Annotated in this window: 53 protein-coding genes (1 of these 53 only partly in view); 21 read left to right on the top strand and 32 right to left on the bottom strand. The window is 73.9% G+C overall.

The features are described 5' to 3' along the window. The 3 genes from LRP67_RS19850 to LRP67_RS19860 all read left to right on the top strand — a co-directional run. Positions 1–522: HNH endonuclease signature motif containing protein (locus tag LRP67_RS19850; protein ID WP_231271871.1), on the top strand; the 522-nt coding region annotated here is incomplete at its 5' end. Between the two features lie 76 nt (positions 523–598). Continuing rightward, the gene (locus LRP67_RS19855; RefSeq protein WP_231271872.1) at positions 599–1,144 is read left to right on the top strand and encodes a SigE family RNA polymerase sigma factor; all 546 of its coding nucleotides are present in this window, start codon (positions 599–601) and stop codon (positions 1,142–1,144) included. Continuing rightward, entirely contained in the window at positions 1,141–2,034 is an 894-nt protein-coding gene (locus LRP67_RS19860) for a hypothetical protein (RefSeq protein WP_231271873.1), read from the top strand. The genes LRP67_RS19855 and LRP67_RS19860 overlap by 4 nt, the downstream gene beginning before the upstream one ends. Here the strand turns inward: LRP67_RS19860 and LRP67_RS19865 are convergent. Continuing rightward, complete coding sequence (locus LRP67_RS19865; protein WP_231271874.1) at positions 2,015–2,797, bottom strand: hypothetical protein; 783 nt, start codon at positions 2,795–2,797, stop codon at positions 2,015–2,017. The genes LRP67_RS19860 and LRP67_RS19865 overlap by 20 nt on opposite strands. 77 nt (positions 2,798–2,874) lie before the next feature. Between LRP67_RS19865 and LRP67_RS19870 the strand changes: the two genes are divergently transcribed. Then, positions 2,875–3,525, top strand: a complete 651-nt coding sequence (locus LRP67_RS19870) for a cyclopropane-fatty-acyl-phospholipid synthase family protein (protein WP_231271875.1) — start codon at positions 2,875–2,877, stop codon at positions 3,523–3,525. 161 nt (positions 3,526–3,686) lie between these two features. Continuing rightward, positions 3,687–4,565 (top strand): Bax inhibitor-1/YccA family protein, encoded by an 879-nt coding sequence (locus LRP67_RS19875; protein WP_231271876.1) that lies wholly within the window; start codon positions 3,687–3,689, stop codon positions 4,563–4,565. 105 nt (positions 4,566–4,670) lie between these two features. On the opposite strand, the gene LRP67_RS19880 is transcribed toward LRP67_RS19875, so the two are convergent. Then, positions 4,671–5,654 (bottom strand): SGNH/GDSL hydrolase family protein, encoded by a 984-nt coding sequence (locus LRP67_RS19880; protein WP_231271877.1) that lies wholly within the window; start codon positions 5,652–5,654, stop codon positions 4,671–4,673. 97 nt (positions 5,655–5,751) lie between these two features. On the opposite strand from LRP67_RS19880, the gene LRP67_RS19885 reads away from it, so the two are divergent. After that, the gene (locus tag LRP67_RS19885) at positions 5,752–7,155 is read left to right on the top strand and encodes a cystathionine beta-synthase (RefSeq protein ID WP_231271878.1); all 1,404 of its coding nucleotides are present in this window, start codon (positions 5,752–5,754) and stop codon (positions 7,153–7,155) included. 4 nt (positions 7,156–7,159) lie between these two features. Here the strand turns inward: LRP67_RS19885 and LRP67_RS19890 are convergent, their stop codons facing one another. From LRP67_RS19890 to LRP67_RS19900, 3 genes are read right to left on the bottom strand one after another with little or no spacing between them, the layout of a single operon-like run. Then, on the bottom strand, positions 7,160–8,140 hold the full coding sequence (locus LRP67_RS19890) for a zinc-binding dehydrogenase (RefSeq protein WP_231271942.1): 981 nt from the start codon (positions 8,138–8,140) through the stop codon (positions 7,160–7,162). Between the two features lie 2 nt (positions 8,141–8,142). Then, positions 8,143–8,943 (bottom strand): citryl-CoA lyase, encoded by an 801-nt coding sequence (locus LRP67_RS19895; protein WP_231271879.1) that lies wholly within the window; start codon positions 8,941–8,943, stop codon positions 8,143–8,145. 22 nt (positions 8,944–8,965) lie between these two features. Next, a complete protein-coding gene (locus LRP67_RS19900; RefSeq protein ID WP_231271880.1) occupies positions 8,966–10,111 on the bottom strand; it encodes a CaiB/BaiF CoA-transferase family protein in 1,146 nt (381 codons plus the stop codon). A gap of 152 nt (positions 10,112–10,263) precedes the next feature. Between LRP67_RS19900 and LRP67_RS19905 the strand changes: the two genes are divergently transcribed. Then, positions 10,264–11,721, top strand: a complete 1,458-nt coding sequence (locus LRP67_RS19905; protein ID WP_231271881.1) for an amidohydrolase family protein — start codon at positions 10,264–10,266, stop codon at positions 11,719–11,721. 17 nt (positions 11,722–11,738) lie between these two features. Here the strand turns inward: LRP67_RS19905 and LRP67_RS19910 are convergent, their stop codons facing one another. Further along, a complete protein-coding gene (locus LRP67_RS19910) occupies positions 11,739–12,539 on the bottom strand; it encodes an IclR family transcriptional regulator C-terminal domain-containing protein (protein WP_231271882.1) in 801 nt (266 codons plus the stop codon). Positions 12,540–12,643: 104 nt separating this feature from the next. Between LRP67_RS19910 and LRP67_RS19915 the strand changes: the two genes are divergently transcribed. Both LRP67_RS19915 and LRP67_RS19920 read left to right on the top strand, forming a co-directional pair. After that, positions 12,644–13,504 carry a hypothetical protein gene (locus LRP67_RS19915; RefSeq protein ID WP_231271883.1) on the top strand — a complete coding sequence of 287 codons (861 nt, stop codon included), beginning with the start codon at positions 12,644–12,646 and terminating at the stop codon, positions 13,502–13,504. Then, a complete protein-coding gene (locus LRP67_RS19920; RefSeq protein WP_231271884.1) occupies positions 13,501–13,863 on the top strand; it encodes a hypothetical protein in 363 nt (120 codons plus the stop codon). The genes LRP67_RS19915 and LRP67_RS19920 overlap by 4 nt, the downstream gene beginning before the upstream one ends. Before the next feature lie 3 nt (positions 13,864–13,866). On the opposite strand, the gene LRP67_RS19925 is transcribed toward LRP67_RS19920, so the two are convergent. From LRP67_RS19925 to LRP67_RS20020, 20 genes are all read right to left on the bottom strand, one after another. Next, positions 13,867–14,190: a hypothetical protein gene (locus LRP67_RS19925; protein WP_231271885.1), complete on the bottom strand. Its 324-nt coding sequence runs from the start codon at positions 14,188–14,190 to the stop codon at positions 13,867–13,869. Beyond that, entirely contained in the window at positions 14,169–19,109 is a 4,941-nt protein-coding gene (locus LRP67_RS19930) for a hypothetical protein (RefSeq protein WP_231271886.1), read from the bottom strand. The genes LRP67_RS19925 and LRP67_RS19930 overlap by 22 nt, the downstream gene beginning before the upstream one ends. Before the next feature lie 3 nt (positions 19,110–19,112). Further along, on the bottom strand, positions 19,113–20,444 hold the full coding sequence (locus LRP67_RS19935) for an ATP-binding protein (protein ID WP_231271887.1): 1,332 nt from the start codon (positions 20,442–20,444) through the stop codon (positions 19,113–19,115). Next, the gene (locus LRP67_RS19940; RefSeq protein ID WP_231271888.1) at positions 20,441–21,694 is read right to left on the bottom strand and encodes a contractile injection system tape measure protein; all 1,254 of its coding nucleotides are present in this window, start codon (positions 21,692–21,694) and stop codon (positions 20,441–20,443) included. Before LRP67_RS19940 ends, LRP67_RS19935 begins: the two co-directional genes overlap by 4 nt. Then, positions 21,691–23,832 (bottom strand): hypothetical protein, encoded by a 2,142-nt coding sequence (locus LRP67_RS19945; RefSeq protein ID WP_231271889.1) that lies wholly within the window; start codon positions 23,830–23,832, stop codon positions 21,691–21,693. The genes LRP67_RS19940 and LRP67_RS19945 overlap by 4 nt, the downstream gene beginning before the upstream one ends. A gap of 39 nt (positions 23,833–23,871) precedes the next feature. Continuing rightward, entirely contained in the window at positions 23,872–24,690 is an 819-nt protein-coding gene (locus LRP67_RS19950) for a hypothetical protein (RefSeq protein WP_231271890.1), read from the bottom strand. Continuing rightward, positions 24,683–26,836: a hypothetical protein gene (locus LRP67_RS19955; protein ID WP_231271891.1), complete on the bottom strand. Its 2,154-nt coding sequence runs from the start codon at positions 26,834–26,836 to the stop codon at positions 24,683–24,685. Before LRP67_RS19955 ends, LRP67_RS19950 begins: the two co-directional genes overlap by 8 nt. Next, on the bottom strand, positions 26,833–29,541 hold the full coding sequence (locus LRP67_RS19960) for a baseplate J/gp47 family protein (RefSeq protein ID WP_231271892.1): 2,709 nt from the start codon (positions 29,539–29,541) through the stop codon (positions 26,833–26,835). The genes LRP67_RS19955 and LRP67_RS19960 overlap by 4 nt, the downstream gene beginning before the upstream one ends. Next, positions 29,538–29,978 (bottom strand): GPW/gp25 family protein, encoded by a 441-nt coding sequence (locus LRP67_RS19965; RefSeq protein WP_231271893.1) that lies wholly within the window; start codon positions 29,976–29,978, stop codon positions 29,538–29,540. Before LRP67_RS19965 ends, LRP67_RS19960 begins: the two co-directional genes overlap by 4 nt. Next, entirely contained in the window at positions 29,975–30,247 is a 273-nt protein-coding gene (locus LRP67_RS19970; protein ID WP_231271894.1) for a PAAR domain-containing protein, read from the bottom strand. Before LRP67_RS19970 ends, LRP67_RS19965 begins: the two co-directional genes overlap by 4 nt. Positions 30,248–30,259: 12 nt before the next feature. Further along, positions 30,260–31,981, bottom strand: a complete 1,722-nt coding sequence (locus tag LRP67_RS19975; RefSeq protein ID WP_231271895.1) for a phage baseplate assembly protein V — start codon at positions 31,979–31,981, stop codon at positions 30,260–30,262. Further along, complete coding sequence (locus LRP67_RS19980) at positions 31,981–32,652, bottom strand: hypothetical protein (protein ID WP_231271896.1); 672 nt, start codon at positions 32,650–32,652, stop codon at positions 31,981–31,983. The genes LRP67_RS19975 and LRP67_RS19980 overlap by 1 nt, the downstream gene beginning before the upstream one ends. Next, positions 32,649–32,825 carry a hypothetical protein gene (locus LRP67_RS19985; RefSeq protein ID WP_231271897.1) on the bottom strand — a complete coding sequence of 59 codons (177 nt, stop codon included), beginning with the start codon at positions 32,823–32,825 and terminating at the stop codon, positions 32,649–32,651. Before LRP67_RS19985 ends, LRP67_RS19980 begins: the two co-directional genes overlap by 4 nt. Position 32,826: 1 nt before the next feature. Next, positions 32,827–33,291, bottom strand: a complete 465-nt coding sequence (locus LRP67_RS19990; RefSeq protein WP_231271898.1) for a phage tail protein — start codon at positions 33,289–33,291, stop codon at positions 32,827–32,829. Next, positions 33,288–33,725 (bottom strand): phage tail protein, encoded by a 438-nt coding sequence (locus tag LRP67_RS19995; RefSeq protein ID WP_231271899.1) that lies wholly within the window; start codon positions 33,723–33,725, stop codon positions 33,288–33,290. The genes LRP67_RS19990 and LRP67_RS19995 overlap by 4 nt, the downstream gene beginning before the upstream one ends. A 50-nt stretch (positions 33,726–33,775) precedes the next feature. Further along, entirely contained in the window at positions 33,776–36,361 is a 2,586-nt protein-coding gene (locus tag LRP67_RS21990) for a phage tail sheath subtilisin-like domain-containing protein (protein ID WP_231271900.1), read from the bottom strand. Between the two features lie 19 nt (positions 36,362–36,380). After that, positions 36,381–36,977: a hypothetical protein gene (locus tag LRP67_RS20005; RefSeq protein ID WP_231271901.1), complete on the bottom strand. Its 597-nt coding sequence runs from the start codon at positions 36,975–36,977 to the stop codon at positions 36,381–36,383. Beyond that, on the bottom strand, positions 36,974–37,516 hold the full coding sequence (locus LRP67_RS20010) for a Pvc16 family protein (protein ID WP_231271902.1): 543 nt from the start codon (positions 37,514–37,516) through the stop codon (positions 36,974–36,976). Before LRP67_RS20010 ends, LRP67_RS20005 begins: the two co-directional genes overlap by 4 nt. Further along, on the bottom strand, positions 37,513–37,785 hold the full coding sequence (locus LRP67_RS20015) for a hypothetical protein (protein WP_231271903.1): 273 nt from the start codon (positions 37,783–37,785) through the stop codon (positions 37,513–37,515). The genes LRP67_RS20010 and LRP67_RS20015 overlap by 4 nt, the downstream gene beginning before the upstream one ends. Positions 37,786–37,849: 64 nt before the next feature. Beyond that, positions 37,850–38,731 carry a BTAD domain-containing putative transcriptional regulator gene (locus tag LRP67_RS20020; protein ID WP_231271904.1) on the bottom strand — a complete coding sequence of 294 codons (882 nt, stop codon included), beginning with the start codon at positions 38,729–38,731 and terminating at the stop codon, positions 37,850–37,852. Positions 38,732–38,876: 145 nt separating this feature from the next. Here LRP67_RS20020 and LRP67_RS20025 point away from each other — a divergent pair, with 145 nt between their 5' ends. Further along, positions 38,877–39,323 carry a Zn-ribbon domain-containing OB-fold protein gene (locus tag LRP67_RS20025; RefSeq protein ID WP_231271905.1) on the top strand — a complete coding sequence of 149 codons (447 nt, stop codon included), beginning with the start codon at positions 38,877–38,879 and terminating at the stop codon, positions 39,321–39,323. Next, entirely contained in the window at positions 39,320–40,510 is a 1,191-nt protein-coding gene (locus LRP67_RS20030; protein WP_231271906.1) for a lipid-transfer protein, read from the top strand. Before LRP67_RS20025 ends, LRP67_RS20030 begins: the two co-directional genes overlap by 4 nt. Here the strand turns inward: LRP67_RS20030 and LRP67_RS20035 are convergent. Genes LRP67_RS20035 through LRP67_RS20045 form a run of 3 tightly spaced genes read right to left on the bottom strand, consistent with a single transcriptional unit; the run spans position 40,507 to position 43,422 of the window. After that, positions 40,507–41,211, bottom strand: a complete 705-nt coding sequence (locus LRP67_RS20035) for a hypothetical protein (RefSeq protein ID WP_231271907.1) — start codon at positions 41,209–41,211, stop codon at positions 40,507–40,509. The two genes, LRP67_RS20030 and LRP67_RS20035, sit on opposite strands and share 4 nt — an antisense overlap. 13 nt (positions 41,212–41,224) lie before the next feature. Then, positions 41,225–42,001 (bottom strand): tryptophan synthase subunit alpha, encoded by a 777-nt coding sequence (locus tag LRP67_RS20040; protein ID WP_231271908.1) that lies wholly within the window; start codon positions 41,999–42,001, stop codon positions 41,225–41,227. Further along, positions 41,998–43,422, bottom strand: coding sequence for an NAD(P)/FAD-dependent oxidoreductase (locus LRP67_RS20045; protein ID WP_231271909.1), 1,425 nt, complete (start codon positions 43,420–43,422; stop codon positions 41,998–42,000). Before LRP67_RS20045 ends, LRP67_RS20040 begins: the two co-directional genes overlap by 4 nt. 160 nt (positions 43,423–43,582) lie before the next feature. Between LRP67_RS20045 and LRP67_RS20050 the strand changes: the two genes are divergently transcribed. Beyond that, positions 43,583–44,560, top strand: a complete 978-nt coding sequence (locus tag LRP67_RS20050) for an AraC family transcriptional regulator (protein WP_231271910.1) — start codon at positions 43,583–43,585, stop codon at positions 44,558–44,560. A 4-nt stretch (positions 44,561–44,564) separates the two neighbouring features. Here the strand turns inward: LRP67_RS20050 and LRP67_RS20055 are convergent, their stop codons facing one another. Then, a complete protein-coding gene (locus LRP67_RS20055) occupies positions 44,565–44,927 on the bottom strand; it encodes a YchJ family protein (RefSeq protein ID WP_231271911.1) in 363 nt (120 codons plus the stop codon). A gap of 73 nt (positions 44,928–45,000) precedes the next feature. On the opposite strand from LRP67_RS20055, the gene LRP67_RS20060 reads away from it, so the two are divergent. Both LRP67_RS20060 and LRP67_RS20065 read left to right on the top strand, forming a co-directional pair. Then, entirely contained in the window at positions 45,001–46,395 is a 1,395-nt protein-coding gene (locus LRP67_RS20060; protein WP_231271912.1) for a sigma 54-interacting transcriptional regulator, read from the top strand. Then, positions 46,388–48,430, top strand: coding sequence for a VWA domain-containing protein (locus LRP67_RS20065; RefSeq protein WP_231271913.1), 2,043 nt, complete (start codon positions 46,388–46,390; stop codon positions 48,428–48,430). Before LRP67_RS20060 ends, LRP67_RS20065 begins: the two co-directional genes overlap by 8 nt. A gap of 15 nt (positions 48,431–48,445) precedes the next feature. Here LRP67_RS20065 and LRP67_RS20070 read toward each other — a convergent pair whose 3' ends face one another. Beyond that, positions 48,446–49,315, bottom strand: a complete 870-nt coding sequence (locus tag LRP67_RS20070) for an ABC transporter substrate-binding protein (protein ID WP_231271914.1) — start codon at positions 49,313–49,315, stop codon at positions 48,446–48,448. 22 nt (positions 49,316–49,337) lie between these two features. Between LRP67_RS20070 and LRP67_RS20075 the strand changes: the two genes are divergently transcribed. Genes LRP67_RS20075 through LRP67_RS20100 form a run of 6 tightly spaced genes read left to right on the top strand, consistent with a single transcriptional unit; the run spans position 49,338 to position 52,973 of the window. Beyond that, positions 49,338–49,988 carry an AzlC family ABC transporter permease gene (locus LRP67_RS20075; protein ID WP_231271915.1) on the top strand — a complete coding sequence of 217 codons (651 nt, stop codon included), beginning with the start codon at positions 49,338–49,340 and terminating at the stop codon, positions 49,986–49,988. Then, positions 49,985–50,290, top strand: coding sequence for an AzlD domain-containing protein (locus tag LRP67_RS20080; protein WP_231271916.1), 306 nt, complete (start codon positions 49,985–49,987; stop codon positions 50,288–50,290). Before LRP67_RS20075 ends, LRP67_RS20080 begins: the two co-directional genes overlap by 4 nt. 13 nt (positions 50,291–50,303) lie before the next feature. Next, on the top strand, positions 50,304–51,083 hold the full coding sequence (locus tag LRP67_RS20085; protein WP_231271917.1) for a TSUP family transporter: 780 nt from the start codon (positions 50,304–50,306) through the stop codon (positions 51,081–51,083). A 10-nt stretch (positions 51,084–51,093) separates the two neighbouring features. Continuing rightward, complete coding sequence (locus LRP67_RS20090) at positions 51,094–51,726, top strand: YigZ family protein (RefSeq protein WP_231271918.1); 633 nt, start codon at positions 51,094–51,096, stop codon at positions 51,724–51,726. Then, a complete protein-coding gene (locus tag LRP67_RS20095; RefSeq protein WP_231271919.1) occupies positions 51,723–52,442 on the top strand; it encodes a VOC family protein in 720 nt (239 codons plus the stop codon). Before LRP67_RS20090 ends, LRP67_RS20095 begins: the two co-directional genes overlap by 4 nt. A gap of 9 nt (positions 52,443–52,451) precedes the next feature. Further along, positions 52,452–52,973, top strand: a complete 522-nt coding sequence (locus LRP67_RS20100) for a DinB family protein (protein WP_231271920.1) — start codon at positions 52,452–52,454, stop codon at positions 52,971–52,973. Positions 52,974–52,976: 3 nt separating this feature from the next. Here LRP67_RS20100 and LRP67_RS20105 read toward each other — a convergent pair whose 3' ends face one another. Continuing rightward, positions 52,977–54,317 carry an AarF/ABC1/UbiB kinase family protein gene (locus tag LRP67_RS20105; protein ID WP_231271921.1) on the bottom strand — a complete coding sequence of 447 codons (1,341 nt, stop codon included), beginning with the start codon at positions 54,315–54,317 and terminating at the stop codon, positions 52,977–52,979. 359 nt (positions 54,318–54,676) lie between these two features. On the opposite strand from LRP67_RS20105, the gene LRP67_RS20110 reads away from it, so the two are divergent. Further along, positions 54,677–55,518, top strand: the 5' portion of a protein-coding gene (locus LRP67_RS20110) for an HNH endonuclease signature motif containing protein (RefSeq protein ID WP_231271922.1). 436 nt of this gene lie beyond the right edge of the window; only the first 842 of its 1,278 coding nucleotides appear in the window; it begins with the start codon at positions 54,677–54,679; the stop codon falls past the right edge of the window.

A 55,518-nucleotide genomic window follows, 5' to 3' on the forward strand; every position in this document is an offset into this window, starting at 1 on the left:
GGCGGTGAAGGGTCCAGCCCGCACGGCATGGGGCTCGCCCTGATCGAGCACGTGCAGCGCTACCCGACCGACCGGCTCCCGACCTCCGGCGGAATGGACGCCACCGTGGTGGTGACCATGACCCTGGACACCTTGATGGGTGGGTTGAAGGCGGCCCAGCTCGACACTGGGACCCGGATCAGCCCCGCCCTGGCCCGCACGCTGGCCTGCCAGGCCGGCGTGATCCCCGCCGTCCTCGGCACCAGGTCCCAGGTCCTCGACCTGGGCCGCAAGGCCCGCTTCCACACCAAGGCCCAACGCATCGCGCTCGCGGTCCAGCACGGCGGCTGCTACGCCGAAGGCTGCGAGAGACCCTCGGCGTGGTGCGAGGCCCACCACCTCACGCCTTGGTCCCAAGGCGGCGACACCTCCGTCGAACGCGGCGCCCTGCTCTGCAACCGTCACCACACCCTGGCCCACCACCCCCACTACGACATGACCCAGCTGTCCGGCGGGAGAGTCGCCTTCACCAGGCGCGAGTGAGGCTCAGAAGTCCCAGGCGTCACCCCGACCACCGAAGGGTTCGCCACACATCTCCGGCCACGAGCGTTGAAGATGTGTGGAGACGGTCGCGGACCGGCCCGAGGCCGGAGGGGAGCAGCGCATGGCGGTGCCCGCCTTCGACGACTGGGTCGCGGCGCGCGGTCCCGCGCTGCTGCGGCTGGCCTACACGCTGACCGGAAGCGCGGCGGACGCCGAGGACGTCGTCCAGGACGCGCTGGCCCGTGCCCTGCCTCGCTGGGAGCGGATCGGGCGCGTCGAGGACGTGGACGCGTACGTGCGTCGCATGGTCGTCAACGCCCACACCTCGTGGTGGCGCCGATGGCGCCGGCGCGAGTCGCCGGTCGAGGACGCCATCTCGACGAGGACACCGGCAGTCGAGGCGGCGCGCCTCGAGCCGGACGAGCGGAGCCGGCTCTGGCGGGCCTGCCGGGCGCTGCCCGAGGCTCAGCGCACCGCGGTGGTCCTGCGCTACTACGAGCAGCTCGAGTACGCCGAGATCGCGGCGCTCACCGGCGTGCGTGAGGTGTCGGTGCGATCGCGGGTGTCGCGGGGGCTGGCCGCGCTCCGTGCGGAGCTGGGGGACGGGGAGGAGGAGGCATGAGCGACTTCGAGGAGCGGTTGACTCACGGGCTGGTGGCCAACGCAGAGGACGCGCCGGGAGTCGCTGGCCTCGCCGACCGCGCGCGGACACGGGCTGGGCAGCGCCGACGCCGCACCCTCGCGGCCGCGGCGGTCGTCGCGGTCCTCGTGGTCGCGCTCCCGGTCGCCGTCGTCACCTCGCGCGACGAGAGGCCGGCTCGGGTCGATGACCGGGGCGTCACGGCGGTCGACGTCGGCGACCCGGGGCCCGGGTGGCACACGGTGCTGGTCGAGAGCGATCCGGTGGGGCAGGACGAGGACCGCTCCCGGATCCTGGTCGACCTCCCGGATGAGTGGACGCGGCTCGACACCTCGGGGTGCGAGTTCGCGTGGCTCCGGTTCGGCCCGGCCGAGCGTGACCCATGCCAGGACGGGGCCGGCGCCATGGTCGTCGGCTCAAGTACGTTCGACTCCGGCGTCGGCCCCGGCCTACGTCCGGCCTCCCACTACGCCACCAACGATGAGTGGCTGGGCCACGTGTTCACCGGCAAGTACGCCGTCACCGCCGAGGGCCACGACCCCGACGTGCTCCGCCGGGTGCTGGGCTCGGCGCGCCTGGTCGAAGACCCCGCGCCCGACCTCTCGGGGACCTGGCGAACGGCCCACTCGGCCCGCCCGGGAGGCCGCGTCGGCGGGCTGCGGTACGTCGCGCCGCCAGGGGCGGTGGTGAGCGTCCACTACCCGGAGCCCCCGGGACGGGACGACCGGGGCGTGGCCTCCGCGCGCCAACTGCCGGACGGTCGCTGGCTGGCGACGATGACGTACGCGAGCAACCACCGGGCCCGCATCCTGGCGCCCACCCAGGCGCTGGCGGAGCTGGTCGCCGGGTCGGCTACCGAGTTCGTCTCGTGAGCACGCCGGCGGCGGCGAGCAGCACGACGACCGCGGACACGGCGGCCGCGACGACCACGGAGGTGGTGTCGTTGCTGAGCCCCGTGACGCCGATGCCGAGGAGGGCCCACAGGCCGGCGGCGGCGTAGGCGAGGTTGCCGCGGTTGGCGACGAGGACGACCAGGAGGGTCGCGACGGCGACGCCGACCACGACGACCTGCCAGGCGACATCGCCGACCTCGACGACGTCGGCGTCGACCAGGGCCGTGGAGACGTTGAGGAAGAAAGCCGCGGTGACCCAGCCGGCGTACAGGCCGATGGCCGCGCGGGTGAGCAGGGCCAGCCAGGACGGGCCGATCGAGTGGCCGGCGGCGGTCAGCACGCCGTCGACCGCGGCGACGAGCATGAGGGCCAGCGCGGCGGCGGTGGCGAGGCTGCTGTCCAGGCCGGCCAGCACGATCCACAGCGCGCCGCCGAGGTAGAGCACGATCTGGTCGATCTGCAGCCGTCGCGGCACGCCGCCCGGACCGGCCACGAGGACGGCGATCGCCTGGACGATCGCGAGCGTGTAGATGACGCCCCAGATCGAGAACGCCCAGCCCGCGGGCGTGATCAGCAGTTCGGGACCGGAGCCCGCGCCGGGCGAGGAGCCGGGGCCGTTGATCGTCACCAGCGGAGCGACCACCTCCAGCACGGCGGCGGCGAGCACCACCCACGCCAGTTCGCGGCCGCCTCGGCTCGACAAGTCGCCCGTGCGGGTGCGGCCGGTCGTCGAGGTGTCCATCTCTCACCGGTACCCGCCAGCAAGCCCGCCAACCGGTCCTTGCCTTCAGGTCGACCTGAAGCGGCAGAGTGTCTGCCATGAGCCACGAACACGACCATGGCGACCTCGCCGACATGTACACGCAGGAGACCTGGGACGCCCGGTACGCCGAGTCCGACCGCGTCTGGAGCGGCAACCCCAACCCCCGCCTCGTCGAGCAGGTCGAGGGCCTGACGCCCGGGCGCGCGCTCGACGTCGGGTGCGGGGAGGGCGCGGACGTGGTCTGGCTGGCGCGGCAGGGCTGGGCGGCCACCGGTGTCGACGTGTCGGAGGTGGCGCTGCTCAAGGCGGCGGCGCACGCCGAGCAGGCCGGGGTGGAGGACAAGGTGGCGTGGGAGCGCGTGGACCTGATGGCCGACGACGAGCTGCCCGGCGACATGGACCTGGTCTCGGTGCACTTCATGCACCCGCCGGCCGACCGCTTCGCCGAGATCACCCAGCGCATGGGCGCCGCCGTACGTCCGGGCGGCCACCTGCTCGTCGTCGGACACCACCCCGCCGACCACGAGACCGGCGTGCGCAACCCACACGGCCGCCCCGACCTGCTGTTCCGGCCCGACCGGGTGCTGGCCGCGCTGCCGGCGGAGGAGTGGGAGGTGGTCGTCGCCGACGAGCCGACCCGCGAGCAGACGATCGACGGCACCCCGGTCACGGTCACCGACACCGTGGTCCTCGCTCGTCGCCGCTGACGGTGCGGCGCTGAGCCTGTGGACTCACAGGGATCTCTCAGGTTGATCGGGAACGTGCCGGCTCCCGGGGGCGTTGTAGCCGGTACCGACCCCATAGAGTGAGGGTCTAGACAGGGTCCAGCCGTCACGGAGACGGTGACCAGGCCTCCAAGGAGGAGACCATGCAGAGCAACAACCCGGTGTTCACCCGCTCCGAGGAGTTCCAGCGCGGCGGCGCGAACGCCTACGGCAACCAGACCTACGCCGGTAACGGTTCCTCGTACCAGGGGTACGGGACCGACCCCTCGACCTGGGGCACCGGCGAGCCGGGCCAGCCCGGCACTCCGACCCGTGCCCCCGAGTCATCGGGGCCGATGACGATCGACTCGGTCGTCCAGAAGACCGGGATCTCCCTCGGCGTCGTGATCGTGGCCGCCCTGGCGACCTGGATCCTCACCCCGGAGATCACCACCCGCACCACCAACGAGGACCTCGGCGGCCTGATCGCCGCGATGACGATCGGCAGCCTGGGCGCCTTCGCCCTGTCGATGGTCAACTCGTTCAAGCGGGTCATCAGCCCGGCCCTCGTGCTGGCGTTCTGCGTGCTCGAGGGCGTCGCCCTGGGTGCGCTGAGCAAGTTCTTCGACGCGCAGTTCGGTGACGGTGTCGTCTCCGGCGCGGTCATCGGCACGTTCGCCGCGTTCGCCGGGACGCTGACGGCCTACAAGGTGCTCAACATCAAGGTCGGCGACAAGTTCCGCAAGTTCGTCGTCGCCGCGGTGTTCGGCATGATCGGCCTGAGCCTGATGGAGCTCGTCCTGAGCATGTTCGGCGCCGAGATCGGCCTGTTCGGGGTCAGCGGCCTCGGCATGGTGACCGCGGTCGCCGGCCTGGTGCTCGGTGTCTTCATGCTGATCATGGACTTCGACTTCGTCGAGCAGGGCGTGGCCAACCGCCTGCCCGAGCGCGAGTCGTGGCGCGCGGCGTTCGCCATGACGGTGAGCCTGGTCTGGATCTACACCAACCTGCTGCGCATCCTGGCCTTCTTCAACCAGGACTGAGCGGGCGGTCGACACGCTCGACCGACCAAGGAACGACAACGCGAAGGCCCCGGGGATCTCCCCGGGGCCTTCGCCGTGCTCTGACTGCGTGGCCTGCCGAGCGGCTCAGGCCTGGACCGGCTCGTCGACCGGCGCGCCGCCGGTCTCCTCGGGAGAGTCCTGGGGGCCCTCGGCCTCGGCCTGGGGCCGGCGCCGGCGGTGCCGCAGCTCCACCCACAGCCCGCGTACGCCGGTCCGGTTGCCGCCGACCTCGGTGCCGTCGAGCTCGGTGCCGGGGGTCTGGACGGCCTGGACCGCGGCCGCGGCCACGGGCAGCAGACCCTCCCCGCGGTAGGGCTCGGGCTGCGCCTCGTCCTCGGGCGCCAGGCCGAGCGCGGCCAGCACCGACGGCAGCAGGACGGTCGCCAGGGCGTGGTAGCCCTTCGCGGAGGGGTGGAACTGGTCGGGCCCGAACAGCATGGCCGGCGCCGCGGCGAACTCCGCGCCCAGGACGGCGGCGAGGGAGACCGTGCGCCCGCCCTCGTTGATGACCGCGATGGTCTGGGCAGCGGCCAGGCGCCGCGACCAGGCCCGGGCAACCTGCTTGAGCGGTGGCGCGATCGGCTTGACGGTGCCGAGGTCGGGGCAGGTGCCGACGATGACCTCGACGCCCGCGTCGACCAGGCGGCGTACCCCCTCGGAGAGGTGGCGCACCGACTCGCTCGGCAGCATCTTGTGGGTGACGTCGTTGGCGCCGACGAGGATGATCGCGACGTCCGGCTCGATCGGCAGGGCGCGGTCGATCTGCCCGTCCAGCTCCGAGGACTTCGCGCCGACGACGCAGAACGCGCGCAGGTAGACCCGGCGCTCCGCGTGCTCGGCGAGACCGTTGGCCAGCACCGCCCCGGGCGTCTCGGTGACCAGGTCGACGCCGTAGCCCGCCGCGCTGGAGTCGCCGAGGAGCGCGACCTTCAGCGCGGGGCCGGGGCGCCCCCGGCCGTACCACCCGGTGGCGTCGGGCGGGGCGCCGCTCGTGCGGCCGATCGCCTTGCGCGCGAGCTTGGCCTCCGCGGTCAGGAGGGCGTACAGACCGCCGCCCAGTACGGACACGCCGCCACCGCCGTATGCCGCGGCGGCGGCCAGCTTTCTGGCAGCACCGGCTCTCCCCACGTAGGTCAGTCTACGGACGGCGCTCTATGTTGAACGTGTGCAGTACGTGAACTCTCTCCTCGACCTGATCGGCAACACCCCGCTGTTGCGCCTCTCGCGCACGCTCGACCTCCCGGACGGCGGTGGTGCCGAGCGCGGACCGCTGGTCCTGGCGAAGATCGAGTACCTCAACCCCGGGGGGTCGGTGAAGGACCGCATCGCGACCCGGATGATCGAGGCCGCGGAGGCCTCGGGCGAGCTGCAGCCGGGCGGCACGATCGTGGAGCCGACCTCCGGCAACACCGGCGTCGGGCTGGCGATGGTCGCGCAGGCGAAGGGCTACAAGTGCATCTTCGTGTGCCCCGACAAGGTCAGCGAGGACAAGCGCAACGTGCTCAAGGCCTACGGCGCCGAGGTCGTCGTCTGCCCCACAGCGGTCGCGCCCGAGCACCCCGACTCCTACTACAACGTCTCCGACCGGCTCTCGTCGCAGCCCGGCGCGTGGAAGCCCAACCAGTACGCCAACATCCACAACCCGCGCTCCCACTACGAGACCACCGGCCCGGAGATCTGGGCGCAGACCGAGGGCCGGATCACCCACTTCGTCACCGGCATGGGCACCGGCGGCACGATCACCGGCGTCGGGCGCTACCTCAAGGAGCAGAACCCCGAGATCAAGGTGATCGGCGCCGACCCGGCCGGCTCGGTCTACTCCGGCGGCTCCGGGCGCCCCTACCTCGTCGAGGGCGTCGGCGAGGACTTCTGGCCCGAGACCTACGACCGCACCGTCGCGGACCGGGTCATCGAGGTCTCCGACGCCGACTCCTTCGCGTTCACCCGGCGACTGGCCCGCGAGCAGGCCCTGCTGGTCGGCGGATCGTCCGGCATGGCGGCGTACGCCGCGCGGCAGGTGGCGCACGAGCTGGCCGGGACCCCGGAGGGCGAGGACGCCGTCATCGTCGTGCTGCTGCCCGACTCCGGGCGCGGCTACCTCACCAAGGTGTTCAACGACGACTGGCTCGGCCAGTACGGCTTCGACAGCGGCCAGCCGCCCGCGGCGCAGACCGTCGGCGAGGTGCTCCACGGCAAGTCCGGACAGCTGCCGCAGCTGGTCCACACCCACCCGAGCGAGACCATCGCCGAGGCGGTGCACATCCTGCAGGAGTACGGCGTCTCGCAGATGCCGGTCGTGCGCGCCGAGCCGCCGATCGTGGCGGCGGAGGTGGCCGGGTCGGTCTCGGAGCGCACCCTGCTCGATGCGCTCTACGCCGGCACCGCCCGCCTGACCGACCCTGTCGAGGACCACATGTCTCCGCCGCTGCCGACGATCGGCTCGACCGAGGACGCCCGCGACGCCGTCGCGCTGCTCGGCGACGCCGACGCCGTACTGGTCCACGAGGACGGCAAGCCGATCGGCGTGCTCACCCGCCAGGACCTGCTGACCTTCCTGACCCGCGGCTGAGCCGCTAGTCCCGCAGGTCGACGACCGCGCGGCCATGGATCTCGCCGTTGGCCTGGCGGGTCCACGCCTCGCCGACGCGGTCGAGGCCGAAGACCTCATAGGGGACCGCCAGGCGGCCGGCGGCGGCGTGCTCCTCGATGCGCGTCATCGCGTCGCTGCGCTGCTCGGCGGTGAGGTCGTTGTTGGTGTAGCCCAGGATCGTGCGCGAGCCGCTGCGCAGCTGGGCGGAGGAGAAGGTCGCGGTGGCACCGGCGCTGCTGCCGAGGTTGACCAGCCGGCCGTGGGGCGCCAGACAGCCGAGCGCGGCGGTCGCCGGTACGCCGCACAGTGGGTCGAGCACCAGGTCGACCTCGCCGACGGTCTCGCACATGCGCTCGGTCAGGCTCTCGGCCGAGTCGTCGCGGGCAAGCGCCACGAACCCGTCGGCGCCCAGGTCCAGCGCGTCCTGGCGGGCCTCGGGTTCGAGGGCGGCCCCCCAGACCGCCCCCGCCCCGTGCAGTCGGGCGGCCTGAAGCGCCACCCGCCCGACGACTCCGCTGGACCCCAGGACCAGCACCCGGTCGCCCGCCTCCAGCCCGCCGCGCAGCAGCAGGGCCGTCCACGCGGCGATGGCCGACAGCCCGAGCGCGGCGAGGTGCTGCTCGTCGACCGTCCCGGAGAGGACCACCAGCTCGGCGTCCGCCACGACCACCCGCTCGGCGAGGCTGCCGTCGCCCGGGGCCATCCCGGCCGACGTGGGGAACCACACCGGTGTCCCGGCCGGCACCGAGGCCGACGACTCCACCACCCCCACCCCCTGCACCCCCGGGACGTACGGCGTCGCCGGCTCCCCGAAGTACGACGTGCCGCTGGCGCACAGCAGGTCGAGCGGCGTGATCGGCGCCGTGACCGTGCGGACCACGGCCTGCCCGGGCCCGGGCGACGGCGCGGGGCGCTGGCCGACGACGGGCGGCTGCCCGCACCGGTCGACGAGGGCCGCGCGCATGGTCACGACCGCGCCTCGGGGTCGACGTAGACCGCGTTGCGGTCCACGGTCTGGTAGATGGCCGCCGCCACGCCGGGGCTGCGGATCTCCTCGGCGATGTGGCCGAGGAGACCGGCGCACCGGGCCAGCAGCACCGTCCCGCGCAGCAGCTCCTGCGGGATCCCGAGGTCGGCGAGGGCGGCGCCGCTCACCCCGGCGCCGTTGAGCGGCAGCCGCTTGCCCAGCACCTGCTCGTGGGTGCGGCCGATGGCCTCGAACAGCGACAGGTGAGGGCCGTAGAGGCCCTCCTCGTGGGCGATCTGCACCAGTCGCGGCGTGCGCGGGTCGCCGTCCTTGTGCACGGGGTGCCCCAGCCCCGGCACGAAGCGCCCTGCCTCGTGCTGGGCGCGCACGGCCTCGCGCGCGACCGCGTCCCAGCCGGCCTCGTCGGAGGGCGGCGTCTCGAGCCCGGCCAGCACGTCGCCCAGGAAGCGGCCGGTGTCCTCGGTGACGCCCAGGAACCGCGAGCCGCCGCCGAGCAGCCCGGCCGCGAGCGCCCCCTGGATCGAGTCCGGCGCGCTGAGGAGCGTCACCCGGGTCGCGATCGCGGTGGGGGTGAACCCGTGGTCGGCCAGTCCGAGGAGCACGGCCTCGAAGAGCCGGCTCTGCTGCGAGGTGGGGCGCTCCAGGGTGATCAGCCAGTAGGCCAGCTCGCCGAAGGAGACCCGCCCCATCAGCTCCTCGGTCACGTCGTGGCCCAGCAGCGACATCGTCGCGAGGTCGGAGGTGCCCAGCGAGGTCGGGAACTGTGGTGCGTCGGCCATGGCGGCGCCCTTCGGTCGGTGGTCAGGTGGACGGGAGGCCGAGCCAGGCCCGGACCTCGTGGCCGTGCTCGTCCAGTGCGGGCGGCGGCAGGTCGTAGCGGGTCGGGCTGGCGCTCATCCGGATCGGGTTGCGGAGGGTCGGGACGTCCCCGGCGAGCACGACCGGCTCCAGGCCGAGCCGCTCGGCGAGCTCGACGCCGCCCCGCACGTCGTTGATCGGGCCGCACGGCACGCCGGCCTCGGTGAGGACGTCGAACCACTCCTGGGCCGAGCGCTGCGCCAGCGCCTTCAGCAGCAGCGGGCGCAGCTCCTCGCGGTGGTCGTTGCGCCGGCCCACGCGGTCGAAGCGCTCGTCGTCGGCGAGCTCCGGCACGCCCAGGGCGTCGACGAGACGGCGGAACTGGCCGTCGTTGCCGGCCACGACGATCAGCTCGCCGTCGCCGGTCGCGAGGGGCTCGTAGGGGAACAGGCTCAGGTGGGCGTTGCCCATCCGGTGCGGCACGACGCCGCCGGCGACGTAGGCCGAGCTCTGGTTGACCAGCGAGGAGAGGGCGGTCGAGAGCAGGTTGGTCTCGACGTGCTGGCCCTCGCCGGTAGCGTCGCGGTGCCGCAGCGCGGCCAGGATCCCGATCACGGAGTTGAGGCCGGTCATCACGTCGAAGACCGAGATCCCGGCGCGGTACGGCGGACCGTCCGGGCTGCCGGTCAGGCTCATCAGCCCGGACATGCCCTGGACCAGCAGGTCGTAGCCCGGCAGCGCCGCACCGCCGGTGGCGCCGAAGCCGCTGATCGAGCAGTAGACGCTGGCCGGGTTGCGGCCGGCGACGTCGTCGTAGCCCAGGGCGAAGCGGTCGAGCCCGCCCGGCTTGAAGTTGTGGATGAAGACGTCGGCGCGCTCGGAGAGGGCGTGGGCCACCTCGAGGTCCTCCGCGTCCTTGAGGTCGAGGGCGATCGAGCGCTTGTTGCGGTTGATCGCGAGGTAGTAGGTGCCGACCTCGTCGCGCGTCGGGGGCACCCACTGCCGGGTGTCGTCGCCGGCCGGGCTCTCCACCTTGACCACGTCGGCGCCCAGGTCGGCCAGCAGCATGGTGGCGTAGGGACCGGCCAGCACTCGGGAGAAGTCGGCGACCAGCACCCCGTCGAGGGGTCCGCGCGGGACTGGGCTCATCGGGACTCCTCGTCTGCGGACAACTGTCCGCAAACTCTCGTCCGCTTCGCAAGACCTGTCAAGGCAAGGTGGCGGGCCTTGACACGTGACCGACGTTACATGAGGGTACCGATCACGGACATCTGTCCGGTGAGCCGACGCGGAGGCCGGACATGACCCACAGCATCGACACCCAGTCCGTGGCCAGTGCCCACGCCGTGGTTCTGCGCGGCGGGACCGTCCTGACCATGGACGAGCGGCGCACCGTGCTGGAGAACGCCGACGTCCTGGTCGTCGGGGACCGGATCGAGGCCGTCGGATCCGCGTTGGAGGTGCCCGAGGGCACCGCCGAGGTCGACGCCTCCGGTGGGATCGTGATGCCGGGCATGATCGACACCCACCGGCACATGTGGCAGACCGCCCTGCGCGGCTACGGCGCGGACTGGACCCTGACCCAGTACTTCGTGTGGAACTACCTCGAGCACGGCAAGCACTTCCGCCCCCAGGACATCTACGCCGGCAACCTGCTCAGCGGTCTCGAGGCGCTCGAGGCGGGCGTCACCACGAGCGTCGACTGGTCGCACAACCTGCAGACGGTCGACCACGGCGAGGCCGCCGTCGACGCGCTCGAGGAGGTGCCGGGCCGGTTCGTGCTGGCCTACGGCAACATCCAGGCCGGCCCGTGGGAGTGGGCGACCTCGCCCGACTTCCGCTCCTTCGTGGAGCGCCGCATGAAGCGCACCGACATGCTCGGCTTCCAGATGGCCTTCGACGTCACCGGCGACCCGGCGTTCCCCGAGAGGGCGGCCTTCGAGGTCGCGCGCGACCTGGGCGCCCCGGTGACGACGCACGCCGGGGTCTGGGGTGCCACCAACGACGACGGCATCCGGCTCATGCACGACCACGGGTTCATGACCCCCGAGACCGTCTACGTCCACGCCGCCACCCTGAGCGAGGACTCCTACCACCGGATCGCGGCCACGGGCGGCCACGCGTCGGTGTCGGCCGAGAGCGAGTCCAGCTGCGGCCAGGGCTACCCGTCGAGCTGGGCCCTGCGCCGCTACGGCGTGCCGATCTCGCTGTCGGTCGACACCAGCGTGTGGTGGAGCGGTGACGCCTTCTCGGCGATGCGCTCGACGCTGTCCTCGGACCGCACCCGCGAGCACCACGAGGCGCACGCCGTCAACGAGACCGTCACCCACATCGGGCTGCGCGCCAGCGACGTCGTGGGCTGGGCGACCCGCGGTGGTGCGCGGGCGCTGGGCCTCGACGACGTCGTGGGCAGCCTCGAGGCCGGCAAGAAGGCCGACGTGGTGCTGATCAAGAACGACGCCTCGCCGGTGATGTTCCCGGTGCTCAACCCCTACGGCCACGTCGTCTTCCAGGCGCAGCGCGGCGACGTGCACACCGTGCTCGTCAACGGCCGCCTCGTGAAGCACGAGCACCGGCTGGTCGACGCCGACCTGGCGAAGGCGCGCGCGGCGGTCGAGGACACCATCGAGCACCTGCGCAGCACGCTCGGCGAGGACGAGTGGCTGGCCGGCATGAGCCCGGACATCCCGGAGTCCAAGGTGCTGGACAACCCCTACACCTACACCGACTACGCCGACTCCTCGACGCATCGCAGCTGAGCCGAGGGCTGGGAGGATCAGCGATGCGCCTCGGTCATCGGTCGCGACAGCCACAGGGACCAGTCGGCGGAGATCTCGCCGGCGGCCCGGATCAGCATCGGCAGGTAGGTGCCGGTCAGGGTCTCGACGCTGGTCTCGGCGGCGTGGACGGTGACGTTCATGGCGGCGCGCACGGCGCCCTCGCCGTCGCGCACGGGGACCGCGACCGAGCGGACGCCACGCGCGAGCTCCTCGTCGGCGAGCGCCCAGCCCCGGGCACGCACCTCGCGCAGCTCCTGCTCCAGCGCGTCCCGGTCGAGCTCCGGCTGCGCCAGGCCCGAGCGGGTCGGCAGCGCCAACACCTGCTCCCGCTCCTCGGCGGTCAGGGCGGCGAGCAGCACCTTGCCCTGAGAGGTGAGCGTCGCCGGGAACAGCGTGCCGATCTCGACGCGCAGCGCGATGATCTTGGGCACCGCCGCGCGGGCGACGTAGACGATGTCGGAGCCGTCGAGCTGCGACATCGAGGAGGACTCGCCGGTGCGGGCGACCAGGTCCTCCAGGTGTGGGCGCGCCATCTCCCACAGGCCGAGCGAGCTCGCGTACGCCGAGCCCAGCCGCAGCACCTGCGGGGTCAGCGCGAAGCCGCCCTTGCCGGAGCGGACGAAGCCCAGCTCCTCCAGGGTGAGCAGCAGCCGCCGGGCGGTCGGACGGGCGAGGCCCGTGGCCGTGGCGATCTCGCTGAGGCTCTGCTGGCGGCGGGTGGCGTCGAAGCAGGTGATCACGTCCAGACCGCGGGCCAGTGCCTCGACGAAGTCCGCACTCTGCCCTCGACCTGCCATGTCAGCATGTTCGCACAGCGGACGCTCAGAACGCGACATCGGTCCTCCTCGATCCGCATGCCGGACGAACGTACGTCTCATCCCAACGAGAGGAGCCGCTGACAATGGCGAAGCTGGTCGCGATCCTGGCCACGACCCACCACCCGTTCTACTACCGGACCAGCCGGCTGGCGCCGGAGGAGGCGCCGCCGTTCGCGGCCCAGTGGGTGAGCAAGGTGGCGTCGTACCGCGAGACCCTGACGCGGATGCGCCCCGACCTCCTGGTGATGGTGGGCTCGGACCACTTCCACCAGCTCTGGCTGGACAACATGCCGCAGTTCCTGGTCGGCAAGGCGCCGTTCTACGACGGCAACTGGGAGAACGAGATGCGCGAGTTCGGTCTCCCCAAGCTCCTCTTCCGGGGCCACGAGGAGCTCTCGGAGTACCTGCTGCGCGAGGGCATCGACAAGGGCTTCGACCTGGCGTTCTCCAATGAGCTGCGCGTCGACCACTCGATCACCTGCCCGATCTTCACGGTCCGTCCGCAGAACGACCTGCCGATCGTGCCGATCTACACCAACATCTTCGCCCCACCCCTGCCGCGCCCCGAGCGGTTCGTGAGGTTCGGCCAGACCATCCGCGAGCTCATCGACGCCTGGCCCAGCCAATTGCGGGTCGCCGTGATCGGCACCGGCCACCTCTCGCTCGAGCTCGGGGGGCCACGCCAGTTCGGTCCGCACGGTCCGGACCCGGACTTCGACGCCAAGGCGGTCGAGTGGATCCGCAGCGGCGACATCGACGGCTGCCTGGCCAACGTGACGCTGGACAGCCTGCACGCGCCGGGAAACGCCACGCACGGCTTCATGGACTTCATGCTGATGATGGGGATCGCCGGCTACGCCGAGGCCGACTACGCCGACCACCTCGACCTCTTCCACACGATGGAGGCCTACTTCACCTGGTATCCGAATGGAGTCGAGGCATGAGCAAGTACCTGGTCAACAAGTTCCTCTTCACCGTCGACCGCGACCACGCGCTCACCGAGAGCTATCGCGAGGACCCGGCGGGCACCGTCGCCTGGTGGGAGGCCGAGGAGGCCAACCGGATCCTCAACTGCATCACCGCCGAGCAGAGCACCTGGCTCTCCTTCACCGACCCCGAGCGGCAGGCGCTGGCCACCCACGACCACGTGGCGCTCTTCGAGCTCGGCGCCCACCCCTTCCTCACCCTGACGCTGTGGATCGCGATGTTCGAGCGCGACTTCGAGGAGCCGCTCGGCATGCAGCTCGACTACGCCGCCAAGCTGGCCCACGTCGAGCTGCCGTATCCCGACATCGCCACGTGAGCCTCAGTCACGCCCCTCGGGGGGCAGGTCGCGGGCGGCCTGGGTGAGCCGGTCCAGGGACTCGAGCAGCACGTCGCGCCACGGCCGAGCCGGCGGTCGGGGTGCCGCCGTGAGGGCGGCGGTCAGCTCGTCGCGCCTGGCCTCGGCCGCGGCCCGCTGCTCGGCGTCCTGCGCCCCCAGCCCCAGGGCCACGTCGAGTAGCTCCAGTCCCGCGGCGCGCAGCGCCGGCAGCACCCGCCGGGGGTCCTCGTCGAACGAGGCCCGGTCGACGCCGGCGATCCGCGCCAGCGCGTCCAGGCCGGGGGTCACTCCCCGCTCAGCAGCCATCGGTCCTCTCCCAGGGGTGTCAGTGTCAGCGACGGCGACTTGCCCGGCAGCGCGGGCGCGATGTCGCGGACGTCGTAGCGGGTGTCCTTGACCCGCTTGAGCTTGTCGATGAGCCCGGCCTCGCGGATCCGGGCCAGGATCGCCTCGCGGATCCCCGGGTCCTTGTCGGGCAGGTCGCTGTCGCCGGCGATCGTGGAGGCGGCCAGCGGCTCGGTGACGGCGACGTAGTCGAGGTTCACCTGCAGCGTGAACGTCACCGGCGCGGCGGCCGGCGCCGGCGTCCCGGGCACCCGCCGCTCGCCGTTGCCGGTCGTGTCGTTGAGGTGCTGGACGATCCGGCTCTCCGCGCCCGACATGACCGGGTGGTTGTAGTGGGCACTGGTCGTGACCAGGTTGCCCCAGTCGGCGAAGCCGGTCCCGCCGAACCGGTTGGCGATCACGTGCGCACGGTTGAAGCCCTGCCCGGGGATGAAGTACGGCGAGTCCTGGGTGATCCCGCGCCCGGAGTAGAGCGTGAGGTTGCGACCGACGACCTGACGCGGCAGCTTGTCCGCGGTCTCGATCGTGAAGCGCTGGTCGGACTCGGTCGTGTACTCCAGGTTGCCGGTGCCGTCGGCCGGGCGGATGCCGCCGGGCTTGGGCTTGAACCACGCGTGGTCGGGCTCGCGGTTGCCCAGGCCGCGGAAGTTGCCGTGGTCGGAGGTGGGGCCGATCTGGAAGGCGACCCGGCCGAGCGAGTCGCGGATCTTGGTCTTCTCGTCCTCGCTGAGCTTGAGGCGTCCGGCGTCGAGCTCGGTGCGCACGACGTCGGCGAGCATCCGGGCGGCCTCGGTGCCGACCGCCTCGATGAACGCCACCCGCACCCGGTGCGGCGGGTCCGGGCGCCGCTCGGTGAAGACGTAGGCCCGGAACGTCTCGGTCTGCGGGCTGCGGTCGCGCCGCGCGACCACGAAGTACGCCGCCAGCGCGCGCAGGTTGCTCGAGCTGCTCAGGGCGCCGGCACCGGCCCCCGCGTCCAGGGTGCCGAACGCGCCGGTGGCGACGTTCTGGAGCAGCTTCTGCCGCTCGTTGACCGGGCCCACCTCGAGGTTCTCGAGCGGGCCGGCCCAGTCCTGCTTGAGCTCGGCGACCTTGGCGGTGGCGTGGCCGGGCAGCACCGGCACGATCGTGGCGATGATCTGCTCGACGTCGGGGACCAGGATCGTGATGAGCCGGTTGAGCAGGGTCGCGATCCGCTGCTCGTTGGCCTCCAGCGCGTCGTCGGAGGGAGGCTGGGTGGCCGGGTCGCTGTCGTGCTCGGCCGCCGCGCCGGCCTGCTTGAGGTCGGCCGCCTGCTGGTTGCCGGTGACGATCAGCGGCTCCAGCTCGCTCAGCAGGGCGGCGGCGGTGGGCTTCTCGCGCCGGTCGTCGGGCATGGCGGTGACCTCGGCGCGCCACTCGGCGACCTTCTGCTGCAGCGGGGTGGGGGAGGAGGCGACCATCAACCGGGCGCCCGCCGGATCCACCCACAGCCGGTGCGACTCGCCGCCGGCGGAGAACCGCACGCTTTCGCCGAGCTCATGGTCCTCCCCGCCCTCGCCGGCGCCGCCACCGACGCCGAGCGCGGCCAGCAGCGCCCGGCCCCGAGTCACGAGCGCGACGATCACCCGCTCGACGACGGGCAGGACGACCGCCTGCAGCCGCCCGATCACCGCCGCCACCTGCTCGGGCAGGTCGCCGAGCCCGAGCATGCCGGCGAGCAGGTCGATGACCAGGGGGAGCAGCCGGGCGAGCGCGTTCTCGACCATCGTGGCCACGCCGGTCAGGTTGCCGGCCAGGATCTCGGCCGCGGCGTTGACCACGGTCTCGACGAGGGCGAAGATCCGCGCGGCGTTCTCGAACACCCAGCGCAGCACCCGGTAGATCAGCTCGATCGCCTGCAGCACCGCGCCGGCCGGGTTGAGCATCGCCAGCAGCCGCAGGGCGACGCGCTCGACGAGCGCCTGGATGACGAACTCCACGGCGGCCTCGAGCACCGCGTTGACGATCGCCTCGGGCTCCAGCTTCTCCCGCAGCATCTCCAGGACGCCGTCGGGGCCGCGCTCGATGAGCAGGCTGACGAGCTCCCAGACCTTCTCGATGATCGCCACGTTCTGGGCGCCGACGTGGCGCACCAGGATCTCGCGGATCCGGGGCCAGGTGATCCCCATGACCTGGAGGATGAAGGTGATGATGCTGCCGACCGAGGAGTCGCGCGGCAGGGTCACCCCGACGTTGCCGAGCTTGGAGAAGAGCCAGCTCCAGAAGGCGGTCAGGAGGTGCGAGCCGAAGCGCTCGAAGAACCCCTCGAAGCCCAGGCGCAGGGCGGCCACGAGGTTGTTGGCGAAGGTCTCGGGGTCGTCGGCGATCTGGTCGATGACCTGGCCGATCTTCTCCACCAGGGCCCAGAACGACGCCGGCGGGATCCCGACCAGGGTGAGGAGGCCGTTGATGATGGCCCGCACCGGGTCGTCGATGAAGGCCTCGATCGCGGCGACGATGCGCCCGACCAGCCCGCCCGCCTTCTCGCGCAGCGCCTCGACCTCGTGCTGCACCTCGGCCACCGCCGTGACCGCCCGCTGCGAGATGTCGGTGACGAAGGAGGTGCGCGCCTCCTGGGCCTGGGCGGCCAGCCCGTCGAGCTGCCGGGCGAAGCGCGCCTCCTCGCCCTCCGCCCAGGCCCGCAGGTCGTCGGGGAGCGTGGCGAAGAGGTCGTGGGTGCGGGTGCGGGCGCTGTCGATGACCGCCTCGGCCGCGGCGACCACGCCGTTGACGTCGGAGGAGATCGAGAGCAGGACCTCGCAGACGCCGTCGCCGAAGCGGCGCTCGGCGTCGTCGTACTCCCGCACCACCCAGCCGGGGAGGCCGGCGACCGCGTCGTAGATCCCGACGAAGAACCCGCTCGCGCCGGAGTGCCGCTCGTCGATCCAGCGCTGGACCCGCGCGAGGTGGTCCTTGAACTCCCGCGACAGCCGGGCGACCTCGGCGTCCCAGCGCGCGAGCGCCGTGCGGCTCAGCGGCTCGAGGAGCCGGCCCACCTGACCCTGTGCGTCGGTGAAGATCGCCTGCGCCTGGCGCGACACCGACTCGCGGGTGACGGTCTCCTGGCCGACCATGCCGCCCTGGCTGGCGCTCACCCCGGCGACGGTGCCGCCGCGCGAGGAGGTCAGGGCGGCCAGCGCCTGCTGCTGCAGGGACGCCATGTCGGCCTGCGCGGTCGCGATGGCCGCGGCCTGCTGGGCGGCGACGTCGGGCGGGCCGGTGGCGGCGACGCCGGCGAGCTCGGCGCGGTCGGCCGCGACCGCGGAGTACGGCGGGGTCCCCTGCAGCGGCTCGGTCGAGTGCCGTTCGATGCGGGCGTCGGTGGCCATCGTCTCGACGCGGGAGTGGTCGGCGTCCAGGGAGAGGCTCTGGTCGGGGATCGGGTCCGGAGCGGCCCGAGGGCCGGCGATGCCCGGGTCAGCCACGCCGGCGGGCGGCGGGGTGACCGGGGTGGCGGTGCTGGCCGGGGTGCCGGTCGGCGTCGCGGCGAGCGGGGCGTAGGAGCCCTGCACGCGCTGGGCGTCGCCGGTGACGGCGGTGTTGAGCGTCTGCCCGGCCTCCTGGGCGGCGCCCTCGATATTGGCCTTGGTGAGCTCGTCCTCGTCGACCGGTCGCTTCTCGCGGATCGCCCTGCGGATGCGCTCGGCGAGGGCGACGATCTCCGGGCTGGGCGGGGGCCGCTCGCCCAGCGCCGCCGCCAGGTCGGCCCCGGCCCGGGCCGCGGTCTCGGCCGCCGGCTCGCTGACGGCGCCGCGGGCCGCGGCCACCGTCGCGTCGGCCGGGGGGAGGGTGGCGGCCCGGCCGGCCGCGGTGCGGGCGGCGCCGCCCACGGCCCCGATCCGGGCCGTCTGCGCGGGCCCGGGCTCGGCGGGCGCGGGCGGCATCAGCAGCTCGACGGGGGCCGGCGTCTCGCCCTCGCCGGACGTCGGCGGGACCGAGCCGTCGACCGCCGGTGCCGCGGCCTCGCCCCCGGCCTCCGGCGGAGAGACCGCGGGGGGCGCCCCCGCGGTCTCCGGCGCGGCTGCGCCTACGGCGCCCTCGGCGGCCTCGACGGCCGGAGCGGCCGCGGGCGGCACCTCGGCGACCACCTCGCGCGGCGTGGGGTCCGGGCGCGCGACGTCCACCTCGACCGGGCCCTCGCGGTGCGCCAGCCAGGCCCGCACGAGCGCGTCGAGCACCCGCGCCGCGTCGGGCGATGTCGGAGGCAGCACGCCCTCCGGCACCAGGCCGACGTCGCCGGCGACGACGGCGGGCGCCGCGCCGGTGTCGCCCGCGCGCAGCGAGAGCCGAGAGACGTCGGCGCCGAGCAGTGCCCCCAGCAGGTCCCGTACGCCGGTCGCGACCGGGTCGGCGGCGGCCAGCGCGGCCAGCGACGGCGGCAGTGTGATCGTTGTGACCTCCTCGGCGGCCGTGGCCGTCAGCCCCCGCGCCACCTCGACCGCCCCGCCGCTGACCCGCAGGCTCCCCTCGGTCCGCACCACGCGCGGCAGAGGCACCGGGGCCGAGCCGTCCCAGTCCGCGACGGTGCTGCGCACCGTGGCCACGGGCAGGCCGACCACGCGCACCCCGGTCGTCAGCGAGACCGGGGCGACGGCGCGCCCGCCGGCGTCGATCGCGAAGACCGCGGTCGTGTCCGACCACGCTCCCTCCCCGGTCGCCACCAGCCGTCCGCTGCCGCCGCGCCACTCGGCGTACCTCGCTCGCAGCCCGCCGACCTCGGCGTCCAGGTCGAGGCGGCCCTCACCGCCGGCCGGGACGGTGAGCGTCGGCAGCGGGCTGGGTCGGTGGTCGCGGGCCGGGGCCGTCGTCGCCGTGCCGGCCTCGGGCGTCGCCAGGGTGGGCGTGGCGAGGTCGGGCACGGCTCACCCCACGGAGACCGGCATGGTGCGGCCCGCCTTGGCGAACTGCGCGCGGATCCCGTCGACCAGGTGGTCGCGCGTGACGACCCGCCCGTCGGCCGCCGCGTCGTAGGCGGCGTCCACCGTGGCGTCCCGGATCTGAGCGCCGGTGAGCGGGTAGGAGCGCGCCAGGTCGGTCCAGTCGATGTCGCCGGCGATCGGCAGCGCCGGTGGCCGCACCTGCGACCACAGCGTCCCGCGCTCGGCCGGTCCCGGCTCCTCGAACTCGACCACCACGTGCAGCCGGCGCTGGAAGGCCTCGTCGATGTTGGCCAGGAGGTTGGTCGTGAGCACCACCGTCCCGGGGTGGTCGGCCAGGCGGGTCAGGAGGTAGCTCACGTCCTGGTTGGCGTAGCGGTCGTGCGCGTCGGAGACCTCGGTGCGCTTGCCGAAGACCGCGTCGGCCTCGTCGAAGAGCAGCATCCAGCCCTCGCGGGCCGCCCGGTCGAAGACCCGCCCCAGCTGCTTGGCCGTCTCGCCGACGTACTTGGAGACCATGTGCGAGAGCTCCACCTGCCACACCGGCAGGCCGGCCTCGCGCCCGATCGCGGCCGCGGCCATCGACTTGCCGGTGCCGGAGGGCCCGTGGAAGAGCGCAACCAGCCCGGAGACGGCGTCGTGGTGGCGCCCGAACCCCCACTCCTCGACGACGGTACGGCGGTCCCGGATCCGGTGGACCAGCCCGCGCAGCGCCGCGGCCTGCGGGTGGGGCACGACGACGTCGCCGAGGCGATGGACCGTCTGCAGGGGCCGGGCCGGGAAGGTCTCGTCGGGGCCGCCGAGCGTGGGACGACCCAGCGCCCACTGCAGGAAGTCGTCGGTGGCCCGCAGGTCCCCGGACAGCGCGGGGCGGGCCGGCGCCAGCTCGACGATCCCGGCGGAGACCAACGGCGCCGCGGCGCCGAGCAGCATCGGGGCCTCCAGCCGGGCCGCGGGGGAGCGCGCGACCAGCGTGCGCGCCACCTCGCCGGTGAGCCCGGCCGCACCCGGCCGGTCGCTGAGCAGTGCGTAGAGCGCATCGAACCGGTCGTCGACCTCGCGCGCCAGGACCGCCGTCACGATCACGGCCTCCGCGACGCCGAGGCCTCCGGCGCGCACGACCTCCGCCAGGGGGCCGTGCCCGTCGAAGACCGCCGCGTCGGGCAGCCCCTCGTCGCCCGCCTGCGGTGGCCGTCGCCCGAGCAGGCCGCCCGGACCCGTGCCGCCGCGACGCTCCTCGAGACGGGTGGCGACCAGCAGCTCGAGGGCGTCCATCGCCCGGGCGAGCTCGGCGGCGTGCGGTGCGGGCAGGGTCACGGCGCCTCCCAGCCCACGAGCAGGGTCGGCGTCCACGGCAGCCGCAGCGCACCGATGGGGTAGGGCAGCGCGTCCAGGACCAGGTCGAGCGGGCGGCGCTCGAGCCGCAGCAGCACGGCGTCCCGCTCGGATGCGACGAGCGCCCGTCGGCGCAGCCACTGCTCGCGGACGAAGTCCGGCGTGGAGGCGGCGAAGCCCGGGAGATCGCCGGCCAAGCGGCGCAGCACCGCCTCGGCGGCCTCGCGCTCCGGCGCGACGCCGGTGGCGGGGTGGCCGTCGGGCTCGGACCACCGCGGGTCGCCGGCCAGCAGCCGCAGCAGCGGGTCGTCGCGCGCCGGGCGCACGTCGTCGGGTCGCGGGCGCTCCTGCGCCACGGCCACCAGCAGGTCGAGGCGCGCGGCCACCGGGTCCGCGTCCGGCTGGGCCGCGACGGCGCCCTCGAGCAGCCCGCGCAGCCGGTGGTGCAGCAGCACCAGGCCGCCGTACGACGAGAGGGCGGGGTGGGCCCCGGGCTCGGGGTGGGTGCCGCCCGGCTCGACGGTCGCGCCCTGCGCCGACGAGTCCTGCCCTGCCGTCGCGGCGGCGGGCGCGGCGCCCGGCCGGGGGGTGTCGCCGGTCGCCGGGCCCTGGGCGAGGGGCGAGGCGGGATCGACATGGGGGAGGGACGCGAGCCGGGCGACGTCGAGCCCCGTGTGCGCCAGCAGGGCCAGCGCCGGCGCCCGCTCGCGCGGGGCGAGCCGCGCCACAGCCTCCACGACGACGGCCTCGTCGCCGGTGCGCAGGCGCAGCCCGCGCAGGTCGGCCGGCGACGGCGCGCGCGCGGCGGCCGACAGCACCCGCAGCAAGTCGGCGAGCTCCGCGACCGCCACCCCCGCCGGAGGTACGGCGCTCGGGTCCGGGAGGGCCGGCGGGGCGGAGGGCGACCACCCGGCCGGTGCCTCCGGGACGTCGACACCGGCCGCGAGTCGGCCCTGGCCGGCGAGCAGCCGGACGACCTCGCGCCGCACCAGGCCGGCCCAGACGACGGCGAGCGCCTCGTCGTCCAGGTCGCGGGGGTCGAGCTCGATCCGCACCCGGACCGCAGGCAGCTCCACCCGCCGCTCCGTCACGGGCAGCACGTCCGCGAGCGCCCGGTCCAGCTCGCGGCCGAGCAGCCGGTGCGCCACGTCGGTGAGGCGGCGGGCGCGGGCCGGACCGTCCGGGCCCGGACCGGGCCGGATCCGCAGCCGGCGTACCTCGTGCGGCCTCACCGCTGCAGCTGCCTCTCCAGCGCGGCGGCCTGGGCCCGCACCGCCTTCACCTGCGCCGCCGGCGCACCGACCCCGGCCAGCCCGTCGGCCAGGGAGGTGAGCACATTGGTCAGGGTCGCGGGGTTCTCGTCGAGGCCGCTGCCGCCGGCGGCGATCGTGGCCTCCATCCGGGCGAGGCCGTCGTCGGCGGCGGCGAGGTGCGGGCGGATCCTGTCGCGCTGGTCGTCGGTGGCCGTGGCCTCGAGGGCGTCGCGCATCGTGCGCATGACCTCGACCACGCCGCTGCCGACCACCGCCTCGCGCCCGCCCAGGTCCTTGAGCATCGTCTTGCTGTAGAGCGTGTCGATCCGGCCGGTGTAGCGGTTGAGCTCCTGCTGCGCGCTGCCCACCTGCTCCTGCACCGTGATCAGCGCCTCGCCGTGCTGCTTGAGCACCTCCTCGTAGCCGCTGACCACCGCCGACACCTTGTCGCCCACGAGGTCGTCGACGACGGTCGAGACGGTCAGCTGGTGCTCGGCCAGGAGCGAGGCGACCTGGGTGCGGACGCGGGGCAGCACGTCGCGGAGGTCGACCTCCACCGTGGCCCGCCACCGGTCCAGGCCCTGCTGGGCCTGCTGGACGGTGCCGAGACCGACCTGCACGGTGGCGAGCTCGGTCTCGAAGCCCTGGGTGGCGTCGTACGCCGCCTGCGCCTGCGAGGTGGCGAGTGGGAGCGCGGTCCCGACCTGCTGCAGGGTCTTGGCGGCGGCGATGCGGCCGACGCCGACGAGCTTGCCCTGGTCGTCCTTCACGAGCATGATCTGGTCGTCCGGGGTGACCGCCCCGGTGAACGCGATCGCCTTGTTCTTGGCGGCGTCCTGCTGGGTGATCACCGCGACCTGGGGCTGCACCCCGGTGGCGAGGATGTGCTTGGACACCTCGTCCATGACCGCGATCGCCGGGGTCCCGACCAGGTCGGTGAGCACCAGGTGGCCGGCGAGCGTCACGTCGTGGTAGGCGTCCTCGAAGACCCACTCCGTGGTCGGGTCGGGGTCCCACAGCGGGTCGACCCAGATCGGGCGGACCTCGGTCCAGCGCGTCCGCCAGTCGGGGATCAGAACCTTCCCGGGGTAGGGGTATAGCTCGCACTTCTTGCTCTTGCAGAGATGCACCAGGCCCGGGTCGAAGGTGGACGGCGGGTCCGCCGGCTTGGGCGGCGACGGGGGGTTGAACGAGAGCACCACGTTGTTGAGCCGGTCCACCCAGAGCTGGTCGGGCGACTGACAGGTCCCGCCCAGCAACGCCTGCGTGAGCCCGGTCGGCGGCTCCCAGTGGTGGCGGTGGGCGCAGTCCCAGGTCCAGGTGCCTCCCACCCGGGTGACCCAGCCGAGCACGACGCCCGGCGTCGCGGTGTCGCGCAGGCAGGTCACCTTCACCAGCGCCCGGAAGCGCAGCAGGTCGAGGGCGGCGAAGTAGACCTGGTTGAGGTACGCCGCCTTGTACTGCTGCAGGGCGAGCAGGTCGGTGCCGTTGAGGGCCAGGTCGCTCAGCTTCTGGCGCGCCGCCGGAGTGAGCGCGTCACCGACCCGCTCGACGATCGCGCCCTTCAGCGACACGAACGGCCCGGTGATCGTGCCCGTCCCGGCGATCGTCATCGGGGTGAAGCCGGTGAGCAGGCTCTCCTGGCTGAAGTCCGTGGTCTGGGCCTCCAGCCGACCCCGCACCACGACGACCTCCGGGCGCAGGCTGTCGAGTCGGGAGTGGCCGGCGCAGCCGTCCTCGCCGCAGCCGGCCCTCTCGCCCTCGAGATGGCGCGCGACCAGCACGACCGAGTAGCCGTCGGTGCCCGTGACGAACGGGAACGACTCGTCCGGGGTCACCGTCGGCTCCAAGGGGATCCGGCCCTGGGCGGCCGCCGCCTCGGGCGTGAGCAGCATGGCCTCGCCCCGCTGGTCCACGCACAGTCCGCCCGCGATCGTGAGCTCGGTGCCCGCGGTGTTCACGGTGCCGGTCAGGCCGCAGGCGATGCCGAAGCCGAGGGTGCGGCCGAGCACCCGGTCGCGCGCGACGAGGTGCTCGTGCTCGTCGTTGAGCTCGTCGGCGGTCAGGGTCTGGCCGCCGGTGAAGACGGGGAAGGTCGTGACGTCGGTGACGGTCATGGCTGGGTCCTCATTGCTGGGTCCTCTCGAGGGGTGGGGTCACGGTGTGCCGCCGCCGGGGAGCAGGCCGAGGTCGAGCCGGTCCCGGGCCTCGCCCTCGTCCGCGCATTCCCAGACGCGCAGACCGAGTCGGTGGTCGACGACGCTGACGAGCGAGCACAGGAGGTCGCGCATCGCGGTCTGCCAGGCGCGCACCTCCGTGACGGTCGAGGTGGCGGTGGGCGGGGTGGGGAGGGCGAAGCCGGGCCGGACCCAGCAGACGCGGACGTGCACGTGGGCGGGGGCATAGCGGTCGACGAAGGCCACCGCGTCGCGCCGTCGGCCGAAGTCACCGAAGCGCCCGTCGTCGTGGACGAACAGCGTGGCGCGCAGCCAGGGGTCCAGCTCGTCGACGTCCGTGGCGAGGGGGTCGGCGACCCGGAAGTGCTCGACCAGGATCGGCCGGCGCGGACCCGGGAACGCCAGCTCGAACCAGTCCAGGAGGCCGGCCGGGGTGCCCCGCTCGCGCCAGAGCCGGGCCGCCCGGCGCAGGTAGGTACGCCGGCGCGCGAGACCACCGGCGCCGCTGGGCCAGGACGCGGGGAACGCGAAGCCGGTCCACGCCGCCAGCTCGCCCTGCACCGCCCACTGGGCGGCGAGCACCGCGTCCGCGCCGGCGTCCGCGGGCAGCCCGGGCGGCCAGTGGTCGAGGGACTCCGGCGAGAGCCACCGCTCGGCCTCGTCGAGGGCAGTGAGGCTGGAGCGCAGCAGGTCGTCGGCCAGGCCCAGGTAGGAGTCGAGCTGCGCGAAGGCGGCCTGGTCGTCCTGGTAGACCGCCGGCAGGTCGAGCGCGATGGGCAGGTAGTCCGGGCTAGGCATCGTCGGCCTCCGCGGTCAGCTCGTAGCGCACGGTGAGGCAGTCGTCGCCCGCGAGCACGGGCAGCCCGCCCGCCGGGACCCGCACCTCGTCGGCCGCGTCCCCCGGCGTCGGCTGGGGGGCGGCCGTGCGCACCCACCGCTGCGGCGTCGTGCCGACGGTGACCGGGGCGCGGGTCGCCAGCCACCAGGTGCTCCCGGCGTCGGCGCCCTCGGCCACGCGGACGGCGGTGTCGGGCACGGCCGTGCCGGCAACGCGCGTCCAGGCGCCGGCGCGCACCTCGTAGACGCCGTTGGCCGTCGGGTCGGCCTGCGCCACGACCAGCACCCGGTCACTCGCGAACAGCCAGAGCCCGGACAGGTGCGGCTGGCCGGAGAGCGTGACCGGCGCCGTGAGAACCACGCGGACGTCCGGCAGCACGCGCCGGGTCGTCTGCTCCCACACCAGCGGGTCGTGGTCGAGCACCAGCGGCGGATCGCTGAGCTGCGCCCACGCGGTGCCGGCCGCCGTGCCCTCCAGGACCCGTACGACCGCGTCGGTGACGCAGTCGGAGCAGGCGAGGTCGTCCACCCGGGTCCAGGCGCCGGCGGCGGCCCTCCAGACGCCGTTGTCCTCCGGGCGCTCCTGCGCGCTCAGCAGCACCCGGTCGCCGGCGACGAGGGTGACCCCGTCGACCGCGGCCAGCGTCCGCCGCGGCAGCGGGGTCGCGGCCCGCACGCGCACGGGCGGCTTCACCGACGGGCCGTCCTTGACGGTCGCCGACACCCCGCTGACGCCCAGCACGACCGGGTCCGCGGCCAGCACCTGGACGAGCTCGGTCACCGGGACGGCCTCGCCCGGCGTCCAGCCGTGCGGCTGGGGCCGGCTCGGCCAGGGGCCACGACCGGGACCGAGGCGCAGCGCGGGTCGCCGGCTCTCGGCCCGTCCGTCGGCAAGGTAGGTCGCCAGCCGGCCCCGCGCCCGGGCGATCACCTCCTCGCGGTCGACTCCGAGGGCGGTGTGCAGCACGGCGGAGACGGCGACCGGGTGGTGGCGCACCAGCGCGACGCCCAGCTCCTCGCCGAGGGCCCGGCGCCGGCCCTCGCCGGCGTAGCGCGACGCCTCCTCGCGCAGGACGTGGTCGAGCACCCGGCGCAGGAAGTCCTCGTCGTCGCGGCCCGAGCTGCGGCGCAGGGTCCGCTCGACCAGCACCGTCACCGTGCCGGGTCGATCGGTGACGACCGTGCGCCCGCCGTGCCAGGCGATGCCGGGCAGCGCCCCGGCGACGGTCCAGGCGCGGCGTACCTCCGCGGCGCCACGGGCGCGGGTCGCGTCGTCGTCACCGGTGACCGGCTCGCAGCGCAGCGCCTGGTCGGGGGTCGGTGGCCAGACGCGGGTCGCGCCCGCCGGCCCCTCCCAGGTGCTCGGGTCGTGCAGCGGGTCGTCGCCCGGCCCGCGCAGTGCTTCGGCCCGGCGACGGGAGGTGGGTTGCGCGGCCCGGGCCCGCTGGCGTCGCAGCAGGTCGGCGAGCTCGTCGTGGAACAGCTCGGCGAGCTCGGGGTGCTCGCCGAGGAGCCGGGTGGCCACCTGCTCGCGCTCCGCGTCCGTCGCCGTCGTGGGCAGCCCGGCCGCGGCCTCCTCGACCGCGGCGGCGACCACGTCGGAGCGGTCCAGGGTCCGCCGCCGGCGCAGGGTCCCGCGGACCACGGCGACCGCGAGGTCGGTCACCTCGGGCGAGACGGCGAGCGTGGCGGCGCGCGCTCGGGCGGCCACCGCCTCCTGCGCCTGGCCGCGGGTCCCGGTGCGGGTCTCCCCGACCAGCGCGGTCGCCGTGCTCGCGCCCGTCGCGCCGGCCGGCCCGGTCGCGGGCGAGGCCAGCAGCCGCGCGAGCGCCAGCAGACCGTCCGGGCCCGGCCGTGCGGCCGGGGCGCGCAGGGCGGTGTCGGGCCAGTGGTCCAGGCCGCGGCGGGCGGCGCGGTGGTGGGCGTCGGCCCACGCCCAGGCCACCGCCTCGAGCAACGTGATGCCGGGGTCGGTGGGGTTGTGGTCGGTCCACTCCTCGCCGGCGGCGGCGGACACGACCGCCAGGGCGAGCACCCGCAGCCGTTCGTGGTCCGCGTCGTGCGCCTCGAGCGCCGGCAGCCGCAGCGGGTCGGGTCGGGTGGTCACGGCCGCTCCTCCACGGTGATCGCGTGCCGCCCCGACGAGGCGGCCAGGCCGCGCGCCGGGTCCACGGCCACAGGGTCGGCGGTGGTCCCGTCCGCGAGCGTCAGCCCGAACGAGACGACGTGGTCGACCTCGGCCAAGGACTCCAGGAAGCTCACCACCGCCGAGGCGTACAGCCCGCTGCCGAAGCGCGGCCGGCGGTCGAGCGCCGGGTGCAGCCAGCGCTCCAGCCCGTCCAGCACCCGAGCGCGCCCCTGGAGGGCGGCCACGCCGGTGGCCAGCGCCACGTGGGCGCGCACGGTGACCGCGACGTAGGCCGGAGGCACGACCGCCACCGTGGCGGTGACGGGCATCCGGGAGCGCAGGGCGCTCTCGATCCGCTCGGCCATCGCGACCGTCGGCAGCGGCTGCGGCTGGCTCCCGGCCGGCACCACCACCAGCGCCACCGAGCCCGGTCGGCTGCCCAGCTGCGCGCAGGTGTGCGGCAGGCACCGCACGGCGGCCACCCCGGGCGCCGCCTGGCGGGCGAGCTCCTCGTAGTCCCACGCCTGGACGGCGCGGTCGCGGTGGCGGTGGTAGGTCGAGGCGCGGCGGCGGTAGTCGGCCGGCGACTCCGCCGCCCGGCCCGGCAGGCCCCGCAGGCCGGCGACCTTGCGGACGCCGGCGACCGGACTGACCAGCCCCTTCACCTGCGCCGGGAGCAGCGCCTCCTCGGGCGCGACCAGCGCGGGGCGCGGGCACTGGGCGGCCAGCGCGGCGTCCGGGACGATCGCGAGCAGGGTCCCGAGCCGCCCCGGCTCCGAGGAGTGCAGCCGCAGCCACCGCCAGGTCCCGTCCGGGTCGCCGGCCTCCGGCGCGCCCCGGGTCCACGCGGCCGGGGCCAGCACCCGCAGCAGCCCGCTCTGCCGCAGGCCGTGGGTGCCGTCCGCGACGTCGGCGGTGCGCCAGCCGGACGCCGTCGAGATCTGCCAGCGGCTGGCGCCGGGCTCGGCCCCGACGTCGGCGGGGCGCACCTCGAGCCACAGCGACACCGACCCGCCCACCGCACGGTCGGGGAGGTCGAGCGCGACGTCGAGGGTCCCGACGTCGCGCTCGGTCCCGAGGGCGCAGGTCGTGCGGAAGGCCGCGTGCGTCGTCCCGGTGCCACCGGTGGCCTGACGGCGCACGGCGTAGCCGTCGTACGACGTGACGGCGGCGGCGCGACGCCGGACCGTCGTGTAGGCGAGGCGCAGCCGCTCCAGCCGCGGGGCCTCGGGCGGCGCCAGCCGGGCCGCCGAGGGGCGCGTCCCCGTGGTGCCCGCCACGGCCGCCAGCTCGGCCAGCGCGCGCTGGTGGTCCTGCCACCCGAAGTCGGCGTCGTCGAGGCGCAGCCGCACGAAGTGCCCGCGCTGGCCGGCGTACTCCAGGACCGCCGAGGCGGGGACGCTCGTGCCCAGCGGCGGCACCCCCGCGACGTTGACGAGCTCGGTGCTGGTGATCGGCGTGCTGCCGGGCTCCCACGCCGCCCCGTCCCAGGCCTCCAGCACCAGCGTGGCGGAGCCGGACCCGGCCTGGGACAGGGTCTTCCGGGTGCTGCGCCCCTTGGCCCGCGGGACCGGGGCCAGGTGGTCGTCGGCCCGGTCGCCGGGCTTGCTGGAGCCCGCGCGCCCCACGTCCACCGCGAGCCGGGTCAGCGGCTTGCCGAACGCCTCGTCGGAGCGCACGACCAGCGCGTCTCCCTCGCGCGGGACGGGCCCGAACGGCTCGAACGCCTTGCTCAGGTCCAGCCGCGCGTCGCCGGCGAAGGCGGCGGTGGGCGCCAGGCCCCGCACCTGCACCTCCAGCTCGACCTGGGTGAAGCTCAGCCCGAGCGCGGCACCGTCGAGGGGCGCCGTGCGCGGCAGCGCGACCTCGAGCCAGGGCAGCGTCTCGCCCGGAGGCGCGGCGCAGGCGCCGCCGTAGGTCACCGTCACCCGGGTCGTGGCACCGTCGACCACCACCGACCCGGACGGGTAGGCCCGGGCCGACCCCTCCGCGGTCGAGCGGCGCCAGGTCGCGTCCCCGAGGACGGAGGCGTCGCCGCCGACGAAGCTCACGGTCACCGTCGTGCTGCCGCTGCCGTCGGTGGCCAGCAGCTGGTCGGCGATGCGCAGGCGGTGCCGCGCAGTCGGTACGCCGGTCTCGCCCGGCGCGGGCACGAAGCCGGCGAACGGCTCCTCGCGGTCGGCCCACCGCACGGCCGTGTCGGCCACGGCGCCGTCCGCGAGCCGGCGGGTCCGCGCGGCCCGCACGGCGGGGACCGTCGTGCCGTGCACCTCCAGCGGCTCGGCGGTGAGGTAGCGCCGCTCCCGGCCGGCCGTGTCCTTCGCGCGCAGCTCGGTCTCCCGCGGCACCAGCACGGTGCCGGCCGCCGGCGTGGTGGTGAAGCCGACCGGCACCCGGTCGGCCTCGGCCGGGGCCTCCGGGATCCCGAGGATCTCCGCGAGCCACTCGCGGTGCAGCCGGTCCGGCACGCCGGCGAGGTGGTCGGCCAGTCCGGCGGTGAGCTCCGCGACCGCGCTGAGCAGGGCCTGGTCGGGCCGGCTGGGGTCGGCCAGGGCATCGCCGGCGAACAGCAGGTCGTGCCAGGTCAGGGCACGGTCGGGCAGCCCCGCCGGCGTGGTGCGCGCCAGGCTCGCCAGCTCCCGCAGGGCCAGGGCGCGGTCGCGTGGGTCCAGCAGGCCGGTCATCGGTCGCCGCCCGCCACGTGGAACGGCAGCACCAGGCTCTCGGGCCGGCGGTGCCGGTCGATGCGGTAGTCGAGGTGCACGTCGATCCGGTCGTCGGCTCCGGCCAGCACTGCCTCGACCCGGTCGACCAGCACACGCGGCTCGGCCAGCAGCAGCGCCCGCCGTACGTCCTGCTCGAGGCGGCGGCAGACCTCGTCGGTGCGCGGGTCGAACACGTAGCGGTCGACGCCGGCGCCGAAGGTGGGTCGCATGACCCGCTCGCCCAGCGCCGTGCGGAGGACGAGGGTCAGCGCCTCCGCGATGCGCCGCTCACCGCGCGAGCTGCGCAGACCCGGGGTCGGGTCCGGCTCGTCGTCGTGGTCCCACCGGACCGGGAAGGGCCAGCCGGAGCCGACCTGGGGGTAGCCCTCCCAGGTGCCGGCGGGGTCGGTGCTCATCCGATCACCACCGTGGGCAGGCCGACCGCGACGCCGGCGCCGCAGCCACAGAGATCTCCGGCGCGCAGGGCCGGACGTCCCCCGACCATGACGGTGGCCGACCCGGCCGTGAACGGCGTCGCCGGCGGGTGGCCGGGCTGGATCGGGCAGGCGTGCAGGTCGCCCAGCACGCCCGCAGGCATGCCCCCGAGCGCCACCGTCGGCACGCCCGGGCCCACCACCAGCCCGCCGTGGGTGGTGGGGTCGGTGACCCGTGCGGCTCCCGGCATGACGTCTCCTGCCTAGTTGATGTTGACCATGGCGCCGCGCAGCCCGAGGGTCGCGGACGCCTTGATGTCGAAGGTCGCGGAGGCCTCCAGCGACGCGGTGCCGTCGGCCTTGCCCTTGATGGACATGGCCTGGATCTCCACCGCGCCCGAGGGCGCCTTGAGGGTCAGGTCGCCCTTCGCGGCCGACAGCTCGATCCCGTCGTCGGACAGCGTGATGCGGTTGCCGCTCGCGGCCTCGAGGGTGACCGTCGAGTCCTCCTCGGCCAGCGTCAGCACGTGCCCGCCCGCCGTGCGGAGCACGACGCTCCCGTCGTCGCCCTCGGTGAAGACCAGCTCGTGGCCCGAGGCCGTGCGCAGCGCGCGGACGGCGTTCTCCTCCCCGGGTTGGAACGGCGGCGCGAAGGTCGCGCTCCACAGGCTGCCCAGGACCACGGGGTCGTCGACCGAGCCGTCGAGGAAGCCGACGAGCACCTCCTGGTCGAGGTCCGGGACCGCGTAGAGCCCTTGCTCCTTCCCGGCGTACGGCGTGGCGAGGCGGGCCCAGACCGCCTCGGTCGCGCCGGCCCACGGGTAGGCGACCTTGACCCGCGCCTGCTTCTCGGTGTCGGCCAGGTCGGTCACCACGCCGACGACGAGGGTGCGGCTCGGCGGCGCCGGGTCGGCGGGGGCCAGCCGGGCCGGACGGCCGAGGCCGAGCTCGGTGGTGAAGCCGGAGCGCCCCAGCCGGTGCCGCACGGACGCGACGTACAGCGGGCCGCCGAGGCGCCGGCCGGTGCCGCGCACCGTCACCCAGCTGTCACAGCGCAGCGCGGGGTTGCCGACGAGCCGGGCGGAGCCGGTGACATGGCGCAGCTCGGCGGTCCGTGCCCGTGCGGTCGCGAGCAGGTCGGTCTCGGCGCTGGTGCCGACGGCGGGGCCGGCCTCGGTCTCCTCGCGCTGGGGCCAGCCGAGGTCGCCGACCGTCGCGGCGTGGTCGCGGCGCTCGCCCGTGCCGAGGCCGCCGGTGGCCGAGGCGGCCGCCGAGACGACGGCGGCCTGCTGGTCGGCGTCCCAGCCGGCGGCGCTCGACGACGACGGCAGCGCACCGACGTCCTGGGTGACGTGCAGCTCCACGACGTCCTTGGTCCAGGTCAGCTCGACCGGGGTCCCGGCCGGGGCCACGGGCGGGCGGAACACCAGCGTGCGGTCGCGCACGTACGTCACCCACCCGAGCGCCTCGGCCCGCGCCACCAGGTGCGGCCAGGGCCGCTCGCGGTCCAGGACGGCGACGGCCCGGTCGGCGCCGTCCTCGGTGTCCGCGCGCAGGCCGTAGTCGGCGGCGAGGGCCGCGACGAGGTCGCCGTCGGTGGTCTCCTCCAGCACCCGCGACCGGGCCGGCCCGGCGAGCAGCACCGAGCGGCTGCGGGCCTCCACGCGCAGGGTGGGCGCCTGGTCGCCGGTGAAGTGCCCGGTCACCGCGGTCACGACGCCGGCGAAGACCGTGGCCAGCGTGCTGTGGTAGCCGAGGCTCACCTCGAGCTCAGCGCCGGGGACCAGGGGACCGTCGTCGGACCAGCGGACCTCGCGCTTGTCCGGGTCCCAGTTCTGCACCAGGAGCACGCACCTGCCGTGCCGGTCGACCTCCTCGGTCACGTCGACCTCGACCACGTCGTCGGCGAGGCGGGGCTCCGCCGGGCGACCGCCGATGCGGACCTCGACCTCGGGCCGGTCGGTGCTGGTCGGGAGCCCGGGCATCAGGACTTCTCCTTCGGCGGGAGCATTAGGACCGAGCCCACGTCCAGGACCCGCGGGTTGGCCAGGTCGTTGGCCTCGGCGAGCGGGCGCCACCAGGCCGGGTCGCCGTAGACCTCGTGGGCGATGGCGTCGATCCGGTCGCCCTCGGAGACCAGCCAGGTCTGGTAGAGGTCGGGGGAGTTGGTCCGCTCCGTGGCGGCGCGCACCTCGGGCGCCACGACCTCCTGGAGCGTCACCTTCACGGTGGCCCGCAGCGGCTGGCCGGTGCGGTCGAAGAGCGTGTAGGTCACCTCGGCCTGGGTGAGGACGCCGCGGAAGTCGAAGCGGCCCCAGTGCGCGTGCAGGTAGTAGGGCTGGTGGGTGTCGGACTGCAGGCGGGCCAGCTGGAGCAGGCCCTCGATGCGGACCGCGACCCCCGCCGCGCTCTCCAGCACCCCGGTGCCGTCGAAGAACAGGTCGAGGGACACCTGGTCCGGCTCGCCGCCGGCGTAGGACGTGTCGGGCGTGGAGGCGCCCGTGGAGCGGGTGTTGCGGTAGAGGTTCTTGCGGGTGAACGCCAGCTGCGTGGGGTTGAACAGCGCGAGCCACGGTGGCCCGGCGGGGCGCCGGAAGGCCTGGTCGGTGAAGGGCTGGATGGCCAGCTTGGCCAGCTGCCGCTCGTCGAGGATCACCGGTCCCACTCCCGCCGCAGGATCTCCACGACCCGCTCGGTCGCCCGTCGTACGACGGCGTCCAGCTGCTCGGGCGAGAGCCCGGCGCCCGCGGCCGAGGCGCCGCCGCTCGCGGCGCCGGCCTCCGGGGCCAGCACGACCTCGGTGACGATCTCGGTGATGACGACGGGCATCTCAGCCGTCCAGCCCGAGCAGGCGCAGCCCGTGGTGCGCGATCTCCATGGTCTCCACGGCCACCGCGGCCGACTGGGCGTCCAGGTCGGGGCCCGACATCTTCACCGGCCAGCCGCGCGTGAACGCCCAGGCCCGCACCGGCGCGAGCTCCCCGTCGCGCCAGGCCAGCAGGTGCACCTGGCCGTCGCGCGGGCGCACCGCGCCCTGGGCCAGGAACTCGCCCCACCAGTCCCACAGCCCCAGCCCGGGGCCGGCGCCCTGCTTGAGCACGAGGTTGGCGAACCCGGCGCGCGAGGGCAGCCGGTGGGTGAACCGGTTCTCCCCGCCCTCGGCGTACTCCTCCACCCCGACCTCGCCGCCGAGGCCGGTGCACTGCGAGAAGTCGCTCTCGCCCAGCCCGTCGATCTCGAGGCGGAAGTGCGCCCCGAGATGCGGGTGCGGTCGGGTGCCGGGCGTGACGCTCACGCCACCTCCACCTCGACGCCCTCGTGGACGACCTCCATGGACTCGATGGCGATCTCGTTGCCGCTGCCCTTGAGCCCCGGGCCCTCGATCTTGACCGGCCAGGCGTCGCGGATCTTCCAGGTCATCACCGGCGCGCGCTCCTCGTTGAGCAGGCTGACGGTGACCGTGCGGCGCTGCACGGCGCCGGCGGTGATCGAGTTGAACCAGTCGAAGAGGCCGTTGCCGGACTCGGCCGGGACGATCCCGCGCTTGAACGTGACGTTGCCGTACTTGCGCAGGCCGGGGATCTTCTGCACCGACAGGCTGCGGTCGGCGCCGCCGCGGTAGTCGACGGCATCGGCCTCCATGGTGAGGCCGCTGACCTCCGAGAACGACGAGGTCTGCTGGGAGTCGCCCCAGCTGACTTGGAAGTGGAGGGTGGTGAGGGGATACACGGCGGTGGCCTTTCTGGCTGGCGGGGGAGGGGGCTCTGGAGGTGGGCGAACTACTCGGAGAGCCGCTTGTGGCTGAAGCGGAAGACGACGAACTCGGCCGGCTTGGACGGCGCGATGGCCACCTCGGTGATGACCAGGCCGTTGTCGATGTCGGTCTCGCTCATGGTCGAGCCGAGCCCCACGCGCACCCGGTAGGCCTGGGCGGCCACCTCGCCGGCCAGGGCGCCGGAGCGCCACAGCTGGTCGAGGAGCCCCTCCAGGCTGGCCTTGATCCGCAGCCAGGTCGTCGCCGTGTTGGGCTCGAACACCACCCACTGCGTGCCCCGTTCCACCGACACCTCGACCATGTTGAACAGCCGCCGCACGTTGATGTAGCGCCAGATCGCGTCGTCGGTGGCGTTGCGCGCTCCCCACACCCGGCTGCCGCGACCGGGGAAGGCCCGGATCAGGTTGACCCCGGCTGGGTTGAGCAGCTCCTGCCGGGCCTGGGTGTACTGCTGGTCGAGCCCGACGATCCCGCTCACGCGCTCGTTGCCGGGAGCCTTGTGGACACCCCGCTCGCGGTCGGTGCGCGCCATCACCCCGGCGACGAAGCCGCTGGGCGGCACCAGCCGGTAGCGATCGGGCGACGACGGGTCGAGGTCGAGGATCTTCAGGTGCGGCGCGAAGACCGCGGCGTACGTCGTGGACACCGCGGTGTTGCGCCACTCCAGCACCTTCTCGTCATCACCGCGTGGCGCGTCGAGCACCGCGAAGCGCCGGAACCTCTCGCAGTGGCGCACCAGCGCGTCGGCGAGGTCGTACTGCGCCAACGGGTCGTCGAAGGTGAGCAGGTCGGGGCAGCAGACCATCGCGGGCTCCGGCTCGATGTCGAGGGAGGCGATCGCGCGGCGGTAGTCCTGCGGTGTCGGCGCGACGTCGCTGCCGGCCGTGGCGGGCACGGCGAGCGCCGGCGTGGTCGTCTCGGCGGGGGCGGCGGCGCCGCCGGCGCGGGGCGCGACGGTCACCAGCTGCGAGACCTCGTTGATGATCCCGTCGCGCGCGTAGTACTGCGGGTGGTCGCGCTCCAGCGCCAGGCCCTTGAACGTCTCCGAGCCGGCGCGGCCCGAGACCGACAGCGAGAACCGCAGCGGGTAGAGCCGCGTGGACACGAAGCAGCGCAGCTCGAGCACGCCGGGGTCGAATGTCGTCGCGACGGCGGTGCTCACGTCGGTCGTGTCGGCGAAGCCGAGCAGGTAGACGTCGCCGCCGATCGAGCCGACCTCGACGATCTCGGCCATCTTCGTGCTCGTGAAGCGCACCCGGTCGCCGACCTCCGGCGGCCGGGCACAGCGCACCAGCACGCCCTGCGAGGCGTCGGTGGGGAGGAGGAACTCCACGGTCGTGAACGTCGCGGCCAGGGTGTCGCCGGCATCGACGGCGAAGCCTGGAGCGTCCGCGGTGCGGGTGACCGTGGCACCGGTGGTGCCGGCGGCCGGCCGCAGCCGCAGCCGGGTGCCGGCGGGGACGAACGAGTACGCCGCCGCGAGCTGCTCGGTGCTCGGGGAGACCCACTCGCGTCGCTCGCCGAAGACGGTCACCCCCAGCCGGGCCTCCACCTCGATCGGACCGGCGGGCGGGGGCTGGGGGAAGCGCAGCGCGTTGGTGGTGCCGCCGACCCAGCGGCCCTCGAGGCCGTTGGCGGCGCGGGCGCGCAGATTGGTCGTCATGGCGGCGAGGCCGGGCTCGAGCCCGGCGGTCTCCAGCCACAGGATCGAGCCCAGCGGCAGGTCCTCGGGGGAGCCGGCCGGGATCGTGCCCCGGAAGCGGGCGATCCGGGAGGTGAACTGGGCGCCGGGCACGGCCCCGGCCGCCGCGGCCGCCGCGGTGAAGCTCAGCGCCGCGCCCTGCGGGACCGCCGCGGTGGCGCGCCACGTGAACCGGCTGCGGTCGCCGAGCTCGGCCTGCACGACGTCGCCCTTCTTCAGCCCGGTCCCGGTCACGGTGACCTGCGTGGCGCCGGCCGGCACCACACCGGTGACCACCGATCCGGCCGGCAGCGTGAACGCACCGCCGGCGGTGCGTCGCACGGTGATGGTGCCGCTGCCGACGTCCTGCACGGTGGCCTCGGCCGCGGCCGCCGCCTCGTTGGCCTGGAGCAGCAGGACCGGGTCGCCCCGCGTGACCCCCAGGGTGGAGTCGACGGGCAGCACGGTGTCGCCCGAGAACGGCGTGGTCGTGCGCACGCGCGCCCGGTAGAGCTGGGCCGAGCCGCTGTCGCGGTCCGGCGCGGCCGACACGGTGAGGTCGGCCGCCCACGAGCCCGGCGAGCTGGCCGTGACCGTGAACGCCTCGGCCCCCGCGCCGTCGCGCACGGTCCAGGTGCCGGCGATCGAGGGGTCGGCGCGCACGACGTAGGCCGCGGGGCCGCCGTTCTCGAAGAACCCGTAGACCGCCTCGGCGGTGAAGCCGGAGCCGGCGTTGCCGTCGAAGATCCGCTGGAAGTCCGTCCAGCCGTTCACCCGCGTCGGCGTGCGGCTGGGGCCGCGGCGGGTGCGGCCGATGATGGCCAGCACGCTGGTCGAGGCGGGCGCGATCGGCTGGGGGCCGCTCGGGACCTCCTCGACGTACACGCCGGGGGCGAAGTAGGTGCTCACGTGCTCCTCCTGGGGATTCTCACGCGGGGGTCACCGCGTGCAGTCGGGTGTCGGTCTGGAAGGGCTGCAGGGCGTGGCGCTCGACGAGGGCGCCGTCGACGAGCAGGTCGAAGGGCGTCTCCGAGGCGGTCCACCGCCGGGCGTCGGTCGCGTAGCGGCCCGGGGTGCCGGCCACCGCGACCAGGTCGATGGCCGGCTGCCCGGGGGGCGCCAGGGTGACGGTGCGCCCGGTGGCGGGGGTGTCGGTGCGGGTGCGCAGGTCGACGGTGACGGTCTGGTCGACGGGGGTGAGCTCGTGGGTGTGGTCGCCGGTGACGTCCAGCTCCACGGTGGGGTTCTCCACCGTGGCGGCCACGAGCGGGTCTGCCACCGTGATCCGCACGCGCGGGCGGCGGCGCGCACGCTCGACGGGGGTCAGGTCCGGGTCGGGCGCCACGAGGGCGGGCTGGGCGTGCAGGACCACCGCGCCGGCGACGTACCGCACCGACCACCACCAGGGGCTCGGCGGGACGAGGCGCACGGCCACGCCGGGTACCGGCCCGCGCGTGACGGCGTGGCGGACCGTGACGGTGTGGACCACCTCGCGGCGGCGGCCCTCGACGGGTGCGGCCGTCATGGCGTCCCCGCCAGGTCGATGCGGTGGGCGAGGACCCGGCCGTCGCCGTCGAGGCCGGGCAGGAGCCGCACCGGGGCGACGTCGACGGTGTAGAACAGCGCGAGCCGCCCGGGCCGGCCCAGGACACTCCACACCTGGTTGCGCTCGTCGGCGGTGGTGTTGCGCAGCCGCACGGTCACCCGCTCGACCTGCTCGCCCAGGGTCAGGGGCAGCTCGTCCTGCCCCAGGACGGGGGTGGTGTGGAAGACCGCGATGACCCGCGTCAGCCGGGCCATGGCCTCGTCGTGCGGGCCGAAGTAGGTCACCAGGTAGCTCAGCCGCAGCTGCATCGGCGCCCGCTGCAGGCGCCCGGCCACCTCGACCGGGGGGCTGTTGCGCAGGTGGTCGTGCTCGTCGACGGCCAGCAGGCAGAGGGCGAGCTTGTCCTTGGCCGGCGCGGCGTCGGCCGCCGAGAGCGAGTGCACGACCACCCAGGAGCCGAGGTCCGGCGTGCGGGAGTGCAGGTGGGCGACCAGCGCCCGGGTCACCTCGTTGATCACGGCTCGGCTTCCCACTCCACCCGCAGGCCGTCCTCGGCGAAGGTGTCGCGCACCAGCGCGTCCACGTCGGCGAGGCCGGCGACCCCCCGGCAGTCCCCGTCGGGCAGCTGGTCGGGCAGCTGGTCGGGTGGCGGGTCGGGTGGCGGGGAGGGCAGGTGCCGGATGCGCCCGCGCAGGCGCAGCAGACGGCTGGCGACCTCCCGCGGCTCGGCCCACAGCTCGAGCAGGAAGCGGTGCTTCTCGACCGGTCGGTGGGGCGCCCAGGGCATGGCTCCTGACTACGCCGCGCCGATCACCGCACCGTCACCGTGGGCCCGTCCGGTCACCGTCCGGTCACCGCCGGGCGAGGCGCTCGCGCTCGAGGCGCAGCTCCCGCAGCGAGCGTCGCAGGCGCGCGGCGGCGCGGCGCAGCTCGGCGTCGGAGCGCTCGAGCTCGCGGATGGCCCGGTCGTAGGTCTCGGCCGAGGGGTGGCGCATCGTCGTGGACACCCGCGCCACGGCGACGGTCTCCGGCAGCGGCTCGACGCCGAGCTCGTCGCCGAGCAGTTGGCGGCAGCGCGCCAGCTGCCGGGCGGCGAGCTGGGGCAGCCCCGCGTCGGCGTACAGCTGCATGACCAGGCGGTGCAGGTCCTCGCGCAGGGGCTCGGCGGCCACGGCGGCGCGGGCGTGCTCGAGGGCGTCGTCGGCCCGGCCGCGCAGGCGCAGCCACTCCGCCAACCCCACCAGGGCCTGGAGGTGCAGGTCGGAGAGCCGGCCGCGCTCGCGCAGCGCCCAGTCGGTGTAGGTGCCGCCGAGGAAGTCGCCGCGGTAGAGCGCCACGGCGCGGGTGACGCGCTCGGCGTCCGCGTCGCTCCAGCGGTGGTACGGCGGAAGGTGGCGGCAGGTCGTCGCGAACTCCACGGCGTCGACCCACACCTCGCACGTCGGCGAGACCGCCACCCCGTGGCCCACGGAGGTGAGCACCGAGTCGCGCGCGACGCCGTCCGGCTCGAGCTGGCGCCGCAGCCGCCAGACCGCCGTGTTGAGCCGGCGCCGGGCGAAAGCGTCGGACTCGCTCTCCCCCACGACGTCGGCGAGCCGGTCGCGGTCGACGGGCTGGCCGTGGCGCAGCAGCAGGTAGGCGAGCAGGGCGGTGGAGGCCGGGGGCAGACTGACGGGGCGGCCGTCGCGGGTGAACGTGGCGGCGCCGAATAGGTGGCCAGTGACCGAGACCATGCGCACTGCTCCGATCCTGCCTCCGCCACTGCATCCGGCGAGGGCATCGCCACGCTTCCACACCGCGCGCCCGGCGGACAATGATCCATCCGAGCCATCTCTGGCTAACATGGAACGCGTTCTAGTTTTGCGACCCGGAGGCGACATGACGGCGACCCCTGCCATCGAGGGCTGGTTCACGACGGGCGCCGACCCGGCGCTCCTCGGCAGCCGGTGCACGGCCTGCGCGACGGTCTTCTTCCCGAAGCTGGACGGCTTCTGCCGCAACCCCGCGTGCTCCGGCGAGGCCTTCGAGGAGGTCCCCTTGTCGCGGCACGGGCGGGTGTGGTCCTACACCGACGCGCAGTACCAGCCGCCGCCGCCGTACGTGCCGGCCGCCGAGCCCTACGAGCCGTTCGCGCTCGCGGCCGTCGAGCTGCCCGAGGGACTGGTCGTGCTCGGCCAGGTCGCCCAGGGCTACGGAGTCGCCCACCTGGCCGTCGGTCAGGAGGCCGAGCTCGTGGTCGAGACGCTCTACACCGACGAGTCGGGCGAGCGCACGATCTGGCGCTGGAAGCCGGTGGTGGAGCTGGGAGAGGAGGCCGACCAGTGAGCACGGAGGTCGCGGTGGCGGGCGTGGGCATGCACCCCTGGGGCAAGTGGGGCAGGAGCTTCGTGACGTACGGCGTGCACGCGGCCCGGGAGGCGCTGGCCGACGCCGGCATCGCGTGGACCGACGTCGACCTCGTCGTCGGCGGCGAGACCGTCCGCAACGGCTACGCCGGCTACGTCGCCGGCGCGACGTTCGCCCAGGCGCTGGGCTGGAACGGCGCGCGCGTCGCCACGTCGTACGCCGCCTGCGCGACCGGGGCGCAGGCCCTCGACACCGCGCGCGCCCGGATCCTCGCCGGGATGTGCGAGGTGGCGGTGGTGATCGGCGCGGACACCACGCCCAAGGGCTTCCTCGCGCCCAACGCGGGGGAGCGGTGGGACGACCCGGACTGGCTGCGCTTCCGGCTGCTGGGGATGACCAACCCGGCGTACTTCGCGCTCTACGCGCGGCGGCGCATGGACCTCTACGGTGCGACGCAGGCCGACTTCGCCCAGGTGAAGGTGAAGAACGCCAAGCACGGCCTGCACAACCCCAACGCCCGCTACCGCAAGGAGGTGTCGGTCGACGACGTCCTCGGCTCGGCGGTGGTCTCCGATCCCCTGCACCTGCTGGACATCTGCGCCACCTCCGACGGCGCGGCGGCGGTCGTGCTGACGAGCGTCGACTACGCGCGCCGGCACGGGCCGGGCTCGCCCGTGCGGGTCCGGGCGGTCTCGACGGTGACCCCGGCCTTCCCGCACACCGTCCTGGACATGCCGAACCTCTCCACCGACTCCAGCGCGGTCGCCGGGGTGCCGGAGCGCACGTTCAAGGAGTCCCTTGCCCGGGCGGCCTACGAGGAGGCCGGGATCGGCCCCGAAGACGTCGACGTGGCCGAGGTCTACGACCTGTCCACCGCACTCGAGCTCGACTGGATCGAGGACCTCGCCCTCTGCGGGCGCGGCGAGGCCGAGGCCCTGCTTCGCGCCGGCGACACGGCGGTCGGCGGCCGGATCCCGGTCAACCCGTCCGGGGGCCTCGCCTGCTTCGGCGAGGCCGTCCCCGCCCAGGCCCTCGCCCAGGTCTGCGAGCTCACCTGGCAACTGCGCGGCCAGGCCACCGGCCGCCAGGTCGAGGGCGCCCGCGTCGGCATCACCGCCAACCAGGGCCTCTTCGGCCACGGCTCCTCGGTGATCCTCTCGACCTAGGTCTCGAGGCCCAGCTCGACCACGAGCTCGTCACGGTGCCTCTGGGCGGGTCTCCACCACGCGGGCACGGCGGTCCGCTCCCACGCTGCGACGGGGACCAGCCCGCGCGCCGCGAGCGTGGTCATCAGGAGGCTCTCCGCTGCGGGATCGCGTGCGAATGCGAAGGGGTTGCGGTATCGCCCGTCCCGGAGCCGGGGGTACTTCGCATCGTCCTCAGCGATGAGGCGCAGGAGCTCGTGGCCACGTCCCTCGACGTAGGAGAGGAAGGCGCGGTCGAAGGGCCCCACCTGTCGCCTGGTGTCGGGGTCTTTGCGCACCCACTTGGACCAGTCGAAGCCGTACAGGAAGTCGTGCAGGTACTGGAACCCGACGCTCGATCTGCCGCCGTAGATCTGCATGATCCGCGTGTACAGCTGCTCGTAGCCCTGGATCAGCTCGATCGGGTCTCGCGCCGCGATCGCCTGCCGGAGCAGGCTTTCGGCGAGGTAGCCGAAGTCCCAGAAGATGTTGTTCGGGAAGTGTCGCGCCGATTCGAGCACGATGCGCTCGAGTGAGGAGAGCAGCTGACGAGCCGTCGCCTCCTCGAGATGCGTGTCGGCGAGCCAGTGCGCCGGGTCCTCGCACCGGGGTGTCTGCCCACGGGGGTCGAGGGTCCGCGGCTCGAGGCCGTGGTCGAGCAGGACAGCGTCAAGCCATGGCACGTTGCTCTCCCCGTCAGGCCCGGGGACGGGCGCATGCTTCGTGGATCTCGGTCAGCCAACGCTCGAAGGAGTCGAAACCTCGTGCCAGCTGCCGCATCGCCTCGGTCCCGATCGCCACGCCGTCCACGCCGGCGACGCCGCGGATCCGAGCCACGTCTCCCGCGCTCCGGATCCCGAAACCGCAGAGGACGGTGGAGCCAGGCGCGTGCCTCTTGATGCCCTCGACGGCCGACTGGATCGCTGCGGTGGGCAGCATCGTGCCACCGGTCCGGTCGGCGACACCGAGGTAGATCAGGGCCGGAGCATCGACGCTGCGCAGCTCGTCGTCCAGATCCCCGGACAAGGCGGAGACGAAGCGAACCAGGTGGGGTCGAGGTCCTACGCCGGATCGCACGGCGCGCTCGACCCTCACGTCGTCGGTCATGACGGCGTCGATCGCAGTGCCGAGCTCCTCGCCGGCGAAGGCGGCTGCGTCGCGGCCCCCGTCCGCGATGTGGATCAGCAGGTTGGGCCGGAACTGTGCATAGAACCTCAGCAACGCGGTGTCGGACAGTCCTAGCCCGGCGGCCCCGTCGTGCGCCTCTCGGATCATCCGGCTCACCGGCGAGTCTCGCCACGAGGCCACGGGGAGGCCGCACTCCACGACGTCGACGCGCCGTTCACGCAGCAGGTCGAACGCGCGCTCGGAGCGGGATGGGGAAGGGAAACCGTGGACGAGGTAGACCGCCAGGGCCAACCGGCCAGCGTCGCTGCCGGCTCGGATCGCGTCGACGACGCCGAGGTTCGTCACGGTCGTCCCGAGGTGGCGGCGACCGCTCTTGCCAGCACTGCCGGGTCGGCGAGGGTCGCGGGATGGCGCAGCATGTAGGTCACGTCGTTGAAAGCGCGCGTGACCTCGCCGTCGAGCAAGGTCGCGGCGGTGATCTGCTCCATGGCCCAGCGCTGCTGCCGTACGTCGTCGGGCACCTCGGTCCCCTTCTCGGCATCGAGGCGAGCGGCGTCGCCCCCGGCCGAGACCGCCCAGGCCGCGTCCACGACCACGCCCTGAAGCTCGAAGAACTGCCGAGCAGCCGTGCTGAGATCGGGCTCACCGCCGAGGTAGAGCGCCAGGCAGGACGCATGCAGCGCGGCCGAGCTCATGCCCTGGCCGTAGATGGGGTTGAACGACGCGACAGCGTCGCCCACGCTGACCAGGCGCGCGGGGAAGTGGCTCGCCTGGGTGAAGTGACGACGTCGGCTCTCGGCCTGGTGGTAGGTCACCACGTCGCGCGTGAGCGCTCCGGCAGTGGCTTCGGAGAAGACGCCTGGCAGCCCGGCGCAGGCGGCGCGGAACTCCTCGATCGTGCGCCCGGGCCGGCTCTTGCCGTAACCCATCAGCATGACGAGCCACTGCTGGTCCTCGATCGCGTTCGCCGCGGCGACCGACACCCCGCCCGAGGGGTACTCGGGCGAGAAGAGCCCCAAGGCGCCGGCTGTCGCCAGGTCCGCGAGCGTCACCGGGCGCTCGAACAGGGCGGTCGCGTAGTTGATGGGGGCTTCCAGCCGCTCGAGGTGCGGTTCGGTGTACCCGCTCGCCTTGAGCCAGCTCGACAGTCTGCTGGAGCGTCCCATGGCATCCACGACGAAGTCCGCTTCGAGCACCTCGGTGCTCCCATCGCCCCGGTCGCCCTCGGCGCCCGGGGCGTACTCGACGGCGCTGACCGCATCGTCGGCGTACTGCAACCCGGTGGCCCGCCCCCACACGACGGAGACGTGGGGAAGAGAGGTCACCCGGTCCCGGATCAGGGCCTCCAGGAGGGGTCGGCCGATCGCGAGCAGGTGATGGCCCGCACCGTCCGGGGCCTGACGCACGCCGTCGAAGGCGGTGACCGCCTGGTCCGCGCCGACCAAGGAGGCGCCGCGGCTCTGTGCCTCCTCCGTGATGCCCGGAGCCCACCGCTCCAGCCACAGGTGGCCGGCCGGGAGCAGCGTGTGCACCTGCTGGTCCTGGGGGACTCCGGGACGCGAGCCGCCGGGCGCCAGGGGCTCGTCGGCCTCGATGACGACCACCCGGCGGGCGCGGTCGGAGAGCACCCGCGCGGCCAGGAGCCCCGCGACGCTGCCGCCGATCACGCAGGCCGTGTCCACCAGCACGGGCAGGTCTCCGTGCGGGTCTCCGGGCGGGCCGACCCGGACGATCTCTTCGAAGAGGGGGACTGGGGACTCGGTCATGGAACCAGCTTCCGTCGGTGGAGGTCTCGTCCACGGTGGTCCGACCGGAGCCTCTGCGTCTTGTGCCAGCCGGTCATCCGGTCGGTACCTCCGTGCCACGCCGGATCCGGAGCCGCTCGCACGCAGCTGCGTCCCTTCTCGACGCACGTAGCCTGTCGTGGTGGACCGTGCCGAGGGCATCGTGGGCTGGCGGGTCGGCGGTGCCTCGCGACCCGTGCTGGACATCACGGTGCCCTATGCGGACGAGCGCCGGAACCAGGCGTTGCTGAGGGAGTGGCGACGCCAGGCCGGCGCATCGTTCCCGGTGCCGCCGCTCAGGCTGCCGCGGCGCAGCGAAGGGTCCTATCGGGTCCGCATCCGCGCCTACGAGCTGCTCGATCTCCCGGTCCAGGACCAGTACAGCGACGCGGTCGCCGGGAGCACCGGTGGTGAGGGCGGGCACTACGGGGACGAGGTCGTCACCCACTTCACGCTCAGCGGCGAGTGGCGGTTCGCCTCCCGGGGCCAGGAGTCCAGGGTGGGGGCAGGGATGCTGGCTGTGCGACGCAACGAGCAACCCTGGGAGTTCGAGGTCGACCGAGGAACGCGAGCGATCGCGGTGGTCCTACCGGCGAGCGCGGTTCGTTTTCCGGCAGGGACCGTGGTGGTCGCAACTGATCAGGCGGCTCCCGCCGCTCGGCTGCTCCTCGCCCAGCTGCGTCTCTTCGCCGAGGTCTCCGGCGAGCTCGGGCTCGCAGCCACGACGGCAGCACGCGACGCCACGGTCGAGCTGTTTCAGGGCCTGGTGAACGACCAGGTCAACGACGACGCGAGCTTCGCTCCGGCGCTTCTCGAAGCGGCCAAGGGCCTGATCGAGGCCCGCCTGCTCCACGATCCCGACATCGCCCCCCGATCTATCGCCGAGGCGCTCAACGTGTCTCCGCGCACGCTCTACCGGGTCTTCGCCCAGGAGGCCGCACCGTCGGTGATGGCCTACGTCCTCGAACGACGCCTCGAACGCGCCCGGGCCGAGCTCCTCTCCACGCGCCTGACCGTGTCCGAGCTGGCCGGCCGCTGGCACTTCGCCGACGGCAGCCACTTCGCCAAGGCGTACAAGAAGCGGTTCGGCGAGACACCGACCGCCAGTCGCCGATCGTGAGCCGCTACGCGTCCTCGCCGACGTACACCCACTCGCCGCGCCGCAGCTCGAACGTGCTTCGCTCGCGCCGCTCGCCGGCGACCCCGTCGCGCGTGTACGACGCCACGAACTCCACCCAGTCCTCGCCGGAGTCGACGATCTCCAGGCCGGTCCACGTCAGCGCCGGGTCCGGCTCGATGGCGTCCGGGCGGGTGCGCGGGTGCCAGGTGCGGAAGACGTAGTCGAGCTCGTCGACGGCGTACGCCGCGTAGCGCGCGCGCATCAGCTCCACGGCGGACACCGCGGTCGCCGAGCCGCGGTGCAGGCGCCCGCAGCAGGCGTCGTACGTCGCGCCGCTGCCGCAGGGGCAGGTCTGCTGCAGGCTCATGGACGGCACCCTAGGCCAGCCCCCGAGGCCTCGGAGCCGGCACCGGGATTGCGCAGGTGGTTAGGTTTGAGCAGTGACTTCCACTACGGCTCCGACCATCTCCACCGTCGGCGAGCTGCGCGCGTCCGGCCACGTCGCCAAGACGCTGCGCGCCGAGATCCGCGACAACCTCCTCGCCGCCCTCGCCGAGGGCCGCGACCCATGGCCGGGCCTGCACGGCTTCGAGACCACGGTCATCCCCCAGCTCGAGCGGGCGCTCATCGCCGGCCACGACGTGGTGCTGCTCGGCGAGCGCGGTCAGGGCAAGACCCGCATCCTGCGCACGCTCGCGGGCCTGCTCGACGAGTGGACGCCGGTGATCTCCGGCTCCGAGCTGGGCGAGCACCCCTACGACCCGATCACGCACGCCTCCCAGGCGGCGGCGGCGAGCTACGGCGACGACCTGCGCATCTCGTGGCGCCACCGCAGCGAGCGGTACGCCGAGAAGCTGGCCACCCCGGACACCTCGGTCGCGGACCTCATCGGCGACGTCGACCCGATGAAGGTGGCGGAGGGCCGCTCGCTCGGCGACGTGGAGACCATCCACTTCGGCCTGATCCCGCGCAGCCACCGCGGCATCGTCGCGATCAACGAGCTGCCCGACCTCGCCGAGCGCATCCAGGTCGCGATGCTCAACGTGATGGAGGAGCGTGACATCCAGATCCGCGGCTACGTGCTGAGGCTGCCGCTCGACGTCCTGGTCGTGGCCAGCGCCAACCCCGAGGACTACACCAACCGGGGGCGGATCATCACGCCGCTCAAGGACCGCTTCGGCGCCGAGATCCGCACCCACTACCCCCACGAGCTCGACGCCGAGATCGCGGTGATCCGGCAGGAGGCCGACCTCGTCGCCGAGGTCCCGGACTACCTGGTCGAGATCCTGGCCCGCTTCACCCGCAACCTGCGCGAGTCGTCCTCGGTCGACCAGCGCAGCGGCGTCTCGGCCCGCTTCGCGATCGCCGGCGCAGAGACCATCGCCGCCGCGGCGATCCACCGCGCCACCGTGCGGGGCGAGGACGCGGCCGTGGCCCGCGTCGTCGACCTGGAGACCGCGGTCGACGTCCTGGGCGGCAAGATCGAGTTCGAGTCCGGCGAGGAGGGCCGGGAGGACGAGATCCTCACGCACCTGCTGCGCACCGCCACCGCCGAGACCGTCCGGGCCCACTTCCGCGGCCTCGACCTCGGGCTGCTGGTCGACGCGATCGAGTCCGGCGCGATGGTCACCACGGGCGAGCAGGTCACCGCCCGCGACTTCCTGACCGGGCTGCCGGTCCTGGGGGAGTCCGAGCTCTACGACGACATCTGCGACCGGCTCGACGCCACCAATGACGGCCAGCGCGCCGGTGCCATCGAGCTCGCCCTCGAGGGCCTCTACCTCGCCCGCAGGATCGGCAAGGACTCCGACGGCTCTGAGACCGTCTATGGCTAGGTCCCGCGCCAGCCGCTTCCGGCGCTACGACGGCGGCGACCCGCTCGCGCCGCCGGTCGACCTCGCCGAGGCGCTCGACGCCATCGGCGAGGACGTGATGGCCGGCTACAGCCCGGAGCGGGCCATGCGGGAGTTCCTGCGCCGCGGCGGCAAGGACCAGCAGGGCCTGGACGACCTGGCGCGGCGCGTGGCCGAGAGGCGGCGCGACCTGCTCCAGCGCCACAACCTGGACGGTACCCTGGAGGAGGTCAAGGAGCTCCTCGACCACGCCGTGCTCGAGGAGCGCAAGCAGCTCGCCCGTGACGCGATGATGGACGACGCCGAGCGTGCCTTCGCCGAGATGCGCCTGGAGAACCTCCCCGACTCCACCTCCGCGGCGGTCAGCGAGCTCTCTGACTACCAGTGGCAGAGCCGCGAGGCGCGCGAGGACTACGAGAAGATCAAGGACCTGCTCGGCCGCGAGATGCTCGACCAGCGCTTCGCCGGGATGAAGCAGGCCCTCGAGAACGCCACGGACGAGGACCGCGCCGCGGTCAACGAGATGCTGCAGGACCTCAACGGCCTGCTGGAGAAGCACCACCGCGGCGAGGACACCACCGCGGACTTCGACGAGTTCATGGACAAGCACGGGGACTTCTTCCCGGAGAGCCCGCAGAACATCGACGAGCTCCTCGACGCCCTCGCCCAGCGGGCCGCGGCCGCCCAGCGGCTGCGCAACTCGATGACCCAGGAGCAGCGCGACGAGCTCGACGCCCTGGCGGCGCAGGCGTTCGGGTCGCCCGAGCTCATGCAGTCGCTCGCGCAGCTCGACGCCAACCTGCAGTCGCTGCGTCCCGGCGAGGACTGGGGCGGCTCCGAGCGGCTCGAAGGCGAAGAGGGGCTCGGCCTCGGCGACGGGACCGGCGTACTCCAGGACCTGGCGGACCTCGACGCCCTCTCCGAGCAGCTCTCGCAGTCCTACGGCGGCGCCCGCATGGACGACGTCGACCTGGACAAGCTGGCCCGTCAGCTCGGCGACCAGGCGGCGGTCGATGCGCGCACCCTCAAGGAGCTCGAGCGCGCCCTGCGCGACAGCGGCACCCTGCGCCGCGACTCCAGCGGCCAGCTCAAGCTCACGCCCAAGGCGATGCGCCAGCTCGGCAAGGCGCTGCTCAAGGACGTTGCCGACAAGATGTCGGGGCGCCAGGGGCAGCGCGACCTGCGCCAGGCCGGGGCCGCGGGGGAGCGCTCCGGCGGCACCCGCGAGTGGGCCTTCGGCGACACCGAGCCCTGGGACGTGACCCGCACCGTCACCAACGCCGTGATCCGCACCGTCTCCGAGGGCGGCGACGCCAGCCACGGCGTCCGGCTCGAGATCGGCGACGTCGAGGTCACCGAGACCGAGGCCCGCACCCAGGCCTGTGTCGCGCTGCTCGTCGACACGTCGTTCTCGATGGCGATGGACGGGCGCTGGGTGCCGATGAAGCGCACGGCGCTGGCGCTGCACACGCTGATCAAGTCGCGGTTCCGCGGGGACGCCTTGCAGCTGATCTCGTTCGGGCGGCACGCGCAGGTGATGGACATCGAGGAGCTGACTGCGCTCGACGCGATGTGGGACAAGGGCACCAATCTGCATCACGCGCTGTTGCTGGCCAACCGCCACTTCCGCAAGCACCCCAACGCCCAGCCGGTGCTGCTGATCGTCACCGACGGCGAGCCGACCTCCCACCTGGAGGCCGACGGCGAGGTCTACTTCTCCTACCCGCCGCACCCGCTGACCGTCGCGTACGCCGTGCGCGAGCTCGACAACGCCGGCCGGCTCGGCGCACACACGACGTTCTTCCGCCTCGGCGAGGACCCCGGCCTGGCTCGATTCATCGACTCCATGGCCGAGCGCGTCGACGGCAGCGTGGTGGCCCCGGAGCTCGACGACCTCGGCGCCGCGGTCGTGGGCTCTTACCTCGGCTCCCGCCAGGGCGGCGGCAGCCCCATGGGCGACCTCCGCGGTGCCTACGGCGACTGGTTCGGCGGCCGCGGCTTCTGGGCCGGCGGCTGACCCACCGCTGACCCGTCAGAAGCTCTCTGACGGGTCAGTGGGTGCGCGGAGCAGTCGGGCGAGCTCCTCGACGCCGTCGACCAGTCGCGGGGCCGGGCGCGCCCAGGAGGCGTCGGCGTCGACGGAGTGCACGGGTACGCCGGGCGGCAGGACGCCCCTGGTGACCAGCTCGTCGGCGAGGGCCTGGGCTCTGGCGAGGTCGTAGCCGCAGGGCGCGACGATGATGACGTCGGGGCGGGCGTCGTGGACGGCCTGCCAGGTGACGCGCACGGACTTCGCCCCGACGGTGCCCAGGGCGACCTCGCCGCCCGCGGCCTCGATCATCTCCGGGATCCAGTGGCCCGGAGCGAACGGTGGGTCCGTCCACTCCAGCAGGGCGATGCGCGGTCGCGGCCCGGCGGGTATGCCGGCGCGCACCGCCTCCAGCCGGTCTCGCAGCGACGCGACCAGCGCGTCGGCCTCGCCCTCGTGGCCGGTGGCCTTGCCGAGCACGAGGACCGAGTCGAGCACCTCCTCCAGCGTGTGCGGGTCGTGCGTCAGCACGTCCGCCGTACAGCCCAGGTGCGCGAGCGCGTCGTCCACGACCGAGACGTCGACCGCACAGACCGCGCACAGGTCCTGGGTGACGACCAGGTCGGCGTCCAGGCCGGCGAGGGCGCCCGCGTCGAGGCGGTACAGGTCCTCCCCGCGCGCCACCGCCTCCGACACGAACGCGTCGATCTCCGCCGGGGCCAGGCCCTCCGGCATCGCGGAGCTCGACACGACCCGACGCGTCCTGGCCTCGGGTGGGAAGTCGCACTCGAAGGTCACGCCGACCACAGCGTCCCCCGCGCCCAGGGCGAAGAGGATCTCGGTGGTGGCGGGGAGCAGCGACACGATGCGCACGCAACCACCCTAGGGTGGGCGGGTGAACGAGGCGTTTCGTCGGGGAGTGCGCCTTGGGGTCCCCTTCTCCCTGGCCGGCTTCCTGATCTCGCTCTCCTTCGGCGTGCTGGCGGTGCGCTCCGGCTTCACGCCGCTCCAGGCGATCGTGATGTCGGCGGTCGTCCACGCCGGCTCGGCGCAGTTCGCGGGGCTCTCCATCGTGGCCGCAGGCGGCGGCGCGCTGCCCGGCGTCCTCGCCGGAAGCCTCATGAACGCCCGCTTCCTGGCCATGGGCATCGCGATCGCGCCGTCCCTGACCGGTGGACCGCTGCGCCGGGCCGTCGAGGCCCAGGCGGTCGTCGACCCGTCGTGGGCGCTCGCGAACAGGGGTGACGGGACCTTCGACCGGTGGCAGCTGATCGGCTCCACCGTGCCGCAGTACGTCGGGTGGGTCTCCGGCACCGTGGTCGGCGCCTTCGCGGGCGACCTGCTCGGGGACACCGACCGCTTCGGGCTGGACGCGATCTTCCCGACCTTCTTCGCCGGCCTGCTGCTCGCCGAGCTGCGCAACCCCCGCGCGCGCCCGGTGGCGCTCGCGGGCGCCGCGATCGCGCTGGCGCTGGTGCCGTTCACGCCGCCGGGGATCCCGATCCTGGCCGCGTCCGCCGCCGCGCTGGTGGGGCTGCGCCGATGACCGTCTGGCTGCTCATCGGTGGGATGGCCGTGCTCACCGCGATGATCAAGGCGGCAGGACCGGTCCTGCTCGGCGGACGCGAGCTGCCGGCCAAGGCCATGGGGGTCGTGGCCCTGATGCCGCCGGTCCTGCTCACCGCCCTCGTCGTGACCTCGACCTTGTCCGACGGGCGCCGGATCACCGTGGATGCCAGTGTGGTGGGAGTGGCCGCCGGCGCCCTGCTGCTGTGGCGGCGCTGTCCCTTGGTGATCGCCGTCCTCGTCGCGGCCGGGGTGACCGCGCTGGTCCGCGCCCTGGCCTGACTACGGTGGCCGGGTGGACGACCCGACCCTGACGGTGCTGGCGCTTCTCGGGCTCGCGGCGCTCGTGGCGGGCTACGTCGACGCGGTCGTCGGCGGTGGCGGCCTGGTGCAGCTGCCCGCCCTGCTGCTGGGCCTCCCCGACGCGACCCCGGTGCAGATCCTCGCCACCAACAAGCTGGCGTCCTTCTGCGGCACCACCGTCAGCTCGGCGACGTACTACCGCCGAATCAAGCCGGACCCGCGCACGTTCCTGCCGCTCATGCTCCTGGCGTTCCTCGGCTCGGCCAGCGGCGCCGGCATCGCGTTCCTGATCCCGCGCTCGGCGTTCGACCCGATCGTCCTCGTCGTCCTGGTCGCCGTCGGTGCCTACGTCGTGCTCAAGCCGGGGCTCGGCGGCCGGACCGCCCTGCGCTTCGCCGGGCGTCGGCACACGGTCGCCGCGATGGCCACCGGGTTCGTGATCGGCTTCTACGACGGCGCGCTCGGCCCAGGCACCGGCAGCTTCTTCGTGTTCACCCTGGTCGGCCTGCTCGGCTACTCGTTCCTGGAGGGCTCCGCCAAGGCCCGCCTCGCCAACTGGGCCACCAACCTCGGCGCCCTGGTGGTCTTCGTCCCCCAGGGCGTCATGCTCTGGAAGGTCGGTCTGGTGCTGGGCGCGGCCAACCTGGTCGGCGGCTACCTCGGCGCCCGTACGGCGGTCGCGCGCGGCGCGGGGTTCGTCCGGGCGTTCTTCATCGTGGTCGTGTCCGGGTTCGTCATCCGCATCGGCGGGGGGCTGGTCGGCCTGTGGTGAGCGACCTGTGGTGACCAGCTATCTCACGATCGCGCGCGACGCGCAGGCCGAGATCGAGGTGCGCCGCTCGCGCTTCCTCTGCACGCTGGCGCGGGTCGAGACCGAGGAGGCCGCGCGAGCGGTCGTCGCCGGGCTGCGCAGCCGGCACCACGACGCTCGCCACCACTGCTCGGCCTTCGTCCTCGGGCCCGGCGGGGCGGTCGAGCGGTCCAGCGACGACGGCGAGCCGTCCGGCACGGCGGGGGCACCCATGCTGGAGGTCCTGCGCGGGCAGGGGGTCAGCGACGTGGTGGCGGTCGTGACCCGGTGGTTCGGCGGCACGCTGCTGGGCGCCGGCGGCCTGGTCCGCGCTTACGGCGACGCCGTGCGCGCAGGGCTCGAGGTCGCCGGCACCCGCCGCCGCGACCTGGTCCGGGAGCTGGCGCTCGAGGTCGGGCACGCCGACGCCGGCCGGGTCGAGAGTGAGCTGCGCAGCCGGGGGTTCGCGGTGCTCGACGCGACGTACGGGCCCACGGTGTCGCTGCTGCTCGGGGCGGCCCCCGACGACGTGGAGCGGCTGTACGTGGCGGTGGCGGAGCTGACGTCCGGGGCGGGTCTCGCCGAGCCGGTGGGGGAGCGGTGGGTCGATACCATGGGAGCGTGACGTGGCTCACGGCGTTCCTCGACCTGCCCGCCGACGAGGTGGACGGGGCGACCGCGTTCTGGGCCGGGGTGACCGGCTACGCCGTCTCGCCGCCGCGTGGGCCGTTCGACGAGTTCGTCAGCCTGGTGCCGCCCGACGGCGACGTCCACCTGAAGCTGCAGCGCCTGGGCGAGGGGCCGCGCCGGCTCCACCTCGACGTGCACGTGCCCGACCCGGACCAGGCCGCCGTACGGGCGGAGCGGCTGGGGGCCACGGCCCTTCACCGCAGCGAGCACGGCTACGTCGTGCTGTCGTCTCCCGGCGGCCTGACCCACTGCCTCGTTGGGCACGACGCCGCGCGGCCAGCCCCGCCGGCCGACTGGGGCGCCCACCGCTCCGCGGTCGACCAGGTCTGCCTGGACGTGCCCCCGTCGGCGTACGTGCGGGAGACCGAGTTCTGGACGGCTATCACCGGCTGGGCCTTCGAGCCGCACGAGAACGAGGAGTTCGACAGCCTGGCCCGCCCGTCCGGAGCGCCGCTGCGAGTGCTGTTCCAGAAGCTGGCGGACGAGCAGGAGCAGGTGAGCGCGCACCTCGACCTGTCGACCACCGACCGTGCCGCCGAGACCACACGACATGAGGCGCTGGGCGCCCTAGCGGTGTCGATCCGCGGGCAGTGGACGGTGCTGCAGCCGCCCGCCGGCGGGGTCTACTGCATCACCGACCGCACCCCCTAGGTTCAGCACATGGACCGCGAGCAGCGACGCTTCCCGCCCACCGACGCCGACGAGCGCACGACCCTTCTGGCCTACCTCGACTACCACCGCGACACGCTGCGGATCAAGACCGCCGGCCTCGACGCCGCGCAGCTCGACACCCCGCACCCGCCCTCCGACCTCACCCTGGGCGGCCTGCTCAAGCACCTCGCGTACGTCGAGAACTGGTGGTTCCGCGCGGTCATGGCCGGCCACGCCGACGAGCCGTGGGCCTCGGTCGACTGGGCCGCCGACGAGGACTGGGACTGGCACAGCGCCAAGGACGACAGCCCGGCCCAGCTGCGCGATCTCTTCGACGCCGAGGTCGACCGGGCCGACGCCGTCATCGCCTCCTACGAGGGCCTCGACGCCGTGGCTGCCCGGCCCAACCGCCGCACCGGCGGCTACTACAACCTGCGCTGGATCGTGCTCCACATGATCGAGGAGTACGCGCGGCACAACGGCCACGCCGACCTGATCCGGCAGGCGGTCGACGGCGCGGTGGGCGAGTAGGCCTCAGGCCTCGGGATCGGCGAAGCCGGGCAGGTAGTCGGTCAGGATCTGGCGGAACGGCGCCTCAGCCTCGAGCTGGCTGAGCACGCCGATCCCGCCGATCCAGGTGCGGTGGATGAGCATGTACGACGGCGGCAGGTTGAGCTTGACCGCGACCGTGTAGCCGGGCTCGCGCGGGTTGTTGATGCGCTGGAACTGCTCGCGCATCCACTCCCGGGTGAACCGGAAGCGCTCGACCATCGTCGGCTCCACCAGCGGCGCGAGGTAGTCGACCAGCAGGTCGGGGTCGACGTCGATCCGCTCCTTGATGAACCCCTCGGCTCGCAGCTCCTGGATCAGCGGCTCCTTGTCCGCCAGCGCCGTCAGGCGGATCAGCCGGCCCATCACCTCGGGGAAGCGCCCGTCGGGCAGCCGCGCGACCGCTCCGAAGTCCAGCACGCCCAGCCGTCCGGGCTTGCCCTTCTTGCCGGGGATGATCCGGTAGTTGCCCGGGTGCGGGTCCGCGTGCAGCATGCCCGTGCGGCTCGGGCCCTCGAAGAGGAAGCGCACCATCAGCTCGCCGTAGTGGTTGCGCTCCTCGACGGTGCCGTCGCTGATGATCCGGGCCAGGGACGACTCGGAGTCGAGCCACTCGGTGACCAGCACCGTCTCGCCCACGTCGACCACGTCGGGTACGACGATGTCCGGGTCGTCGCGGAAGACTTCGGCGAACGCCCGCTGGGCCTCGGCCTCCAGGAGGTAGTCGAGCTCGTCCTCGGCGCGCGCCTGGACCTCCTCGACGAGCGGCTTGATGTCGACCCCGGGGAAGAGCGGCCCGATCGTCCGCGCCAGGCGGGAGAGCTGGCGCAGGTCGGCGCGCAGCGCGTCTCCGGCCCCGGGGTACTGCACCTTCACCGCGACCTCGCGCCCGTCGTGCCAGCGCCCCTTGTGCACCTGTCCGATCGACGCGGCCGCGCTCGGCCCACCGTCGAGCCAGACGAGCTTCTCCTTCCAGTCCGGCCCCAGGTCGCGGCTGAGAATCTCGCGCACGGTCTGGGTCGGCATCGGCGGCGCCGAGTCCTGCAGCCGGGTCAGCTGCTCGCGGTAGGGGCCGGCCAGCTCCTCGGGCAGGGCCGCCTCGAAGATCGAGAGCGCCTGCCCGAACTTCATCGCGCCGCCCTTGAGCTCCCCGAGCGTGCGGAAGAGCTGCTCCGCGGTGCGCTGCTGGATCTCGTCCAGCACCTGCTCCGCCGGCGCCCCACCCAGCCGCCGCCCCAGGCCCATCGCGCTGCGGCCGGCGTACCCCAACGGCAGCGCCGCCAGCCGCGCCGTACGCGCCGCTGCCCTGCGGGGAAGGTCCACCATGCCGCCCATTGTTCCAGGAGACCCCGCATCCCCGCGGCTTTCAGTGGTCGCGGTGCGGCGGCCTGCTCTCGGTGGTCGAGGTGCGAAGAGCGGCGGCCTGCTCTCGGTGGTCGAGGTGCGAAGAATGGCGGCCTGCTCTCGGTGGTCGAGGTGCGAGGAGCGCCAGCGACGAGCCTCGAGACCCGGTGACCCGACAGGCAGCCCGGGGGTACGGCGGTCAGGTCGCGGAGGTCTCGAGGCTCAGGCGTTGCACGCCTTCGCACCTCGACCACCGAGGGGTCGGGAAAGTTCTCAGTCCCTTGTGGATAAGGGCATTCTCGGCGCCTTCGACTGTCGGTGGCGGGTGCTTGAGTAGTCCCATGACCAGCCCCGCCGACCTCCTGCAGGTCATGCGCGACGAGACCCAGGCCGCGGTCGCGGCCGAGGTCCGGCGCCTGCACGCGGCGCTGGACTGGTGCGCCATCCACACCACCAACGACGAAGACGACGCCGCGTTCGGCGATCACGGCATCCCGCTCGCCGGACCCGGCGCACCCTGGGTGTCGGAGTTCGCGGTCATGGAGCTCGGCGCCGCCTTGGGGATGTCCACCGACTCCGCCAAGCGCTACGTCGGCGCCGCACTTGAGATCCGATACCGCCTCCCCAGGATCTGGGCCCGCGTCGAGGCCGGTCAGCTGGGGTTCTGGAAGGCGCGCTGGATCGCGGAGCACACCATGTGCCTGCCGATGGCGGGTGCGGCGTTCGTGGACCAGCAGGTGGCCTACTGCGCGCACAAGGTCTCCTACGCCGAGGTCGAACGACAGATCACCACCGCGGCGGCACGGTTCGACCCCGAGCAGGCCGAGAAGCTACGCCGCCAAGCCGCCGACGGACGCAAGCTCGACATCCACACCGACCACATGTCCCTCGAAGGCACCATCGACGTGTCCGGGACCCTGGACGCCCAAGACGCCCTCGACCTCGACACCGCGATCAACCGCCTCGCCGCGCACCGGAAGGCGGCCGGGTCGACCGAGTCGTTGGACGTACGACGCGCCCAGGCCGCTGGTGACCTCGCCCGCGGGCAAGACACGCTTGCCTTCGGTGATGACAGCGAGGGTGGTTTCGAGACAGGACTTCGTCCTTCCTCAACCACCGAGGGCATCAAGATCACCCGAGTGATCGACCTGCACATCCACCAGGCCGGGGTGTTCGGAGACCC

It is taken from the genome of Nocardioides sp. cx-169 (genome assembly GCF_021083605.1).
Classification (GTDB): Bacteria; Actinomycetota; Actinomycetes; order Propionibacteriales; family Nocardioidaceae; genus Nocardioides.

Excerpts from the sequence above, each read along its gene's own strand:
- LRP67_RS19860 (WP_231271873.1), top strand. The coding sequence starts at position 1,141 with ATGAGCGACTTCGAGGAGCGGTTGACTCACGGGCTGGTGGCCAACGCA.
- LRP67_RS19865 (WP_231271874.1), bottom strand. The coding sequence starts at position 2,797 with ATGGACACCTCGACGACCGGCCGCACCCGCACGGGCGACTTGTCGAGC.
- LRP67_RS19870 (WP_231271875.1), top strand. The coding sequence starts at position 2,875 with ATGAGCCACGAACACGACCATGGCGACCTCGCCGACATGTACACGCAG.
- LRP67_RS19875 (WP_231271876.1), top strand. The coding sequence starts at position 3,687 with ATGCAGAGCAACAACCCGGTGTTCACCCGCTCCGAGGAGTTCCAGCGC.
- LRP67_RS19890 (WP_231271942.1), bottom strand. The coding sequence starts at position 8,140 with ATGCGCGCGGCCCTCGTCGACCGGTGCGGGCAGCCGCCCGTCGTCGGC.
- LRP67_RS19895 (WP_231271879.1), bottom strand. The coding sequence starts at position 8,943 with ATGGCCGACGCACCACAGTTCCCGACCTCGCTGGGCACCTCCGACCTC.
- LRP67_RS19900 (WP_231271880.1), bottom strand. The coding sequence starts at position 10,111 with ATGAGCCCAGTCCCGCGCGGACCCCTCGACGGGGTGCTGGTCGCCGAC.
- LRP67_RS19905 (WP_231271881.1), top strand. The coding sequence starts at position 10,264 with ATGACCCACAGCATCGACACCCAGTCCGTGGCCAGTGCCCACGCCGTG.
- LRP67_RS19910 (WP_231271882.1), bottom strand. The coding sequence starts at position 12,539 with ATGGCAGGTCGAGGGCAGAGTGCGGACTTCGTCGAGGCACTGGCCCGC.
- LRP67_RS19915 (WP_231271883.1), top strand. The coding sequence starts at position 12,644 with ATGGCGAAGCTGGTCGCGATCCTGGCCACGACCCACCACCCGTTCTAC.
- LRP67_RS19920 (WP_231271884.1), top strand. The coding sequence starts at position 13,501 with ATGAGCAAGTACCTGGTCAACAAGTTCCTCTTCACCGTCGACCGCGAC.
- LRP67_RS19925 (WP_231271885.1), bottom strand. The coding sequence starts at position 14,190 with ATGGCTGCTGAGCGGGGAGTGACCCCCGGCCTGGACGCGCTGGCGCGG.
- LRP67_RS19945 (WP_231271889.1), bottom strand. The coding sequence starts at position 23,832 with ATGACCGTCACCGACGTCACGACCTTCCCCGTCTTCACCGGCGGCCAG.
- LRP67_RS19950 (WP_231271890.1), bottom strand. The coding sequence starts at position 24,690 with ATGCCTAGCCCGGACTACCTGCCCATCGCGCTCGACCTGCCGGCGGTC.
- LRP67_RS19960 (WP_231271892.1), bottom strand. The coding sequence starts at position 29,541 with ATGACCGGCCTGCTGGACCCACGCGACCGCGCCCTGGCCCTGCGGGAG.
- LRP67_RS19965 (WP_231271893.1), bottom strand. The coding sequence starts at position 29,978 with ATGAGCACCGACCCCGCCGGCACCTGGGAGGGCTACCCCCAGGTCGGC.
- LRP67_RS19970 (WP_231271894.1), bottom strand. The coding sequence starts at position 30,247 with ATGCCGGGAGCCGCACGGGTCACCGACCCCACCACCCACGGCGGGCTG.
- LRP67_RS19975 (WP_231271895.1), bottom strand. The coding sequence starts at position 31,981 with ATGCCCGGGCTCCCGACCAGCACCGACCGGCCCGAGGTCGAGGTCCGC.
- LRP67_RS19985 (WP_231271897.1), bottom strand. The coding sequence starts at position 32,825 with ATGCCCGTCGTCATCACCGAGATCGTCACCGAGGTCGTGCTGGCCCCG.
- LRP67_RS20005 (WP_231271901.1), bottom strand. The coding sequence starts at position 36,977 with ATGACGGCCGCACCCGTCGAGGGCCGCCGCCGCGAGGTGGTCCACACC.
- LRP67_RS20015 (WP_231271903.1), bottom strand. The coding sequence starts at position 37,785 with ATGCCCTGGGCGCCCCACCGACCGGTCGAGAAGCACCGCTTCCTGCTC.
- LRP67_RS20020 (WP_231271904.1), bottom strand. The coding sequence starts at position 38,731 with ATGGTCTCGGTCACTGGCCACCTATTCGGCGCCGCCACGTTCACCCGC.
- LRP67_RS20025 (WP_231271905.1), top strand. The coding sequence starts at position 38,877 with ATGACGGCGACCCCTGCCATCGAGGGCTGGTTCACGACGGGCGCCGAC.
- LRP67_RS20045 (WP_231271909.1), bottom strand. The coding sequence starts at position 43,422 with ATGACCGAGTCCCCAGTCCCCCTCTTCGAAGAGATCGTCCGGGTCGGC.
- LRP67_RS20055 (WP_231271911.1), bottom strand. The coding sequence starts at position 44,927 with ATGAGCCTGCAGCAGACCTGCCCCTGCGGCAGCGGCGCGACGTACGAC.
- LRP67_RS20065 (WP_231271913.1), top strand. The coding sequence starts at position 46,388 with ATGGCTAGGTCCCGCGCCAGCCGCTTCCGGCGCTACGACGGCGGCGAC.
- LRP67_RS20080 (WP_231271916.1), top strand. The coding sequence starts at position 49,985 with ATGACCGTCTGGCTGCTCATCGGTGGGATGGCCGTGCTCACCGCGATG.
- LRP67_RS20100 (WP_231271920.1), top strand. The coding sequence starts at position 52,452 with ATGGACCGCGAGCAGCGACGCTTCCCGCCCACCGACGCCGACGAGCGC.
- LRP67_RS20105 (WP_231271921.1), bottom strand. The coding sequence starts at position 54,317 with ATGGTGGACCTTCCCCGCAGGGCAGCGGCGCGTACGGCGCGGCTGGCG.